This window comes from Streptomyces sp. NPDC058000, from assembly GCF_042886435.1.
Taxonomy (GTDB): domain Bacteria; phylum Actinomycetota; class Actinomycetes; order Streptomycetales; family Streptomycetaceae; genus Streptomyces.
In genome coordinates this window covers 1-55646 of the sequence record NZ_JBHVQS010000007.1, presented here as the reverse complement: position 1 = coordinate 55646, position 55646 = coordinate 1, and the positions used below count along the sequence as shown (strand labels likewise).

Here is a 55646-nt window from a genome sequence, read left to right as displayed (position 1 = left end):
CCCCGCTGCGTTGGCGGTGCGTACCGTCCCGGACGTCCTCGACACTAAGCCCCGTCTAGGACAGTTTCCGTCCTACTTCCTGCGCCATCATCGTCCCCATGAGTGAGACATCGGCACGTCTGCTGAACTTGCTGTCGCTGCTCCAGACGCCCCGCGAGTGGCCCGGCCGGGAGCTGGCCGACCGGCTGCGGGTCACCACCCGGACCATTCGCCGCGACGTCGAGCGACTGCGCGAGCTCGGCTATCCGGTGCACGCCACGATGGGCGCGGAGGGCGGCTACCGGCTGGCCGCGGGCACCGCCATGCCGCCGCTGCTGCTGGACGACGAGGAGGCGGTGGCCATCGCGGTGGGCCTGCGCTCGACCGCCGGGCACACCATCGCGGGCATCGAGGAGGCGTCGGTCCGGGCGCTGGCCAAGCTGGAGCAGGTGCTCCCGGCCCGGCTACGGCGGCGGGTGGGCACGCTGGGCACCGCCACCGTCCCGATGCCGGCCGGCGACGGCCCGACCGTCGATCCGGAGCACCTGGCGGTGCTGGCCGCGGCGATCGCCAACCACGAGCGGGTGCGCTTTCGCTACCGCGCCGGTGCGGGGGACCTCAGCCGGCGCCTGGTGGAGCCGCACCGACTGGTCGCCGCGGGCCGCCGCTGGTACCTGGTGGCGTTCGACAACGACCGCGACGACTGGCGGATCTTCCGGGTGGACCGGCTGAGCGAGCCGTTCGCCACCGGCGTGCGGACCGCGCCGCGCGAGCTGCCGGCCGCGGACGCCGGGGCGTACGTCCGGGAGCGGATGCGCGGGATGGCGGTCACCTACCGGGCGGTGGCGACGGTGTACGGGCCGGCCGAGGAGATGGCCGGCCGGCTCGGCGGCCGGGCGGCGGGCGAGGTCGAACCGCTCGACGAGGGCAGCTGCCGCTGGCGCAGCGCGCCCGAATCGCTGGAGTGGCTGGCGCTGCGGCTGGCGTTGCTGGGCCGGGAGTTCACGGTGCACGAACCGGCCGAGCTGACCGGGTACCTGCGGGCGCTGGGCGGCCGGGCGCTGCGGGCCGCCGGAGCCGCCGAACCGGACGCCACGGCGGCGCCCGACCCGGGGAATACCCCAGGGGGGTAAAGTGTTTGCGGGGTCGGCGGAGAGTGGACGGGACGCCGGCCGCCCCCGGTGCCACACGGCCCCGCGAACAGGAGGAGCAGCCGTCATGACCACCGCGATCGATGGGCCCGTGGTCGAGCTGGAGATCGGCGGTATGACCTGCGCCTCGTGCGCGGCCCGCGTCGAGAAGAAGCTCAACCGCATGGACGGGGTCACCGCCACCGTCAACTACGCCACCGAGAAGGCGCAGGTGACGCTCGCCGAGGGCAGCGGCGTGGCGACCGCCGACCTGATCGCCACCGTGGAGAAGACCGGCTACACCGCCACGCTGCCCGAACCCCCCGCCCCGGAACCGCCCGCCGACGACGCCGCCGGCGGCCCGGCCCCGGGCGCGGACGGTGTCGTCGACGGTCCGCTCGCCGCCCTCCGGCAGCGTCTGCTCATCTCCCTGGCGCTCTCCGTCCCGGTGATCCTGATGGCGATGGTCCCGGTCCTCCAGTTCACCAACTGGCAGTGGCTGTCCCTGACCCTGGCCGCCCCGGTGGTGGCCTACGGGGCATGGCCGTTCCACCGGGCCGCCTGGACCAACCTGCGGCACGGCGCGGCCACCATGGACACCCTGATCTCCATGGGCACCCTCGCCGCCTTCGGCTGGTCGCTGTGGGCGCTGTTCTTCGGTACGGCCGGGATGCCCGGGATGACCCACCCCTTCGAGCTGACCATCGCCCGCACCGGCGGCAGCGGCGCCCTCTACCTGGAGGCCGCGGCCGGCGTCACCACCTTCATCCTGGCCGGCCGGTACTTCGAGGCCCGTGCCAAGCGGAAGGCCGGTGCGGCCCTGCGCGCCCTGCTGGAACTGGGCGCCAAGGACGTGGCGGTGCTGCGCGGCGGCCAGGAGGTCCGGATCCCGGTCGGCGAGCTGCGCGCGGGGGACCGCTTCGTCGTCCGCCCCGGGGAGAAGATCGCCACCGACGGCCGGGTGGTGGAGGGCTCGTCCGCCGTGGACGCCTCGATGCTCACCGGCGAGTCCGTCCCCGTGGAGGTCGCCCCCGGCGACACCGTCACCGGCGCCACCGTCAACGCGGGCGGCCGGCTGGTCGTCGAGGCCACCCGGGTCGGCGCGGACACCCAGCTCGCCCGGATGGCCAAGCTGGTGGAGCACGCCCAGAACGGCAAGGCGGCCGCCCAGCGGCTCGCCGACAAGATCTCCGCGGTCTTCGTCCCGGTCGTCATCGCGCTCGCCCTGGCCACCCTCGGCTTCTGGTTCGGCACCGGCCACGGCGCGGTCGCCGCGTTCACCGCCGCGGTCGCCGTGCTGATCATCGCCTGCCCGTGCGCGCTCGGTCTGGCGACCCCGACCGCCCTGATGGTCGGCACCGGCCGCGGCGCCCAGCTCGGCATCCTGCTCAAGGGGCCCGAGGTCCTGGAGACCACCCGCACCGTCGACACCGTCGTCCTGGACAAGACCGGCACCGTCACCACCGGAGTGATGACCCTGACCGACGTCCACCTGGCCGACGGGGTGACCCGTGCACAGGCGCTGCGCCTGGCCGGTGCGCTGGAGCACTCCTCCGAGCACCCCATCGCCCGGGCCGTCGCCACCGCCGCCCAGGAGGCCGAGCCCACCGGCACCCTGCCGGTCCCCGAGGGCTTCGCGAACGTCCCCGGTCTCGGCGTGCGCGGCTCCGTCGAGGGGCACGCCGTCCTGGTCGGCCGGGAGCGGCTGCTGAACGACCGCGGCCAGCAGCTGCCGTCCGCGCTGGCCGCCGCCAAGGACGCGGCCGAGCGGGCCGGGCACACCGCGGTCACGGTCGGCTGGGACGGCGCGGCCCGCGCCGTCCTGGTGGTCTCCGACGCGGTCAAGCCCACCAGTGCCGAGGCGGTCCGCCGGCTGCGCGCGCTGGGGCTGACCCCGGTCCTGCTGACCGGCGACAACCGCGCGGTGGCCGAGTCGGTCGCCGCGGAGGTCGGCATCGACGAGGTGATCGCCGAGGTCCTGCCCGAGGACAAGGTCGCCGTCATCGAACGCCTCCAGGCGGAGGGCCGCTCGGTCGCCATGGTCGGCGACGGGGTCAATGACGCGGCCGCGCTGGCCCGCGCCGACCTGGGCCTGGCGATGGGCACCGGCACCGACGCCGCCATCGAGGCCGGTGACCTCACCCTCGTCCGCGGCGACCTGCGTACCGCGGCGGACGCCATCCGGCTCGCCCGGGCCACCCTCGGCACCATCCGCACCAACCTGTTCTGGGCGTTCGGCTACAACGTCGCCGCGCTCCCGCTGGCCGCCGCGGGCCTGCTCAACCCGATGATCGCCGGCGCCGCGATGGCGTTCTCCTCGGTCTTCGTCGTCGGCAACAGCCTCCGTCTGCGGCGCTTCCGCGCCCTGGTCTGAGCCGCTCCCCGTCCGCACCGGCCCCGGCCGCGCACCGCGCCGCCGGGGCCGACACGCGTCGGAAGCCTCTAGTTCTGGCCGCTGAACGTTGGTGATTCGCACAGCCGTCCGGCGCCGCCGACCGGCGAGACTGTGCGGACACCGCCCGCTCCACGTACCGCAGGGGATCCCATGACCGGGTCGCGCATCCTGGCCCTCGGCCATTACCAGCCCTCTCGTGTGCTGACCAACGACGACCTCGCCGGGATCGTCGACACCGACGACGCCTGGATCCGCAGTCGCGTCGGCATCCGCACCCGGCACATCGCGGCGCCGGAGGAGACGGTGGACGCGATGGCCGCGGAGGCCGCCGGGAAGGCGCTGGCCGCCGCCGGTCTGGCCACCGAGGACATCGACCTGGTGCTGGTCGCCACCTGCACCGCCACCGACCGCAGCCCCAACACCGCGGCCCGGGTCGCGGCCCGGCTGGGCCTGGCCTCCCCCGCCACGATGGACCTCAACGTCGTCTGCGCGGGCTTCACCCACGCCCTGGCCACCGCCGACCACGCCATCCGGGCCGGCTCGGCGACCCGTGCCCTGGTCATCGGCGCGGAGAAGTTCACCGACGTGGTCGACTGGACCGACCGCTCCACCTGCGTCCTGGTCGGCGACGGCGCCGCGGCCGCGGTGGTCACCGCCTCCCCGGAGGCCCGGATCAGCCCGGTCCTGTGGGGCTCGGTCCCCGAGATGGGCAACGCGGTCCGCATCGAGGGCAACCCGGCCCGCTTCGCCCAGGAGGGCCAGACCGTCTACCGCTGGGCCACCACCCAGCTCCCCGCCATCGCCCGGCAGGTCTGCGAGCGGGCCGGTCTCCGCCCCGAGGAGCTGGCCGGCGTCGTCCTCCACCAGGCCAACCTGCGGATCATCGAACCGGTCGCGGAACGCCTCGGCGCGGTCAACGCGGTCATCGCCCGCGACGTCGTCGACTCCGGCAACACCTCCGCCGCCTCCGTGCCGCTCGCCCTCGCCAAGCTGGTCGAACGCCGCGAGGTCCCGGTCGGCGCCCCGGTCCTGCTCTTCGCCTTCGGCGGCAACCTCTCCTACGCCGGCCAGGTCGTCCGCGTCCCCTGACGGCCGGTCCGGGTCGGCGTCCGATTCCTTCAAGACGGCGCCCGCCCACCGCTCCTACGCTCGCCGTCATGAGCACCCCACCCGTACCCCGCCTCGACGCGATCGGCCTGGTCGTGGCCGACCTGGCCGCCTCCTTGGCGTTCTACCGCCGCCTGGGCCTCACCGTTCCCGACGGTTCCGACACCGCCCCGCACGCCGAGGCGCAACTTCCCGGCGGCCTCCGCCTGATGTGGGACACCCACGAGGTCGCCCGCTCCCTCACCCCCGACTGGACGCCGCCCCGGGCCGGCACCCCCACCGGCCTGGCCTTCGCCTGTGCGGACGCCGCCCATGTCGACGCGGTGTACGCGGACCTCACCACCGCCGGTTACGCCGGTGAGAAGGCCCCCTGGGACGCCGTCTGGGGCCAGCGCTACGCCGTCGTCCAGGACCCCGACGGCCACGGCGTGGACCTCTTCGCCCCGCTGCCCTAGCGGTCCGACTGATCCGGCCGGTCCGGCTGATCGGGCCGGTCCGGCCGGTTCAGACCGTGCGACCGGTCCGCGCGACCGGCGCCGCACCGGCCGGACCGGGTCGTCCTCCAACGCCCGCCGCCTCGTTCAATTCGTTCAATCCATTCGATTCATTCAATTCATTCGATGTCCTGCGGATGCTCCTCCAGGTACATCACGCCGCAGGTGCGGCAGAACGGCTGCGCCGCGTCCGTCCCCCACGTACCGGCCGATTGGGTGGCGGCGGCCGGGGCCAGCGGCTGGCCGCACATCGCGATGGTCGCGCCCACCCGGGTCATGTGCCACTTCTTGACCGGCGTGTCCTCGTGCGGCAGCACGCCCTCCGCATACTCCGCGCGCATCTCATGCTCCATGGCAGGTGCACCTCCTACCGCCCACCATGCGCCGCCGCTCCCGACCCCACAACGCCAGTCACCCGGCCGGGCCCTGCCCGGTGGATCAGGGTCGGACCGGCCCTAGAAGATCGACCACCCGGTGAGCGTCGTGAACTGGTCCAGCGCCGCCATGCCCGCCACGGAGTTCCCCCGCGCGTCCAGCCCCGGACTCCACACGCACAGCGTGCACCGCCCCGGCACGACGGCCACGATGCCGCCGCCCACCCCGCTCTTCGCCGGCAGGCCCACCCGGTACGCGAACTCCCCCGCCGCGTCGTACGTCCCGCAGGTCAGCATCACCGCGTTGATCCGCTTGGCCTCGCGCGCCTCCAGCAGTCGGCTTCCGCCGGCCCGCAGCCCGTGCCGGGCCAGGAACCCGCCGGCCACCGCCAGGTCCCGGCACGACATCTCGATCGAGCACTGCCAGAAGTAGTGCTCGATCACGCTCGGCACGGGATTCTCCAGATTCCCGAACGAGGCCATGAAGTGCGCCAGCGCCGCGTTCCGGTCCCCGTGGTCGGCCTCCGAACCGGCCACCGCCTGGTCGAACGCCAGCTCCGGATTCCCGCTCTCGTCCTGGAGGAACTCCAGCATCGAGGTGCTGGCGTCACCGGTCATCGTCAGCAGCCGGTCCGTCACCACCAGCGCCCCGGCGTTGATGAAAGGATTCCGCGGAATGCCGTTCTCCCACTCCAGCTGCACCAGGGAGTTGAACGGCGTCCCCGAGGGTTCCCGCCCGACCCGCTGCCAGATGTCGTCGTCCCCGTGGGACCCGGCCATCACCAACGCCAGCGAGAACGCCTTGGAGATCGACTGTATGGAGAACGGGACCTCCCAGTCGCCGGTCCCGTACACCTCGCCGTTGATGTCCGCGACGGCGATCCCGAAGCGGTCCGGGGACACCCGTGCCAACGCCGGAATGTAGTCGGCGACGTGCCCGCGCCCCACGAACGGCCTCGCATAGGCCGCCACCTCCTCAAGAACGGCCTGGTAGTCCATACCGGACACGCTAACCCGCGCGGAGCAGCGCCCCCATCGGAGCCCCCGCGAGTGACTTCACCTCGCGCGCCAGATGGGCCTGGTCCGCGTAGCCGGCCCGCGCCGCGACCTCCGCGTACGGGACGCCGGCACGGGCCAGGTCCAACGCCCGCACCAGCCGCAGCACCCGGCCCAACGTCTTCGGCCCGTACCCGAACACCGCCAGGCTGTGCCGGTGCAGCTGCCGCTCGCCCATCCCGGCCAGCTGGGCCACCTCCGCCACCGGCCGGCCGCGCCCGAGCCCGGAGACGATCGCCGCGGTCCGGCCGTCCCGCCCGGGCACCGCACCGTCCGGCGCGCCGGACCACCGGCCGGCCGCCCGCAGCCGGTCCCGCGCGGCCTCCTCCAGCACCGCCCCCGGGCCGCCGGCGGCCGCCCGCTCCGCCAGTTCCCGGGCCCGCCGGGCGCCCCACAGGTCCTCCAACGGCACCCGCCGGTCGCGCAGTTCGTGTGCCGGCACCCCGAAGACCGCCGGCCCCTGCCCCGGTGCGAACCGCAGCCCCGCCCAGCGCGTCCCGGCCGGCACCGCGGCGTCCGGCGCCTGCGGCCCGGTGTCCGGCCCGGCCACCAGGAGCCGTCCCGCGCTCCAGATCAGGTCGGTGCAGCCGTCGGGCAGCACCGGTCCCGCCCCCGGCACCGTGGTGGTGGTCCACAGCACCGCCCCCGGCAGCCGCGACGCCCGCTCCCGGTACGTCCCCCGGACGGCCCGGCCGGCGTCCGCCCCGGATGCGCCAACCGGCCCACCCACGTCGCGTTCCTCGCCCACATCCCCCAGCCTGGCACGGGAACCCGACGGCCGTCCCCGCCGTTGATCCCTTACACAACCGACACCAACCGGGTCCACCGACCCACCCGCCAGGGAGGCAGCAATGACAGGGTTTCTCGACCGCGCCAAGGAGCAGGCCAAGCAGGGACTGGCCCAAGGCAAGCAGAAGGTCGACGAGTTGCAGCAGCAGCGAGCCGGAAACGACCTCCTGAGGAAGCTCGGCGCCGCCTACTACGCCGAGCGTCGCGGCAGCGGCTCCCCCGACGCCACCCAGAGCGCGCTCACCGCCCTCGAAGCCCATATCAGCACCCACGGCGACAGCTTCCTGCACAGCTGACGACCACCCCCGCACCGCACCCCCGTCCCCGTCCCCTCCCCCTCCTCTCTCCGCTCCCATGAACAGCCCCGGCCCCCAGGCGCTCCGCCCCCGCCTCCCCTCTCCCCTCCAGTCCGTCGACGACGAGCGGTTCGCCCGCCGCGGTGTCCGCCTCGTCCTCAAACGGGACGACCTCATACACCCCACCCTCCCGGGCAACAAGTGGCGCAAGCTGGCCCCCAATCTGCGGGCCGCGGCCGAAGCGGGCGACCGCGCGCTGCTCACCTTCGGCGGCGCGTACTCCAACCACCTGCGGGCCACGGCCGCCGCCGGCCGGCTGCTCGGCTTCCGCACCATCGGCGTGGTCCGCGGCGACGAGTTGGCCGGCGCCCCGCTCAACTGGTCCCTGGCCCGTTGTGCCGCCGACGGGATGACGCTGCACTTCGTCGACCGGGCCACCTACCGCCGCACGTCAGACCCGGAGGTCCTCGGCGCCCTCCGCGACCGGTTCGGCGCCTTCCGGGTCATACCGGAGGGCGGCAGCAACTCCCTCGCCGCGCAGGGCTGCACGGAGCTGGGCCGGGAGCTGCGCGGGCGGGCCGACACGGTCGCGGTGGCCTGCGGCACCGGCGGCACCCTGGCCGGGCTCGCCGCCGGCCTCGGCCCCGGCCAGCGCGCGCTGGGCGTCCCGGTCCTCAAGGGCGGCAGCCCGCACTTCCTCCACGGGACGGTCGCCGACCTCCAGCGCGCGGCCTTCGGCGGCGTCCGCGGCGACTGGTCGCTGGCGGAGGACTTCCACTTCGGTGGCTACGCCCGCCGCACCCCCGAACTGGACGCGTTCGCCGACGCCTTCGAGCAGCGGCACGGCCTGCCCGTCGAGCGGGTCTACGTCGCCAAGCTGCTGTTCGCCCTGACCGCCCTGGCCGAGCGGGACGCCTTCCCGCCCGGCAGCACCGTCGCCGCCGTCATCACCGGCACCGAGGCCGGCACCGACGCCGGGTAGGCCCACCCGACAGGCCAGGGGTCGCTAGGACGCGGCCTCCCGGTAGGCCGCCGCCTCCTCCAGGTCCAGTCGGCGCAGCAGCGTCCGCATCATCTCGTCGTCGATCCGGCGCGCGTCCCGCAGCTCCACGAAGACCCGCCGCTCGGCGTCGATCATCTCCCGGGCCAGCCTTCGGTAGGTGTCGTCGGCGGACTCCCCGGTCACCTCGTTCACCGCGCCCAGCCGCTCCCACACCGCGTTGCGGCGCCGCTCCAGGACCGTGCGCAGCCGGTCGGCGAGCGGCCCGGGCAGGGCGTTGCGCTCGTCCTGGAGCAGGGTGTCGAGCCGGGCCTCGGCGGCCCGGGACGCCTCGTTCTGGGCCTGCGCCTCGGCCAGCGTCTCGGCCTGGGCGTCCCGGCCGGGCAGCCGCAGCGCCCGGATCAGCGGCGGCAGTGTCAGCCCCTGGACGACCAGCGTGCCGATGACGGTGGTGAAGGTCAGGAAGAGCACGAGGTTGCGGGCCGGGAAGGGGCCGCCGCCGTGCACCGTCGCGGGGATGGAGAAGGCGATGGCCAGCGAGACCACCCCGCGCATCCCGGCCCAGCCGACGATGACCGGCGCGTTCCAGGTCGTGTCCGGTTCGCGGGTCCGGATCCGGGCCGACAGCAGCCGCGGCAGGTACGTCGCGGGGAAGACCCACACGAAGCGCGCCAGCACCACGACGCCGAACACCACCGCCCCGTACCCGAGGGCCTGAGCCGTACTGAACTCGCCCAGGCCGCGCAGCACCACCGGCAGCTGGAGCCCGATCAGCGCGAAGACCGCGGACTCCAGCACGAAGGAGACCATCTTCCAGACCGCCTCCTCCTGGAGCCGGGTCTCGAAGTCGACCTGCCAGGAGCGGTGCCCCAGGTACAGGCCGACGACCACGACGGCCAGCACCCCGGAGGCCCCGACCTGCTCGGCGGCGGCGTACGCGGTGAACGGGATGAGCAGCGAGAGGGTGTTCTCCAGGAGCGCCGATTCCCGCAGCCGGCAACGGAGCCAGTGCAGCGGCACCATCAGCACGACGCCGATCCCGATGCCGCCCAGGGACGCCACGGCGAACTCCTTGAAGCCCTGACCCCAGGTGGCGCTGACTCCTACGGCGGCGCCCAGCGCCACCTTGTACGCGGTGATCGCGGTGGCGTCGTTGACCAGCGATTCGCCCTGGAGGATCGTCGTGATCCGGTGCGGCAGGCCCAGTCTGCGGGCGATCGCGGTGGCCGCGACGGCGTCCGGCGGGGCGACGACGGCGCCCAGCACGAGCGCGGCGGTCAGCGGCAGGTCCGGGATGACCAGGTACGCCGCGTACCCGACGGCCAGCGTCGCGAACAGCACGTAGCCGATCGAGAGCAGTGCCACCGGCCGCAGGTTGGCCCGCAGGTCCAGGTAGGAGCTGTCCAGGGCGGCGGTGTGCAGCAGCGGGGGCAGCAGCAGGGGCAGCACGATGTGCGGATTGAGGGTGTAGTCCGGAATACCCGGGATGTATGCGGCGCCGAGGCCCACGGCGACCAGCAGCAGCGGCGCCGGCACCGGTGTCCGCCGCGCCAACCCGGCGACCCCCGCACTCCCCGCGACCAGCAGCAACAGCGGCATCACGTCCACGCCCGCACCGTCCCCACACTCCCCCGCCGGCCGTCCCGGCGATCTAACCTGGCCATCATGAGCGAGTGCACGCACGTTCCCGAACTCCCGCGCGCCGAACCGACGCCGTTGAGCGCGACCTGCCTGGAGTGCCTGGCCGTCGGCAGCCACCCGGTGCAGCTGCGACTCTGCCTGGCGTGCGGGCACGTCGGCTGCTGCGACTCCTCGCCGTACCAGCACGCCACCGGGCACTTCAAGGAGACCGGTCACCCGGTGATGCGGTCGTTCGAGCCGGGCGCCTCGTGGCGGTGGTGCTTCGTCGACGAGGTGCTGGTCTGAGGCGGTCGGCAGGGTGGTCGGACACCCCCGCGGGGCGTGCCGGGGCACCGGTTTAGCCTTACGGCATGATCCGCGAAGCGACGCCCGACGACGTGCCCGTCATCCTCGCCATGATCGGCGAACTGGCCGCCTACGAACGCGTCCCGGAGGCCGCACAGGCCACCGAGCCGCAGCTGAAGGAGGCGCTGTTCGGTCCGCAGCCGGCCGCGTTCGCACTGATCGCGGAGGACGCCGGCGAACCGGTCGGCTTCGCCCTGTGGTTCCGGAACTTCTCGACGTGGACGGGCACGCACGGTGTCTATCTGGAGGACCTGTACGTCCGCCCCGTGGCGCGCGGCGGCGGCCACGGCAAGGCGCTGCTGGCGGCCCTCGCGCAGATCTGCGTGGCCCGCGGCTACCAGCGTTTCGAGTGGTCGGTCCTGGATTGGAACGAACCGTCCATCGGTTTTTACCGGTCCATCGGCGCCCGCCCCATGGACGAATGGACGGTCTTCCGGCTCACTGGAGATGCGCTGCACACGCTCGCGGACACCGCGCCTGCCAACGGAGCGTAATCGGGCTCGATTTGACGGTTCCCACCCCTACCACCGTCCGTGCCCGAGGTTTTACACTCAGTAACAGACGCGCCGCCGCCGAGCCGGCCGGCACCGTCCGGACGGCTGCCCTGCTCCTTCCGGGCGACACCGGCCCGCCGATCGCGATAGCGTCACAGCCGAACCACGACCCGCGCCGGATCGTTCTCCTTGCACCTGGCGAGAGAGCCACCCGGCACGGATCCCCCGAAGAACGCGAAGAACGCGAACCGCAAGAGCTTCATCACGCATTCCAGCTCTACCAGCTTGTGTCACCTTGGAGGTGAGGGTGTCCCAGATCGCAGGCGAGCCCGGGACTCAGGACTTCGTGGAAGTCCGTCTGCCCGCTGCGGGTGCCTACCTGTCCGTGCTGCGTACGGCCACGGCCGGTCTCGCAGCCCGCTTGGACTTCACCCTCGACGAGATCGAGGATCTGCGCATCGCGGTCGACGAAGCCTGCGCAATCCTGCTGCAACAGGCCGTCCCCGGCAGCGTGCTCAGCTGTGTCTTCCGGCTCATCGACGACGCACTGCAGGTGACGGTGTCGGCCCCGACGACCGACGGCCGCGCTCCCGAGCGCGACACCTTCGCCTGGACGGTGCTCTCCGCACTGGCGGGCAAGGTCGACTCCACCGTCGCCGAAGACCGCACGGTCACCATCAGTCTGTACAAGGAGCGCGGCGCCGGTCCCGGACCGTCATGACCGAACAGGGGGCCCCGTGAAAGATCTCGAACGCGGCGCGAGGATGGCGGCGGGCGCGGTCATCCCCGGGCAGCATGCGCAGCCGCACCCGGTGGGAGCGGACGACCACGGCGGCCGGTTGGACGCGGCGGAGCAGGCAGAGCGGGCGGACCACATGGACCAGAGCGAGCAGCAGGGCCGGCAGGCGGACCGGCAGGATCCGCCGGCTGCCGGCGACCGGCCCCAGGACCGGCGTTCCCCGGGGCCGGGGGATGCGCACGACCGCGGCGGCGCCCGCGCGATGTTCTACGAGCTGCGCAAGCTCCCCGACGGCTCCTCGGAGCGCGCCGAACTCCGCAACACCCTCGTGCGGATGCACTTGCCGCTGGTCGAGCACCTGGCCCGGCGGTTCCGCAACCGCGGTGAGCCGCTCGACGACCTGACCCAGGTCGCCACGATCGGTCTGATCAAGTCGGTGGACCGGTTCGACCCGGACCGCGGGGTGGAGTTCTCCACGTACGCCACACCCACCGTCGTCGGGGAGATCAAGCGGCACTTCCGCGACAAGGGCTGGGCGGTCCGGGTTCCGCGCCGCCTCCAGGAGCTGCGGCTGTCGCTGACCACCGCGACCGCCGAGCTCTCCCAGCGGCACGGCCGGGCGCCCACGGTCCATGAGCTGGCCGAGCACCTGGGGATCTCCGAGGAGGAGGTCCTGGAGGGTCTGGAGTCGGCGAACGCCTACAGCACCCTCTCGCTCGACGTCCCGGACACCGACGACGAGTCCCCGGCGGTCGCCGACACCCTCGGGGCCGAGGACGAGGCGCTGGAGGGTGTGGAGTACCGCGAGTCCCTCAAGCCGCTGCTGGAGGACCTGCCGCCGCGCGAGAAGAAGATCCTGCTGCTGCGGTTCTTCGGCAACATGACCCAGTCGCAGATCGCCCAAGAGGTCGGCATCTCCCAGATGCACGTCTCACGCCTCCTGGCCCGCACCCTGGCCCAGCTGCGCGACAAGCTCCTCGTGGAGGAGTGAAGCCCCAGGCTCCTCGCGGAGGAGTAAAGCCCGGGGAATACCACCCCACCCCACCCAGTTGTGGCCCCGTAGGGGGCGCTCGTGTCCCCTACGGGATCCGTTCGCCCCACCCCTACGGGGTCACCGCGGTGTTACGGGGTTTCCCGCGGGGCGATGCCCAGCGCCGTGGTCGCCGTCGGGTTGACCAACAGCACGAGTACGACCAGCGCCGCCACCGCCAGCGCGGCGCCGGCGGCGATGAGCGCGCCACCGCCCTTGACCAGCGTCCAGGCGACCGGCAGCGCCACGATCTGGGTGATCAGTGAGGGCCCCCGGCTCCACCGGCGACGCAGCCACAGCCCGCGTGCGGCGACCAGCGGCAGCACGGCCAGCGCCAGGATCGTCACCCCGCCCATCTCCGCCTGCTGCGGGCTGTCCGGCGTTCCGACCAGGCCGTCGATCAGCATGTACGCGCCGAGGGCGGCCAGGGCCAGCCCCTCGATGGCGGTGAGCGCCGCGGCGGCGCTGAGCCGGGCGGGCCGGGGTCCTTTGGGCTCGGGCACCGCGGGGGTGCCGGCGGCTCGCTTCGAGGACTGCTTCTGCTGACTGGTCACCCCAGCAGGGTAGCGCCGGGCCGTTGCCGGGCCGGGCGGGCCCGGACCCCGGACGGGAGTGAGACCGGTACCGGCAGGTAGGTACGCTGCTGCACATGCGCGCACTTCTCGTGGTCAATCCCGCAGCAACCACCACGAGTCTCCGTACCCGTGAGGTACTCACCCACGCACTGGCCAGCGACCTCAAGCTGGAGGTCGCCGAGACGCAGTACCGCGGGCACGCCCGCGACCTGGCCCGGGAGGCCGCCGAGGGCGGAGAGACCGACCTGGTCGTGGCGCTCGGCGGCGACGGCACGGTCAACGAGGTCGTCAACGGTCTCCTGACGACCGGCCCCGACCCGGACTCGCACCCCCGGCTGGCCGTGGTCCCCGGTGGCTCCACCAATGTCTTCGCCCGCGCCCTGGGACTGCCCAACGACGTCGTGGAGGCCACCGGCGCCCTGTTGGACGCGTTGCGTGACCGCAGCGAGCGCACGGTGGGGCTGGGCCTGGCCTCGGGCACGCCGGGCAGCCCCGACGAGGGCGTGCCGGCCCGCTGGTTCACCTTCTGTGCCGGCTTCGGTTTCGACGCGGGTGTGGTCGGCCGGGTCGAGCAGCAGCGCGAGCGCGGCAAGCGCTCCACCCACGCCCTGTACGTGCGCCAGGTCGTCCGGCAGTTCCTGGGCGAGGCCAACCGCCGCCGGGGCACCATCACGCTCGAACGGCCGGGCGAGGAGCCGGGCACCACGGAGGTCATCGAGAACCTCGCGATGTCCATAATCTGCAACACCGCCCCCTGGTCGTACCTGGGCAACCGCCCGATCTACCCCTCCCCCGAGGCGTCCTTCGACACCGCGCTGGACCTCTTCGCGCTGGACAAGTTCTCGGTGCCGGCGGTGACCCGCTACGGTTCCCAGCTCCTCGCCTCCACACCGGGTCGCGGCCCACGAGGCAAGCACGTCCTCTCACTCCACGACCTCACCGACTTCACCTTGCATTCGCAGGTTCCCCTGCCGTTTCAGATGGATGGTGACCACCTCGGACTGCGGACGAGTGTGACGTTCACAGGCGTACGCCGGGCACTGCGTGTGATTGTGTGAGCAGTAGGGCCTAAAGTCCTTTCACTCGAACGTTTAGACTGGCTTCCACCCCCTGGAATGACGGCTGTGAGCTAGGCGACACCAAGGAATCAAAAAAAAGTTTCCGGAAGGGGTTGTATCCGTCGCCGAGGTTTGCGAGTCTCTTCATGGCGATCGGGACGGCCGCTTTACCGGCCCCCTTGAGAGCCCGAATCCTCCTCCTCATCCCACAGGACCGCACCAGTCCTTGACTGGCTTTCGGCCCTTCCCTTGTGGAGGGATTCGTGAAAGCGTTCACATTCACAAGCAACGTTCCCGTCATACGAGGAGATGGAGCAGCCATGGACTGGCGTCACCGCGCCGTTTGCCGCGAAGAAGACCCCGAGCTCTTCTTCCCCATCGGCAACACCGGTCCCGCGCTGCTGCAGATCGAGGAAGCCAAGGCCGTCTGCCGCCGCTGCCCCGTTATGGAGCAGTGCCTGCAGTGGGCGCTCGAGTCCGGCCAGGACTCGGGCGTCTGGGGTGGTCTGAGCGAGGACGAGCGCCGCGCGATGAAGCGCCGTGCAGCTCGCAACCGGGCGCGCAACGCCAGCGCCTGAGCCAACCGCCCCGTGGCCCCCGAGCCGCAGCGCGCAGTACCTTCGATGCCCGCCCGGAGCTGAAACCCGGTCGTTATCGCATCGCTATAGCTTTGAGCCCCGGACCGACACTGGTCCGGGGCTTGTTGCTGTCCGGGGCCGAAGGGGCGGCGCGCCTGCCGCCGCCCTTCCCACGGCCTCGCTTCCCTAGTGCGGTTTGTCGGCGCGCACCGGGATGTCGAGGAGCACCTGGGTGCCACCTTCCGGTCGGCGGACCATATCGAACGTTCCGCCCAATTCCCCCTCCGCCAGGGTCCGCACGATCTGCAGCCCCAGGTTTCCGGTGCGGTGCGGATCGAATCCCTCGGGTAGTCCGCGGCCGTTGTCCTGGACGGTGACCAGGAGCCGGGGCTCGGTGCGGCTGCCGCCGCGGACCGCGGCGACCTCGACGGTGCCGTGCTGCTCCTGGTCGAAGGCGTGCTCCAGGGCGTTCTGGAGCACCTCCGTCAGCACCATCGACAGCGGGGTGGCCACCTCGGCGTCCAGGATGCCGAAGCGTCCGGTGCGTCGGGCGATCACCTTGCCCGGAGCGATCTCCGCGACCATGGCCAGTACCCGGTCGGCGATCTCGTCGAATTCCACCCGCTCGTCGAGGGTCTGGGACAGCGTCTCGTGCACGATCGCGATCGAACCGACCCTGCGTACGGCCTCGTTGAGCGCCTCGCGGCCCTGCTCGGATTCCATCCGGCGGGACTGCAACCGCAGCAGGGCGGCGACGGTCTGGAGATTGTTCTTCACCCGGTGGTGGATTTCCCGGATGGTGGCGTCTTTTGTGATCAGTTCCCGCTCACGGCGTCGCAGTTCGGTCACATCGCGCAACAGGACCAGCGAACCGATATGCGTTCCCTTGGGCTTGAGGGGAATGGCCCGCAATTGGATCACTCCGTCGTTGCCCTCGACCTCGAATTCCCGCGGGGCCCAGCCGCTGGCCAGTTTGACCAGGGCCTCGTCCACCGGGCCACGGGCCGGGGCCAGTTCGGCGGTGGCCTGGCCGAGGTGGTGGCCCACCAGGTCGGCGGCGAGGCCGAGTCGGTGGTAGGCGGAGAGCGCGTTGGGGCTGGCGTACTGGACGACGCCGTCGGCGTCGAGCCGGATCAGTCCGTCGCCGGCGCGCGGGGAGGCGTCCATGTCGACCTGCTGGCCGGGGAAGGGAAACGTTCCGGCAGCGATCATCTGGGCCAGGTCGGAGGCGCTCTGGAGGTAGGTCAGCTCCAGCCGGCTGGGGGTCCGCACGGTGAGCAGATTGGTGTTCCGGGCGATCACCCCGAGCACCCGCCCCTCCCGGCGGACCGGGATCGACTCGACCCGCACCGGCACCTCCTCGCGCCACTCCGGGTCGCCCTCGCGCACGATGCGGCCCTCGTCCAGGGCGGAGTCCAGCATCGGGCGGCGGCCCCGGGGAACGAGGTGGCCGACCATGTCGTCCTGATAGGAGGTCGGTCCGGTGTTGGGCCGCATCTGGGCGACCGACACGTAGCGGGTGCCGTCGAGGGTGGGGACCCACAGGACGAGGTCGGCGAAGGAGAGGTCGGAGAGCAGTTGCCACTCCGAGACCAACAGGTGCAGCCACTCCAGGTCGGAATCGCTCAGAGCGGTGTGCTGGCGTACGAGATCGTTCATCGAGGGCACACCTGGGAGCCTACCGGCGTACGGTATGTGTTGTGCCTGCACGGCCATGGACAGGGAAGAATGGTCTAGTCCAGAATGTGCGGTGCGGCACACCGGGGGAAACCCCGGACCGCTGAAACCTCCGCCCTCCCCGCACAGGAGGGCGGATCGAGGTCCACGGCGCTCTCTGCCCTGACTGCGCCCGGGCCTCCGATCGACCGGTCCCAGGACGGGACCGTGTCCCCGACCGCACAGGGGGCACGTCCCGCCCGTAGTACGGGGCCGGCCGATGTCAGCTCCGGGCTGCGGTGCCGGACAGGTTGAGGGTCCTGTCCCGGCGCCGCGGCCCGCGGGTGTTTTCGGGGGCGGTGCGAGATCGACAAGGCCCGGCCGGTGGATCAGGGTCGGACCGGCCCTAGACCCGCTCCCCCTTGCGCGGCCAGGCGTTCATCGCGAGCCCCGCGACCGCCTCCAGCGTCGCCCGGTCCGTGCCGTCCCGCGCGGACTGCGACATCCCGGCGATGATCGCGCTCACATACTCGGCCAGCGCATGGGCGTCCGTGTCGGCGGGGAGTTCGCCGGCGGCGACGTCCGCCCGGATCGCGCGCTCGACCTCCCGGACGTTCGACTGCCGCTTCTCCCGCAGGGACGCGGCGACCTCGACGGAGGCGGGGGCGGTGTTCAGTGCGGCACTGATGACCATGCAGCCCCGTGGGCGGTCCGGGGCGGTGTATTCGGCCGCGGCCTCGTGAAGGGCCCGTTCGACGCCGCGGCGGGCGGTCGACTCCTCCGCCAGCGCGCGGGAGATGAAACCGCCGTACAACTGCCCGTAGACGGCGATCGCCTCGTCGAACAGGGCCCGCTTGTCGCCGAAGGCGGCGTAGAGGCTGGGGGCGCTGATGCCCATCTCGCGGGTGAGGTCGGAGATGGACGTGGATTCGTAGCCGTACTCCCAGAAGGACCGGATCGCCTTCTCCAGGGCCGTGTCGCGGTCGAACGACCGGGGCCGGCCTCGCTGCTTGGTCTCCTTGGCCACCATGGAGTGAATTCTATAGCGGTCGATAAGAAACGCGTGCTACGGTTTTTGTGTAGCGAGCACTACAGAAAGGGCTCGCCGGAGGCCCGGCGTGCGTGCGGACGACACGCACGGGCGCACAGACGAAGGGGAGGGTTCACGATGGGTGCACTCAGCGGCAGGACGGCACTGGTGACGGGCGGCGGCCGGGGAATCGGCCGGGCGATCTCGGAGCGACTGGGACGGGACGGCGCCCGAGTGGGCGTGCACTACGCCAGCGATGAGGCGGCGGCGAAGGAGACGGCCGCGGCGATCGAGGCGGCGGGCGGCGAGGCGTTCACCCTGCGCGCCGGGCTCGGGGAGGAGGGCGACGCCGAGGCGCTGTGGACCATGTTCGACGCACACGCCGACGGGCTGGACATCCTGGTGAACAACGCCGGGATCAACAAGACGCTGGACGGCACCCTGCGCCCCTTCGGCGAGATGACCCGCGGCGATATCGAGCGCCTCTTCGCGGTCAACGCCACCGCACCGTTCTTCGTGATCCAGGAGGGGCTGCCCCGGCTGCGGGACGGCGGACGGATCGTCAATGTCTCCACGGGACTGACGCACGGCGCGGCCAAGTCCGAGCTGATCGGTTACGCGATGTCCAAGGGTCCGATCGACGTCCTGACCCGCTCACTGGCGAAGGAGCTCGGCCCCCGCGGCATCACGGTCAATGCGGTGGCGCCCGGCGCGGTCGACACGGATATGAACGCCGCCTGGCTGCGGGGTGGGGAGAACGCCGGGGCGCGCGCCGCGACCGGAGCGCGCTCCCCGCTGGGGCGGGTGGCCGCACCCACCGACATCAGCGACATCGTGGGGTTCTTGGCCTCGAACGACAGCCGGTGGGTGACGGGGCAGTGGATAGATGCCACGGGCGGCGCCCTGCTCTGACGGCCGCGCCACCCTGCCGTTCCACCCCGCCTGCCGCCCCGGGCCGGCCATCGAGTCGAGGGGTAGCGGTCGGGAAAATGTGCCCTTTTGTTCAGCGACGCCACGGGGCCGCGGCCGGCCTCCTCTGCTAGATTGGTCTATACCACATAGCCCATTCTCCAGAACGGCAGGCCAAGCGTGGAAGTTGTCATCGTCCCGGACGCCGCGGCAGGCGGCGAGCTCATCGCGGAGGCCCTTGCCACCCTGGTGCGCCGCAAGCCCGAGGCGCTGCTCGGCGTGGCCACCGGCTCGACCCCGTTGCCCATCTACGAGGCACTGGCGGCGAAGGTCCGGGCCGGTGAGGTGGACGCCTCCCGAGCGCGGATCTGCCAGCTCGACGAGTATGTGGGCCTGCCCGCCGGGCACCCCGAGTCGTACCGCTCGGTGGTGCTGCGCGAGGTGGTGGAGCCGCTGGGGCTCGACGAGAGCGCGTTCATGGGGCCGGACGGCACGGCGGAGGACGTGCCGGCCGCCTGCGAGGCGTACGACGCGGCGCTTCGCGACGCCGGCGGGGTGGACCTCCAGCTGCTCGGGATCGGCACCGACGGGCACATCGGCTTCAACGAGCCCTGCTCGTCGCTGGCTTCCCGTACCCGCATCAAGACCCTGACCCAGCAGACCCGGGAGGACAACGCCCGCTTCTTCGCCAGCCTGGACGAGGTCCCGCACCACGTCATCACCCAGGGCATCGGCACCATCCTGGAGGCGCGCCACCTGGTGCTGCTCGCCACGGGCGAGGGCAAGGCGGACGCCGTGGCCCAGGCCGTCGAGGGCCCGGTCGCCGCACTGGTGCCGGCCTCGGCGCTCCAGCTGCACCCGCATGCGACGGTGGTCGTCGACGAGGCCGCGGCGTCCAAGCTGAAGCTGGCCGAGTACTTCCGGGCGACCTACGCCGCCAAGCCGGAGTGGCAGGGGCTGTAACGGAACCGACCGACGGCCTGAGGGCCCGTGCCGGTGCCGGCCCCTGGCGGGACGGACACGGGCACGGGCCCTCGGCGCGTTGTGGGCGATGTGGGCACAGGCCCTCGGTGCGATGTGGGGCGGGTTCAACTCCCATGCGGGCGTGCCCAGTCAGGAGGTATGCCGGCCCGGGTGTCCGCTTGTCAGGGCCTGTGTCCCGTCAGGACGTACGCCCTGCCGGGGTGTCCGCTCGTCAGAGCCTGCGCCTCGCCAGGACGTACGCCCCGCCCGGGTGTCGCTCGCCAGGACCTGCGCCTCGTCAGGGCCTGTGTCACGTCAGGGCCTGCGCCCCTGCCAGGACCTGTGCCCCGTCAGAGCCTTCGTCCCGTCAGGGCCTGTGTCCCGTTAGGGCCTCTGCTGCTGCCTGGCTGCAGACGCGGGCGGCGCCGTGGGTGGCGAGGTGGGGGGTGCCCTGGGGCGGTGCCTGGGGGACGCCCATTTCGACGACGGCGGTGTGGGGGCGGGCGGTCAGCAGGGTGTGCAGGGCGTCGGCCATCCACGGGTGGCGGTGGAGGTCGCGGACGACGGCCACGACGGGGCGGTCGCCGGCGGCGGTGAGCAGGGTGTCGACGAGGGCGCGGGTCCCGGCCGCGGCGTCCTCGGCCGTGTAGGCGGCGGTTTCGGTGCCGGGGAGGAGCCGGGACAGTTCGGCGGCGACGCCCCAGGGGGTTTCGTCCCCGACGGCGATGTTGGCGAGGGGGGTGAAGGCGGCGACGTAGGCGGGGCCGGTCAGCGGCTCGTACGGGGTGACGGAGGTCAGGCGGAGGGCACGGCGGGCGGCGGTCAGGCCGATCCCGGGGGCGGGCGCGGCCCCCTCCCCCGCGCCCGCCTCCCGGGTCCAGTGCGCCAGGGTGCGGACCCGTGCCGCGGCGTCGGCGAGCCGCTCCTCCGGCAGGTCGCCCTCCCGGACGGCGCGCACCAGGGCGTCGCGCAGCCGCAGCACGGTGTCCTCGTCGGCCAGTCCGCCGCCGACGCAGATCGCGTCGGCTCCGGCGGCGAGCGCCAGTACGCTGCCGCGTTCGATGCCGTAGGTGGCGGCGATGGCCCGCATCTCGATGCCGTCGGTGACGACGAGCCCGTCGAAGCCGAGGCCGCCCTCGGTGGCGGGGGCGCGCAGCAGGCCGTGCAGGGCGGCCGGGCTGAGTGTGGCGGGGCGTTCGGCGTCCAGGGCGGGCAGCAGGATGTGGGCGCTCATCACGGCGCGGGTGCTGGCGGCCACCGCGGCGCGGAACGGCACCAGTTCGCGTTCCTGAAGCGTCGCCAGGTCGGCGCTGATGCGAGGGAGGTCGTGGTGGGAGTCGGTGGCGGTGTCGCCGTGGCCGGGGAAGTGCTTGGTGCAGGCGGCGACACCGGCGGACTGCAGTCCCTGGACGTAGGCGGCGGTGTGCCGGGCGACGAGCTCGGGGGCGGCGCCGAAGGAGCGGACCCCGATGACGGGGTTGGCGGGGTTGGAGTTGACGTCGGCGGAGGGGGCCCAGTTGAAGTTGATACCGCAGTCGGCGAGCCGGCGGCCGAGTTCGCGGGCGACGTCGTGGGTCAGTTCGGGGTCGTCGACTGCGCCGAGCGCGAGGTTGCCGGGGAAGGAGGAGCCGCCGCGCACTTCGAGGCGGGTGACGTCGCCGCCCTCCTCGTCGATGGCAACCAGCAGGTCCTCGCGGATGCCGCGCAACTGTCGGGTGAGTGCGGCGAGTTGTTCGGGGCCGTGCACGTTGCGGCCGAAGAGGGCGACGGTCACCAGGCCCTCGTCGAGGCGGTGCAGGAGCCAGTCGGGGGCGGTGGTGCCGGTGAAGCCGGGCTGGAGGACGGCGAGCGCGTCCCGGGTGAGGGTGTCGGCGGAGCGGATGACGGTGGCCATGGGCTATCCCTTCACTGCGCCGGAGGTGAGACCGCCGACCGCCTTGCGTTGCAGGAACAGGAAGAGGATCAGGATCGGGACGGCGAAGAGGGAGGCGGCGGCCATGGTGGCGCCCCAGTCGTCACCGAACTGGGTCTGGAACTGCGAGAGCCACAGCGGCAGGGTGCCGGCGCCGGGCTCCTTGTTGAGCACCAGCACGAGCGGGAACTCGTTCCAGGCCGTGATGAAGCCGAAGAGGGAGGTGGCCATCAGGCCGGGGGCCAGCAGCGGCAGGACGACCTTGACGAACGCCTGGCGGCGGGAGCAGCCGTCGACCATCGCGGACTCCTCCAGTTCCTTGGGCACCGCGGCGACGTAGCCGCGCAGCGTGAGGAGGGTGAAGGGGAGCACCATCAACATGTAGAAGAAGGTGAGCGGCAGCAGGCTGTTGAGCAGGTCGGCGTCCCGGACGATCATGTAGATCGAGATCACCATGACCTCCCAGGGCGCCATTTGGGCGACCATGAAGGTCAGCAGGATGCCCTTGCGGCCCTTGAACCGCATCCGGGCGATGGCGAACGAGCCGCACAGCCCGATCACCAGCGACAGCCCGACGGCAAGCACGGTCACCAGGACGGAGTTGCCGGCCAGCCGCCAGAAGTTCGGGGCGTCCACGGCCGTCGCGAAGTGGGCGAAGGTGCCGTGGAACGGGAACCACACCGGGTCCTCGCTGAGGATGTCCTGGGTCGGTTTGAAGGCCGTGGCGAACATCCAGTACACGGGGAAGACGAACAGCAGCGCGAGGACGGCGGCGGTCGCGTTGGGCCAGATCCGGCCGACGAGTGAGCGCTTCACAGCGCGTCCTCCTCTTGCTTGAGCGTCAGGCGCAGGTAGTACGCGGTGAGGGCGAGCAGCACGACGATGGTCAGGACGGAGATCGCGGCGCCCATGCCGAAGTGGAGGTTGCCGACGCCCTCGGTGAAGGCGTAGATCGGCAGCGTCTCGGTGAGCCGGTCGGGGCCGCCCTGGTTGATCGCGAAGATCTGCGGGAACGCCTTGAAGACCCAGATGACTTCGAGGAACGTCGTGGCCATGAAGAAGGGGCGCAGGAAGGGGAAGGTGACGGAGGTGAAGATCTTCCAGGTGCCGGCGCCGTCCATCCGGGCCGCTTCGTAGAGCTCCTTGGAGATGGTCGTGGTGGCCGCGTAGAGGTTGAGGGCCACGAAGGGCAGCGACTGCCAGACGATCAGGACGGTGATGACGAAGAAGGTGGACAGCTGTGTGCCGACCCAGTCGTAGTGGGCCATGGCGTGCCAACCGAGGTGGTCCAGCAGCCAGTTGACGACGCCGTAGCGGGAGTCGAAGAGCCACTGGAAGACGGTGGTGGCGGCGATCGACGGCATCGCCCAGGCCAGCACCAGCGCCATCGACAGCACCAGGCGCATTTTCGTGCCGAGCCGGGCCAGCAGCAGTCCGAGCAGGGTGCCCAGCACCATGATCAGGACGACGTTGACGGCGGTGAAGGTGATGGTGCGGGCGGTGACCCGCCAGAACTGCTCGCTGCCCAGGATGTCCTGGTAGTTGCCCAGGCCCCGCCAGTCGGTGAGGTGCTGGATCAGCTCCTTCATGTTGAGGTTCTGGAAGGAGAGCACCAGGTTGCGGACGAGGGGCCAGCCCAGGAAGAGCGCGGTGGCGAGCAGGGCCGGGAGCAGCAGGAGGTAGGGGGCGGCCCGCCGGCCGCCGGGGCCGCTCCGGGCGGGCGGTGCGCCGCCCTTGCCGGTCCCCGGCGTGGTCCTCCCCGCCGCTGCGTCGAGCTGCACTGCCATGAGCGTGTGGTCCCCTCGTTCCCGTGGATGCGCCGGGTGTTCCGGTGGAGGCGGCCGCCGGCCCCGCGGGGTGCCGGCCCGGCGCGGTGGCGGCGGCCGCGGTCGCTGCCCGGGGCGCACGGGCGGGGCCCCGAAGGGCCGCCCGGCCCGTATGCGTCCGGTGGCCGGCTATTCCTTGGCGAGCCGGGCGTTGATCTCGGACTCGATGTCCTTGGCGGCGTCGGTCGGGGCCTTACCGTTCAGGACCGCGGTCATGTAGTTCTTGATCGGGTTCGGCACGTTCTCGACCGCGGCCCACTGGGGGATCAACGGGGTGGTCCCGCCGGACTTCTCGGCGGCCGGGACGGCGGCCGCGGCGGCCGGGTTGTCCTTGGCGGCGCCGGCCAGGGCCGGGGACTTGGGGGTCCAGCCGGCTTCCTTGACCATTTGGGCGTCGTTGTCCTTGGAGAGGGCGACCTTGAGGAATTCCTTGGCGAGTTCCTGGTTCTTACTCATTCCGGCGACCGCGAAGTTGGAGCCGCCGAGGAATACGCCCTCGGGCTTGGCCGCGGTCTCCCCCGGAATGGTGAAGAATCCGATGTCGTCCTTGATCTTCGGGTTGGCCTTGATGGCGGTGGCGGCTTCATAGCCCATGGCGATGAGGGCGCCGGTCTTCCCCTTGGCGAAGATTTCGGCCTGCTGCGGGGTGGCCTCGTCCTTGTTCTTGGGGGCGGTGCTGAACGCCTGGTACTGCTTGTAGATGTCCATCGCCTTGGCGACCTTGGGGTCGGCGAAATTGGAGACCCATTTGCCGCCTTCCCTCTTCACCAGTTGCGCACCGGTGCCGATGGTCAGGCCGTCGAGGAAGTACCAGTTCTGGCCGGGCAGGTAGAGCGGCTCGGCGTCGGTCTTCTTCTTGATGGTGTCGAAGTCGTGGAACAGCTCGGCGCGCGTGGTGGGGTTCTTGGTGATCCCGGCCTGGGCCCAGATCTTCTTGTTGTACATGACCACGCGGTTGCCGGCGAACCACGGCAGGGCGTACTGCTTCCCGTCCGCCATCGCGGCCTTGTTGAAGGCGTCGTTCCAGTCGGCGCCGATCTCCTTCTTCAGGTCGCCGAGGTCGACCAGGGCACCGGCCTTGGCGTAGGCGGCGGTCTGGGTGTTGCCGATCTCGACGACGTCCGGCGGAGTGTCCTCCGAAAGGGCGGTGCTCAGCTTCTGCTGAATTCCGTTCCACTGCTGGACCTTGAATTCGACCGTGGCGCCGGTCTTCTTCTTGAATTGGTCGGAGACCTGCTTGGTCCATTGCTCCGGATTGGATCCGGACATCACCCATACGGTCAGCTTCTGGCCCTTGAAGCCGTCGGCACCCGCATTGTTTCCGCCGCTCGACCCACAGGCAGCGACACTCACCAGCATTCCCGCGACCGCGGTCGCCGCTATGAGCCCACGCTTCATCGCGCTCTCCCCCTCAAGGACGGGTGTGGCTTTAATGGTTTAGACCAGTTCCCGCAGCTTGGCCTAGACCTTTAGGGGTGTCAAGGGTGTATAAGAGTCGCTGTCAGGTCCGTTACCGGACCGACATCTGACGGGCCGGGACCCGCGTGGGCGCACGGGCACCCCGTCCGTGCCACGATGTGAGCCGCTACGTACGGAGGAGCCGGTGACGGCAGCACGACAGGCATCGGAGAGGCGGGTCATGGACACCGAGGCGGGCAGCGCCGAGACCGGCGGCAGTGGCGCGCGCACCGCCCGGGTGCCCAAGTACTACCGACTCAAGCGGCATTTGCTGGAGATCACCGAGACCCTGCCACCGGGCACCCCGGTACCGCCCGAGCGCACCCTCGCCGCCGAGTTCGACACCTCCCGCACCACGGTCCGTCAGGCCCTCCAGGAACTCGTCGTCGAGGGCCGCCTGGAGCGCATCCAGGGCAAGGGCACCTTCGTCGCCAAGCCCAAGGTCTCCCAGGCGCTGCAACTGACCTCCTACACGGAGGACATGCGGGCCCAGGGCCTGGAACCGACCTCCCAGCTGCTGGACATCGGCTACGTCACCGCCGACGACCGGCTGGCCGGACTGCTGGACATCACCCCCGGCGGCCGGGTGCTGCGCATCGAACGGCTGCGGCTGGCCAGCGGCGAGCCGATGGCCATCGAGACCACCCACCTTTCGGCCAAACGGTTCCCGGCGCTCCGCCGCAACCTCGTCAAGTACACCTCCCTGTACACCGCGCTGGCCGAGGTCTACGACGTCCGGCTGGCGGAGGCCGAGGAGACCATCGAGACCTCGCTGGCCACCCCGCGCGAGGCCGGTCTGCTGGGCACCGACGTCGGCCTGCCGATGCTGATGCTCTCCCGGCACTCGCTGGACGCCCAGGGGCAGCCGGTGGAGTGGGTGCGCTCGGTCTACCGCGGCGACCGCTACAAGTTCGTCGCCCGCCTCCAGCGCCCGACGGACTAACAGCCCGCGCCCGTCACCCTGGCCCGTCCGTACGCCCGGCCGGCCGTACGGATTCCGGACGGACCGCCGCCCGGCCGGCGCCGCCACCCCACGCGGCCCGGCCCCGGCCCCACCCACGGTCAACTCCCCCTCGGTAACCGCCTCGTACCGATATGCGGACAGCTAGTGACGCGCGCCACGACCCTGGCTTAGATTTCCAGCCGATTACCCAGGAGTTCACCAGGGACGGGAGCCACGGTCATGGCCGAGAAAGCCGCACCACCGGACCGCAGACCGGTCGTCACACCCACCCGGGTGGTGGCCGGACTGTGTCTGGTCGCCCCGTTCATCGCGATGCTGTGGGTGAGTTCGTACGCCAGGATCGAGCCGACGCTGATCGGGATCCCGTTCTTCTACTGGTACCAGATGGCGTGGGTGCTGATCTCGACGGTGCTGACGATCGTGGCCTACAAGCTGGTCCAGCGTGAGCAGCGCGCCCGCAAGGGCGGTGCGGTCTGATGACGACCCCGGTCACGACACTCGCCGCCGCCTCCCAGGGCGTCAACGGCGTGGCGCTCGCCGTCTTCATCTTCTTCTTCCTCGCCGTCACGGTCATGGGCTTCCTGGCCGCGCGCTGGCGCAAGGCCGAGCAGTCCGACAGCCTCGACGAATGGGGCCTGGGCGGGCGCAGCTTCGGCACCTGGGTGACGTGGTTCCTGCTCGGCGGCGACCTCTACACCGCGTACACCTTCGTGGCCGTCCCGGCGGCGATCTACACGGCGGGCGCGTCCGGCTTCTTCGCCGTCCCGTACACCATCCTGGTCTACCCGCTGATCTTCACCTTCCTGCCCCGGCTGTGGTCGGTGTCGCACCGGCACGGCTACGTCACCACCTCCGACTTCGTCCGCGGCCGCTTCGGTTCCAAGGGCCTGTCGTTGGCGGTGGCGCTCACCGGGCTGCTCGCCACGATGCCGTACATCGCGCTCCAACTGGTCGGCATCCAGGCCGTCCTGGACGTGCTGGGCGTCGGTGGCGGCGAGCACGCCAACTGGTTCGTCAAGGACCTGCCGCTGCTGATCGCGTTCGCCGTGCTGGCCGCGTACACCTACTCCTCGGGCCTGCGTGCGCCCGCGCTGATCGCGTTCGTCAAGGACGGGCTGATCTACCTAGTCATCGTGGTGGCGATCATCTACATCCCGATCAAGCTGGGCGGCTTCGGCGAGATCTTCCACGCGGCCAAGCAGACGCTCGCCGTGCACGGGCCAACCGGCAAACCGCGCGGTGAACTGGCCAGCGGCCCCAACGCGCAGTGGGCGTACGCCACGCTCGCGCTCGGCTCGGCGCTGGCGCTGTTCATGTACCCGCACTCGATCACCGCGACGCTCTCCTCGCGCAGCCGCAACGTCATCCGCCGCAACACCACGATCCTGCCGCTCTACTCCCTGATGCTGGGCCTGCTCGCGCTGCTCGGCTTCATGGCGATCAAGGCCGGCACGAACACCCACGGCAATGCGCAGCTGGCGATCCCGCAGCTCTTCGCGGACATGTTCCCCAGCTGGTTCGCGGGGGTGGCGTTCGCCGCGATCGGCATCGGCGCACTGGTGCCCGCGGCGATCATGTCGATCGCCGCCGCCAACCTCTTCACCCGGAACGTCTACAAGGACTTCCTGAAGCCCAGCGCCACGCCCGAGCAGGAGCACAAGGTCGCCAAGCTGGTCTCCCTCCTGGTCAAGGTCGGTGCGCTGGCCTTCGTCCTCACCATGGACAAGACCGTCGCCATCAACTTCCAGCTGCTGGGCGGCATCTGGATCCTCCAGACCATGCCGGCGCTGGTCGGCGGCCTCTTCACCCGCTGGTTCCACCGATGGGCGCTGCTGGCCGGCTGGGCGATCGGCATGGTCTACGGCACCCTCGCCGCGTACGGGGTGGCCAGCCCGACGCAGAAGCACTTCGGCGGCTCCAGCGCGGAGATCCCCGGCATCGGCCAGATCGGCTACATCGGTCTCACCGCCGTCGTCCTGAACGTCGTCGTGTCGGTCGTCCTGACGTTCGCCCTGAGGGCCCTCAAGGCCCCTGAGGGCACCGACGAGACCACCCCCGCCGACTACACCGCCGACCTCGGCGACAAGGGCGTCACCGCCGACCTCCCGCCGGCCACGGCGGACTCCCCGGCCGGGCACTGAGCGTTCGTCGACTACGGCGGAGGGCCGTCGCGTTCGTCAGGAACGCGACGGCCTTCTCCGTGTGTGGAGCGGCGCCGCAGAGCGTCAGTTCACCCAGTCCTTGAGCGCTTCGGTTTCGAGCGTGATGCCCACAGGGTCCGGGAGATGGAGCTCCTTGCCGTACGGCACGGTGTGGACGTTCTCGTAGCGGCCGCCATCAGGCTCGCTGTAGACCGTCACCTCACAAGATTCGCGGTCGATCAGCAGGTAAAGCGGGATGCCGGTCTCCGCATACGCGCGAGGTTTCTCCACCCGGTCGCGCTTGTCCGTGTCGGAGGCGTACGAGGTGACCTCAACGACCATCAGCACCGGATCGGGGTCTGCCCATTCACCCTGCCCCACGAAGGCGCCGCTGGGGGCGAGCTCACCATCCGGGCGAGCCCTACCTCTGCGATATGCCTGCACCTTCAACCCCTGATCCGGGTAGAGCCACAGTCCGGGGCGCGCCTGGATGCAGATGCGCGTCAGCCACTCGATGATCCGACCGTGATCCCCGTCCGGCACAGCCTTGCTCCTGATTTTCCCGTCGATGAACTCCAACCGGGCGCCTTTCTCCAGGCGGGCGAGTATCCGGGCGACCTCTTCAAAATGCTCGGTCTCCATGATGTGCAGCCGGCCGGCGAGCGCGGTCATGAGCCTTCTCCTTCTTCCAACAGACGGAGCGGGGAACGTAGAACCGACGATAATCGACCCCACTGACAGTCACGTCGCGATCACCATCGGCGAACTCCCTCTCCCGCCCCCGCGACTTCCCCACACTGGTCCCATGGACATCACGATCAGGCCCATACGTCAGGCGGAGTTCGACACGGTCGGTGAGTTGGTGGTGGAGGTGTATCTGGCCGACGGGCTGCTGTCCGGCGGGGTGGACGATCCGTACGCGGCGGTGCTGCGGGAGGTGGCGCACCGGGCGGAGCACGCCGAGGTGCTGGTGGCCTCGGACGGGGCGGACGGGGCGGTGCTGGGGGCGGTGACGTTCGCGGCGGCCGGGAGTCCGTACGCGGATCTGGCCGGGCCCGGCGAGGGCGAGTTCCGGATGCTGGCGGTGCGGCCCGCGGGGCGCGGGCGCGGCATCGGCGAGGCGCTGGTGCGGGCATGTCTGACGCGGGCTCGGGCGCTGGGGCTGCGCCGGATGGTGCTGTCGAGCCACCAGCACCTGTTCCCGGCGCACCGGCTCTACGGGCGGCTGGGGTTCGCGCGGGCACCGGAGCGGGACTGGGATCCGGTGCCCGGCATCACCCTGTGGGCGTTCGCCCGCGAGCTGGCCTGAGCCGCCTGCCGGAGGCGTTCCGAAGGCTTTCCGGCGGCGTTCCGAGGGGGCCCTGGCGGCCCGGCCCTTCGCACGCCTGCGGGAATGGTATGCGGCAGCGACACAAGATGTGGGGGTGCGTGCGGGGAGCGACACAAGATGTATGCTCTTCCTCGCTGTCGCCGCAGGGGAATCCGGTGCGAATCCGGAACTGTCCCGCAACGGTGTGAGAGCGCAGTCCACCGGCCGTTTCCCAACGGTACGGACCCGGCGATGCGCTCCCGAGTCCGAGGACCTGCCGACGGTACGCCCGCACCGCCATCGGTGCGGCGTCGATACGTCCGGGCCCCGAGGGATGGGCCGATGGACGCCGCGCGGCCGGCCCGCGCACCCCCGGTTCGCCGCGGGGTGCCGCCCTGCCCGCGCGGCTCCCGTCGCATCACCGTCCCTCCCGGCCCCCGCCGAGTGAGGGAGAGCATCAGGTGACCATCGCGCCAACGGAGCCCGCGTCAGACGCCGAGGTCGTGCAGCCCGTGGTGGCCGCGCCTGGCGCGTACGAAGACGGCCCGGGCGTCGCCCTGCTGCGGACGCTGACCGAGTTGACCGCGGACCTGACCGCGACCGATCCCGGCAAGGTGGCCGCCGCCGCGCTGCGCGGCCGGCACCCCAGGTCCGACGCGGCGGAACTGCGCTCGCTGGCGACCGAGGCCGCGGCCGGCCTGATCGCCGACGAGCCGCAGTACTCCAAGCTCGCCGCGCGCCTGCTGACCCGCGCCATCGCCGAGGAGGCCGCCGGCCAGGGCGCCACCTCCTTCTCGGCCTCGATCGCGGTCGGCCACCAGGAGGGGCTGATCGCGGACGCCACCGCGGAGTTCGTCCGCACCCACGCGGCGCGGCTGGACGCGCTGGTGCGCGAGGCGCAATCAGAGGGGCGCGAAGCGCCTTCCACCGCGGGTGGTGGCGGGCGACGGGTGGGCGGCGCCGACGACCGGTTCGGGTACTTCGGGCTGCGCACCCTCCATTCGCGCTACCTGCTGCGGCACCCCACCACCCGCCAGGTGATCGAGACCCCCCAGCACTTCCTGCTGCGGGTGGCCTGCGGTCTCGCCGAGGACGACAGCGCGCGGGCGCTCGCGGACGTCGCCGAGCTGTACCGGCTGACCAGCACGCTCTCCTACCTGCCGTCCTCCCCCACGCTCTTCAACTCCGGCACCCGCCACCCGCAGATGTCCTCCTGCTACCTGCTGGACTCCCCGCTGGACGAGCTGGACTCGATCTACGACCGCTACCACCAGGTGGCCCGGCTCTCCAAGCACGCGGGCGGCATCGGCCTCTCGTACTCGCGGATCCGCGCCCGCGGTTCGCTGATCCGCGGCACCAACGGGCACTCCAACGGCATCGTGCCGTTCCTGCGCACCCTGGACGCGTCGGTGGCCGCGGTCAACCAGGGCGGCCGCCGCAAGGGCGCGGCCTGCGTCTACCTGGAGACCTGGCACGCCGACATCGAGGAGTTCCTGGAGCTGCGGGACAACACCGGCGAGGAGGCCCGCCGGACCCACAACCTCAACATCGCGCACTGGATCCCGGACGAGTTCATGCGCCGGGTGGAGGCGGACGCGGACTGGTCGCTGTTCTCGCCGTCCGACGTGCCCGAGCTGGTCGACCTGTGGGGCGCCGAGTTCGACGCCGCCTACCGGGCGGCGGAGGCCGCGGGCAAGGCCCGCAAGCAGGTCCCGGCCCGGGTGCTGTACTCCCGGATGATGCGCACCCTGGCGCAGACCGGCAACGGCTGGATGACGTTCAAGGACGCCGCCAACCGCACCGCCAACCAGACCGCCGAGCCCGGCCGGGTCGTGCACTCCTCCAACCTGTGCACGGAGATCCTGGAGGTGACCGACGACGGGGAGACCGCCGTCTGCAACCTGGGGTCGGTCAACCTGGCCGCGCATCTGGGCGCGGACGGCGAGCTGGACTGGGAGCGGCTGGACGCCACCGTCCGCACCGCCGTGACCTTCCTCGACCGGGTCGTGGACATCAACTTCTACCCGACCGAGCAGGCCGGCGCCTCCAACTCCCGCTGGCGCCCGGTCGGTCTGGGTCTGATGGGCCTCCAGGACGTGTTCTTCCGGCTGCGGCTGCCGTTCGACTCGGCCGAGGCGCGGGAGCTGTCCACCCGTATTTCCGAGCGGATCATGCTCGCCGCCTACGAGGCGTCCGCCGACCTCGCCCAGCGGCACGGCCCGCACCCGGCCTGGTCCGCGACGCGTACGGCCCGCGGCGTGCTGCACCCGGACCACTACCCGAACGCCGAACCGCGCTGGGCGGACCGCTGGGCGGCGCTGCGCACCCGGATCGCCACGACCGGGATGCGCAACTCGCTCCTGCTGGCCATCGCGCCGACCGCCACCATCGCCTCCATCGCCGGCGTCTACGAGTGCATCGAGCCGCAGGTCTCCAACCTCTTCAAGCGCGAGACGCTGTCCGGCGAGTTCCTCCAGGTCAACACGTATCTGATCGAGGAGCTCAAGGAGTTGGGCCTGTGGGACGCGCGGACCAGGGACGCGCTCCGGGAGGCCAACGGCTCCGTCGCGGAGCTGGCCTGGATCCCCGCGGACGTCCGGCACCGCTACCGCACCGCCTGGGAGATCCCCCAGCGGGCCCTGATCGACATGGCCGCGGACCGCACGCCGTACCTGGACCAGAGCCAGTCGCTCAACCTCTTCATGGCGTCGCCGACCATCGGCAAGCTCAGCTCGATGTACGCGTACGCCTGGAAGCGCGGCATCAAGACCACGTACTACCTGCGCTCCCGGCCGGCGACCCGGATCGCCCAGTCGGCCCGCGCCGCATCCATCCCCGCCCAGTTGCCGGTGGCCGACCCCGACGCGGTCGCCTGCTCCCTGGAGAACCCCGAGTCCTGCGAGGCATGCCAGTAATGACCACCGCGCCCGAGAACCCTGAGACCCCCGAGAGCACAGCAGCCGGCGACCGCCCCGGCCGCACCAAGAACCTCCTCGACCCCGGCTTCGAGCTGACCCTGCGCCCCATGCGCTACCCGGAGTTCTACGACCGGTACCGGGACGCGATCAAGAACACCTGGACGGTGGAGGAGGTCGACCTGCACTCCGACGTCGCCGACCTCGCCAAGCTCTCCCCCGGTGAGCAGCACCTCATCGGCCGTCTGGTGGCCTTCTTCGCCACCGGCGACTCGATCGTCTCCAACAACCTGGTGCTGACCCTGTACAAGCACATCAACTCCCCCGAGGCGCGGCTCTACTTGAGCCGTCAGCTCTTCGAGGAGGCGGTGCACGTCCAGTTCTACCTGACACTGCTGGACACCTACCTGCCCGATCCGGACGACCGTGCCGCCGCCTTCGACGCCGTGGAGAACATCCCGTCCATCCGGGAGAAGGCCCAGTTCTGCTTCCGGTGGATGGACCACGTCGAGGAGATCGACCAGCTCAGGACCAAGGCCGAGCGCCGCCGTTTCCTGCTCAACCTCATCTGCTTCGCGGCCTGCATCGAGGGCCTGTTCTTCTACGGCGCGTTCGCGTACGTCTACTGGTTCCGGTCGCGTGGCCTGCTGCACGGTCTGGCCACCGGCACCAACTGGGTCTTCCGGGACGAGTCGATGCACATGGAGTTCGCCTTCTCCGTGGTGGACACCGTCCGCCAGGAGGAGCCCGAGCTCTTCGACGACGCACTCCAGCAGCAGGTCACCGACATGCTCAGGGAGGCCGTGGAGGCCGAGCTGCAGTTCGCCCACGACCTGTGCGGCGACGGCCTGCCCGGGATGAACACCGCGTCGATGCGCGAGTACCTCCAGTGCGTCGCCGACCAGCGGCTGCGCCGGCTGGGCTTCCCGGCCGTCTTCGGCTCGGAGAACCCGTTCTCCTTCATGGAGCTCCAGAACGTCCAGGAGCTGACCAACTTCTTCGAGCGGCGCGCCTCGGCCTACCAGGTCGCCGTCGAGGGCTCGGTCTCGTTCGACGACGACTTCTGATCCCGGTCGTCCGACCCGCCGCCCCACCTGCCGTCCGGCTGCCCGCCGATTGTGAGCGTTCGATTAGCGGGCGGCCGGAGCGGCAACCCTGGCCCGTGCCACCGCATCTACGCAGATATGGAGGGCAGGAAGAAAAGTCGCCGGTACATCGACTACCCCCGCCTGGGCCGGAAGGGGGTGCGTCGTTGGCTGCCGTCGTGGCGCCTGTGGCTGGGCACGTGCACCTTCGCCCTGGCCTGCCTGGCGGGACTGTTCGCGTTCGTCTACGCGAAGATCGACATCCCCAACGAGAACGCGCTCGCCGCCCGGGAAGCCACCGTCTACTACTGGGCGGACGGCAGCCAGATGGTCAGCGTCGGCGCCGTGAACCGCCAGAACGTCACCCTCGACAAGGTGCCCAAGCACGTCCAGAACGCGGTGATAGCGGCGGAGAACGCCACCTTCTACGAGGACCACGGGGTCTCGCTCACGGGCATCGCCCGGGCCATGGTGAACATGGTCTCCGGCGGGGACACCCAAGGTGGTTCGACCATCACCCAGCAGTACGTGAAGAACACCTATCTCTCACCGGACCAGACCGCGACCCGCAAGGTGAAAGAATTCATCATCTCGCTGAAGGTCAACAACCAGAAATCCAAGTCGGATATTCTTCGGGGCTATCTCAACACCAGCTGGTTCGGGCGCGGTTCGAACGGCATCCAGGCCGCGGCGCACGCCTATTACGGCATCGACGCAAAGGACATCAATCCCAGCCAGGGCGCCTTGCTGGCCGCCCTCCTGAAGGGCTCCGAGCAGTACGACCCGGGACTGAGCAAGGCCAACCACGCCCGGGCGGTGTCCCGTTGGAAGTGGATCCTCGACCGGCTGGTCGCCACCGGCGCGATGAGCAAGGAAGAGCGGGCGCAGTACCGTGAATTCCCCGAGCCGCGCCCGGTGACCAAACCCACCAGCCAGGCCGGCCAGATCGGCTATCTCATCGATATCGCCAACAAGTTCGTGAAGAGCGCCACCGGCCTGACCGACAAGGACCTGGCCCGCGGCGGCTACCGCATTCACACCACGTTCGACAAACAGCGCACCCAGCGCCTGGAAAAGTCCATCGGTGACGTCCGCAAGAAGAACCTCGATCCAAGGAAACGCCCCTCGGACACCTTCGTGGAATTCGGTGCGGCCTCGGTGCGCCCCACCGACGGTGCGATCCTCGCGCTCTACGGCGGTGCGGACGCCACCCGGCACTTCAGCAACAACGCCGACACCACCGCGGTCCCGGCCGGCTCCGCCTTCAAGCCGTTCGTACTGGCCACCGCCCTCCAGCAGGAGGCCGAGCAGTACGGCGACCAGCCGCGCCCGGTGGACAGCCCCAGTCAGTCCGATGCGCTGCTCGGCGCCCTGATGCAGGGCTCGAACGTCCCGTTCGTCCAGGCCGGGAAGAAGCTCGGACTGGAGCGGATCCGGGACCTGACGCTCAGCCTGGGGCTGCGCAAGGAGAGCCTGGCGCAGCTGGAGCAGACCTTCCCGCTGGGGACCTCGGCGCCCAGCGCCGTCCGGATGGCCAGCGCGTACACCACCTTCGCCAACGGCGGGCGGCACGCCGAGCCGTACGCCGTCTCGAAGATGACCTACCAGGGCAAGGCGGTGGCCGGCTTCGAGCGCGCCGAACCGCAGCAGGTGGTCACCCCGGCGGTCGCGCAGGTGGTGACCAACATGCTGGCGGGGCTGGGCTGGCGCAACCTGCCGCAGGACGGCACCAGGACGAGGGTGCAGCCGCCCGCCGCCGCGGCCACCGAGCCCGGGGACCGGATGAAGTCGGCGTGGTTCGTCGGCACCCCGCCGCCGGGCGGCGCCGCCGACCTGGCCGCGGGGGTACGCACCGCGCCGGCCGCCGGCTCCGGCGTCCGCGCCGACCGCACGCCCGGTGCCGGGGACGGCGCCGAGCCCACCACGGCGATCACCCTCTTCCGGAACAAGCCGGGCGCGCCCCAGCTGCTGCCCCTGAACGGCGTCGGCGGCCCCGACACCGGGCTGGGCACCTCGCTCCCGCCCCAGGTCTGGGCCGCCTACCAGAACGGCACGTAGCGCCGTACAGGGCCGGAGCCCCGCTCGGCGCTCGCGTCAGTCGTTGGCGACGACGGGGTAGCGGGGCTCCCGCTCGGCCATCTGCTTCAGCGCGTCCTTGCGGTCGCGCTTGGAGAGCCGGTCGATGTAGAGGTAGCCGTAGAGGTGGTCGGTCTCGTGCTGGAGGCAGCGCGCGAAGTAGCCGGTGCCCTGCACCACGATCGGCTCGCCCTTGGCGTTCCGGCCGCGGACCACCGCGTAGTCGGGACGGGCCAGCTCGGCGTAGGCGCCGGGCACGGACAGGCAGCCCTCGTTGGAGTCGTCCAGCACCCGGCGCCCGGCGGGCAGCTCGTCCAGGACGGGGTTGCAGACCGCCCCGACGTGCCGGACGCCCTCGTCGTCCAGGCAGTCGTAGACGAAGACCTTGCGGTCCACGCCGATCTGGTTGGCGGCCAGGCCGACGCCCTCGGCGGTGCGCTGGCTGGCGAACATGTCGTCGATCAGCTGCGCCAGCTCGTCGTCGAACGCGGTGACGTCCTTGCACTCCTTGTGGAGGACCGGATTACCGACCACGGTGATCGGACGGGAGGTGCCGCGCTCCCGGTGGGCCGCCTCGCGCTCCTCGGCGTCCGTGACGTCGTCGATGAACTCGACGCTCTCCTGCTGATCACTGTCCTGCTGGGCCATCTCCGCCGTACGCCTTCCTGCAAAACCCTGGGGGAACGCCCTACAGCCTACGGGGACGCGGTCGTCCGCTCAGCAGACCTCTTCAAGATCACGCCATTCCCGGGTGTCCGGGCTGTCCGCGACCCAACCGTCCAGCAGCCCGCGCACCAGGGCCGCGGGCGCCGCGATGCCGCACTCGCGCTCCGGGGCCCAGAGCGAGCCGGAGCCGGCGGTGCGGTGGCCCAGCGGCCCGGGATGGCCTGGTTCGCTGTGGTCGTGCGGGTCCAGGTGCTCGCCGTCGCCCTCGTCGCTGGGCATCCGGCTCTCCGAGCAGGTGCGGCACAGCAGCCGCACGGACGACGACCAGTCCTCGGCGGCGAAGCCGGCGTCGGCCGCCAGCTGCTCCAGCGCGTCCCGGTCGGCCTCGGTGGCGGCCTCCAGAAGCACCACCCAGGTGGGTACCGGGGAGGGCGCCCACAGCTCGATCTCGTCGAAGACCGGGAACGTCCGGGTCTCGCCGGCGGCCCCGGTGGTGGTCCGCTCGCCGTGCGGGACGCCGTCGTGCAGCACCACCTCGCCCCAGCGCCGCCCGGAGGACGGCAGCGGGATGGAGAGCACCTCGATCCGGGCCGGGTCCAGCCGCCGGCCCCAGACCACCTCGGCCTCGCCCTCGGGCGAGAGCCGGACCGCGGCACTGCCCAGCGCCATCCCCAGCGGCTCCCCGGACGGCGAACCCTCGCCGGGGACCTTCAGGCCGTACGCCTGCCAGGCGCGGCGGGCCAGCGGCCAGTCCTGGAGGGCGGTGGCGGCGATGCCCACGTTCCACCAGTCGGGCGCCCCGGTCTCCCGGTCCAGCAGCGCCACCGCGCGCAGTCCGGCGGCCCGGGCCTGCTCCCAGTCGTGCCGGAACTTGTGCAGCAGCGCGAGGTTGAACCAGGACTCCGACAGCCACGGCTCCATGTCCGCCGCGCGGGTCAGCAGCGCCCCCGCGTCCTCGTAACGGCCGTCGCCGATCAGCGTGAAAGCGCGGTCGGTCGCCTGCCGCCACGAGGCGGAGGGCCGGTGCCGTACCTTGCCGAAGATCCTCACGATTCCCGCCTGCTGGTTGCTCTTGTGCCGCTCCGGAGGTGTCCCGGGCGGTTACCCGGGGCCTTCTGGGGGCCCACTCGACAACCTGCCACAGATTGCCGTCGGGCTCAGCCTGGTGTGCTGCGCCCCCGTGCGGCTCATGCCCTTCGCCGACCCCCTGAACCCCCCTTCAGGGGGCTCCCTTCGCATCCAACCATGCCCATCTCGCGGGGCGCTCATTACCCATGGGTTCCCCGTCGGTGGACGGGCCGGGAACACTGTGCGACAGGGGTGCGCGGGGCCCTGAGCCGAGGGCGTGCGAACCGGTGCCGCGCCCCCGCTCACCAGGGCATCAGCCCGCCCGGCCGCCGCGCGCCAGGACCCGGGCGAGCGCCTCGACCACCCGCGGCTCGTGGTCCCGGGCGGTGGCCAGCCGCAGCCGTTCCAGGGCGCGCAGCCGCCCCGCGGGCCCGGCGGCGCCCGCCACCAGGTCGTCGTAGGCGTTGACGGTGCGGACGATACGGGCGGTGACCGGCTGCTCCCGGTACGGATCGGCCTGCCGCTCGACGATCACCGCGACCGCCGGCGGGGCCCCGGTCTGCCGGGCCACGGCGCCGCCCAGCAGGGCGATCCGGCGCTGCTCGGCGGGCGGCAGCGGGGCGGTGGCCCCGTCCGGCACCGGGTCGACGAGCGACAGCTGGCCGATGTCGTGCATCAGGGCGGCGTGTTCGAGGACGTCCAAGTCCGGCCCGCCGAGACCGAGTTCCCGCCCCACCGCACGGCTGAGTCCGGCCACCCGGCGGGCGTGGCCGGGCGGGGTGCAGCCGGCGATCTCGGTGGCGCGGGCCAGCGAGGCGATGGTCTGACGGTAGGTGGCGCGGACCCCCGCGTACCGGCGGAAGGCGATCTGGGTCAGCAGCAGCGGCAGGCAGAACACCGGCAGCGCCCACAGCCCGGCGACCGCGACGGCCAGCGCGATGACCACGCCGGTGGCGCAGATGGCGGTGCCGATGCCGGGCAGCGCCCGCAACTCGTCGCGCAGCAGCGGCCCGTACGGCCAGCCGGTCCGGGCCCGGGCCAGTGCGGCCGCCAGCACCGCGTCGCAGAGCGCGGTCAGCGCCAGCAGTACGGCCAGGAAGAACGGGCGGACCGGGCCGGCCGCGGCCCAGGCGGGCAACGCCATGGCGCCGTACAGGGGTTGGCAGCAGGTGGCGGCGAACCCGACGGTCAGCACCCGGCGGGCGAACGGGTCCAGCACCGGCCCACCGCCGCGCGCCAGATAGGGGACGAGCCCGACCAGCCCGGCCGCCACCACCACCGCCACGGTCTGCGGCACCCCGTGCGCGGCCGGCCGGCCGCCCGCCTCGCCGAGCAGCGCGTAGCCGAGCGCGCCGGCCGCCCCGAGCGGGGCACCCTCCCGCAGGCCCGGCAGGGCCGATGCCGCCCGCGGGGACCGGCCGGACGACGTCGGGGGCCGGCGCATCGACGGGACGCGGGCCTCCGCGGAGTTGAGCGCGTGGGGAAGGTGGGGAAGGTCGGGCGCGGAGCCGACCGGGTGGGCGGGGACCCGGCGCACCGCCTCGCCCGCCGCGATCAGCACCCCGAAGGCCAGCGCGGTGCGGGGCGCGCTGATGCCGTGCCACAGGGTGTAGCCCAGGCCCCAGCACGCCAGCGCGGCGGCCGGCCCGTGCACCCAGACGGCCGTGCGGCGGCTCATCGGGCGGCGCCGCGGCCGGCGCCCGGCCGGTGGGCCCGGACCGGAGGGACCGCGCCGTGCCCCGCCGGGGCCGGGTCGGGCGCCCGCTCCTCCCCCGCGGTCACCTGTTCCGGCCGCCAGCCGTGCTTGTCGAGGGCGGCGGCCAGCGCCCGGACCATCCGGGGGTCGAACTGCGTCCCGGCGCACCGGCGGAGTTCGGCGACCGCGACGGGGACCGGGCGGGCCCGGCGGTAGGAACGGGTGGAGGTCATCGCGTCGAAGGCGTCGGCGACCGCCACCACCCGTGCGCACTCCGGAATCTGATGTGCCGTCAGACCGTAGGGGTAGCCACTGCCGTCCACCCGCTCGTGGTGGTGCAGGATCGCCGCCCGCGCCTCGCCCAGGAAGCCGATGCCGCGGACGATCTCGTGCCCGTACTCGGGGTGCAGCTCGATGATCCGCCGCTCCTCCGGGGTCAGCGGCCCGTCCTTGCGCAACAGTCGGGTGGGGACGCCGAGTTTGCCGACGTCGTGCAGGATCCCGGCGAACCGCAGCACCTCCAGCCGGTCCTCGGCCATGCCCAGCTCCCGGGCGATCAGCACCGACGCCCGCCCGACCCGCTCGCTGTGCCCGCGGGTGTAGCGGTCCTTGATGTCGACGGCCTGGACCAGGGCCCGGACGGTGGCCTGGTGGGCGGCGCGTTCCCGCTGGTACTGCGCGAACGCCCAGCACGACAGGTGCACCGGCAGCAGCACCAGCAGCGCCGCGGGCGGCCCGTAGGCGCTGTGCCAGAGCACCGCCATCATCAGCCCGGTCAGCCCGTGGACGAGGTGCGGGACCGGCAACCGGGCCGCCGGGCCGCGCCAGGCGGTGCGCAGCGGGTGCCGCTCGGCGAGGACCAGCACCCCGCCGCCGAGCACGATGAGCACGGCGCAGAAGGTGCCGGCGGCGGCCAGCGCGGGCAGCAGCAGCTCGGGGAGGGGGGCCGCGGCCGGTGCGACGGGGCCGGCGGCTCGGAAGACGTGGGCGGCCGCCCAGGCGGCAAGGGCGAGTTCGGCGGTGTGCCAGAGGCGGCGGGCGGCCGGCCAGGGCTGGGCGGCCGGGGCGAGCAGGCCGCCGGGGACGGCGACCAGGACGGCCAGCGGCGGCGGCAGCAGGAAGGATCCGGCGAGGACGACGGGGGTGGCCCAGCCCGGAGGAAGCGTTCCGGGCGAGGCGTCGGGGCCGGTGGCGTGCCGCGCCGGGCCGTCGGTCAGCGGGCAGCGGCGGACCCGTTCGCACAGGCCGTGCAGGGCACCGAGGGCCAGCGCGCCGGTCCAGGGGGCGGCGGCGCCGAGCCGTACCGCGGGGGCCGCGCAGAGCGCCGCGGCCAGGGCGGCGCAGCCGATGTACACCCGCGCGGCCGTCGGAAGTTCCCGCATCGCGCCCTCCTCACCGTGCCCGACGCACCCCCGACACGGCGGATGGCCATGCACCGCAGGGGTCCGGCGAGAATAGAGGGGCCGCGGCGCCCGAGGGGGCGCATCGACGGATCGAGTGGGACGGATCGTCCCGCCCCTCACTCCCAGGGGTGAAGGGGGCGCGCGCCTGTTCGGCGCGCGGGCGGGCGGGTCGGCCGGGGAGGGCGGACCGGTGCGGGACCGGGCCCGTACGGGGCGGCCTTACTCGGCGTGCGCGCCGTTACCGGCCGCGTCGGCCTTCGAGGGCGCTCCGGCGGCGCCCCGGGCGTCCGCCGCGCGCTCCCGCTCGGCCTGTTCGTGCCGGGCCTGGTCCAGGACGCTCACCTCGGGCACGGTCTCCCCGGCCCGGATCAGGTCGATCCGGCCCATGACCTTGGACCGCAGGTCCGCAGGGACGTCGTCATGCCCGCAGCAGCGCTTGACGAGCTTCTTGACGGCCTGCTCCAGGCCGTACTTCTCCAGGCACGGCGAGCACTCGTCGAGATGGACCTGGAAGTCGGCGCACTCCCCGGCCGGCATCTCGCGGTCGAGATACTCGTAAAGGTGGTCAAGGACCTCTGAGCAGTCCTTCTCGTGCGGCTCTCCGCAGCTCATGATCCCGAGCCTTTCCGGTCGTGCGTCTCCGGCGCCTGCGCGGACTCCGGCTGGGCAGACGCGCCCGCCGGGACCAGCCCGCGCTCACGGGCGTAATCCTCCAGCATGCCGCGGAGTTGGCGCCGGCCGCGGTGGAGACGGGACATCACCGTGCCGATGGGTGTCCCCATGATGTCCGCGATCTCCTTGTACGCAAAGCCCTCGACATCCGCGAGATAGACGGCGATCCGGAATTCCTCGGGGATCGCCTGGAGCGCGGCCTTCACGTCCGAGTCGGGAAGGTGGTCGAGCGCCTGCGACTCGGCGGAGCGCAGACCCGTCGACATGTGGGACTCGGCGCGTGCGAGCTGCCAGTCCTCGATCTCGTCGGCGGCGCTGCGCTGCGGCTCACGCTGCTTCTTGCGGTAGGAGTTGATGAAGGTGTTGGTGAGGATCCGGTACAGCCACGCCTTGAGGTTGGTGCCCTCCCGGAACTGGTGGAAGGACGCGTACGCCTTGGCGTACGTCTCCTGCACCAGGTCCTCCGCGTCGGCCGGATTGCGCGTCATGCGCAGGGCGGCGGAGTACATCTGGTCGAGGAAGACGAGGGCGTCCCGCTCGAAGCGCGCATTGCGCTCGACGTCGCTCTCCGTCCGGCCCGCGGTCTGCTCCGCAGCCGGGCCGTCGGTCCCTTCGTCGGTTCCGGTGACCGGACCCACCTCCTCCAACACCGTGGCGCTTCCCGCGGCTGCCTGATCCACGGGCCCTCTCGATTCGGAGAATAGACGACGATCCGGTGCCGCCGCCGCTCCAGCCAGAGCTGACTGCGTCACCTGCATCTGCGGCCACTGCAGGTCGGCGGCCGGTCGAGCCGGGCAAGCGATTCCCATGCGGCGGACTCCCATTCCTCGTGCGCGCTGGCTGTACTCCACTGTCTACGCATGGCACAACAGCGGCACCGGGCCAGATCATTCCCGGCCGGACCGACCGGTTGTTCGCGCGTTCCGGCAGGTCGGGCCGGCGCCCCCGCGCTGACCGGGCCCGGGCCCGGTCAGCCGAACATTCCGTCCAGCCACGCCGCCACCGCGTCGGTGAGCACCGCCATCGACTCCGCCTCGGTCACCCCCGCCGACTTCGGCACCGCGAAGCCGTGGTCGCCGTGGGCCACCTCGGTGAGCTCGGTGCCCGCAGGGAACTCCTCGGGGCGCCCGAACGGATCCCGGCCCCCCTGGACCACCAGGGTCGGCACCCCGGCGCCGGTCAGCTCGTCGACCCGGGACTTCTCCGGCTTCCCCGGCGGGTGCAGGGGGAAGCTCAGCGCCAGCACGGCGTGGGCGCCCAGCTCGCGCGCCGTCCGGCAGGCCACCCGGGCGCCGGCGCTCCGGCCGCCCGCGACCACCGGCAGACCGGGCTTCTCCAACGCCGGCCAGAGCGCGGTCCATCCGACGTCCAGGGTCTTCGGCGCGGGCGCCACCTTCTTGCCGGCCACCCGCCACGGCTGCTCGACCAGTGCCACGGTGTAGCCGCGGGCCGGCAGCACCGCCGCCAGGGCCGCCAGGTCGCGGGCCTCGATGCCGCCGCCCGCGCCGTGGCTCACGGCGACCACGGCCCGGGCCGGCTCGACGTCGCGGTACCAGGAGATCCGGGCGTCGCCCGCCGGCGTCGCGACCGTCTCGCTCTCGTTCGCCCTCGTACTCATACGCCCATCCTGCCGTGGTGTGCCGGGGAGGGCGGCGCGGCCCGCCCGGCCGGTCAGAACAGCGTGCCGACCTCGGGCCCGTCGAGTTCGGTGACCAGCTCCGGCCCGTTGTTGCGGACGTTGCTGACGTCGGTCGGGACCGGGTGGGCCCGCAGCAGTCCGGACGGCGGCGGGGCCAGCAGCGCACGGAGGTCGTCGGGGTCGGTGCGGGCCGGATCGAGCCAGGCGTTCCAACGGTCCGGCGGCAGCAGCAGCGGCATCCGCGGATGGATCTCGGCGAGCGACTGCGGGCCCTCGCCGCCACCGGCCCCGGCCAGCGGGGTGGTCTCGGCCTCGGTGGTGACAACGGTGCAGGTCACCCACCAGGCCAGCGGGTGGTCGCCGGGCAGGGTGCGGTCCCGCCAGAACTCGTAGAGCCCGGCCATCGCCATCACCGAGCCGTCCGCGGGCGTCACGAAGTAGGGCTGCTTGCGGGGGCGCTTCTTCCGGCCCTGCTCCTCCAGCTGCCGCTCGGCGGAGCCGGTGACCCACTCGAAGTAGCCGTCCCCGGGGAGCAGGCAGCGGCGGGCGGCGAACGCCTGCCGGAACGACGGCTTCTCGTGCACCGTCTCGGACCGCGCGTTGATCATCCGCGCGGCGCCCTCGGGTGATTTCGCCCACGCCGGGACCAGGCCCCACTTGAGCGTCCGCAGCTGGCGGACCGGGCCGGGCGGGAAGGCGGCAGCGGCCTCGCCCTTGAGGGGACGTTCCAGTACCACCTGCACGTTGTCCGTCGGAGCGACGTTCCAACTGGGCGCCAACGACTCCGTGGGCTCCCACTGCTGGACGCCGAAGATCCCCACCAGGTCCTCGGGTTGCCGGCTCGCTGCATACCTACCGCACATGCATGCCACACTGCCATGCCACACGAAGGGGAGACATGGACACCCACCACATCACCGACGTCTGGGACCGGGTCTTTTCGGCCCAACCCGGCCCCTCGCTCTGGCTGGTGATAGTCACCGGCGTGCTGGCCCTGGGCGCCATCGTCCCGCGCACCGCCTGGCACCTGTCGCGGAACGCCGTCACCATCGCCCACGAGGGCGGCCACGGGCTGATCGCCCTGCTCACCGGGCGGCGCCTGGACGGGATCCGGCTGCATTCGGACACCTCGGGACTGACCGTCTCACGCGGCAAACCGCACGGTGTGGGCATGATCCTGACCGCCGCGGCCGGCTACCTCGCACCGTCGCTGCTGGGCCTTGCGGGCGCCGCGCTGCTGGCCGCCGGGCACACCACGGCCCTGTTGTGGGGGGCCACCGCACTGCTGCTGGCGATGCTGGTGATGATCCGCAACGCGTACGGCGTACTCACCGTCGTGCTGGCGGGCGGCACCTTCCTCCTGGTGTCCTGGCTGACCGCGCCCGAGGTGCAGGCGGCGTTCGCGTACGCGGTGGTGTGGTTCCTGCTGCTGGGCGGGGTGCGGCCGCCGTTCGAGCTCCAGGGGAAGCGGCGGCGCGGTGGAGCCGTGGACTCCGACCCCGACCAGCTGGCACGGCTCACCCACGTCCCGGCCGCCGTGTGGCTCGGCTTCTTCCACGTGGTCACGGTGTGCTCCCTGCTCGGCGGCGGGCGCTGGCTGCTCGGCATATGAAGGAGGAGCGGATGTCCCTACCGATGGCATCCGGTAACCCACATTCCGTATGTCGGTGTCGCCCCTGTTGCCCCGGAGGGGCCCGCTGCCTGCGGTTGCACCACGAGAGCCGTGTTTCGCACAGGTTGCGACGCTTTTGATCAAGATCGGAACCCTTGTCCAGCCATTAAAGTAAGGGCATGACCGAGAGCCCCGCCCTCCCTGCCCTGTGGCCTGCCCCCGTCGCTCCCGGGGCGGTCGATGCGACCGTCACCGTGCCCGGCTCCAAATCGGTCACGAACCGCGGCCTGGTCCTGGCCGCCCTCTCCTCCGAGCCCGGCTGGCTGCGCCGCCCGCTGCGCTCCCGTGACACCCTGCTGATGGCCGAGGCGCTGCGCGCCCTGGGCGTCGGCATCGAGGAGACCGCCTCGTCCAGCTCCGCCGGCACCTCCGGCGGCGAGGCATGGCGGATCATCCCCGCCGGCCTGCACGGCCCGGCCACCGTCGACGTCGGCAACGCCGGCACGGTGATGCGCTTCCTGCCGCCGGTCGCCGCGCTCGCCGACGGCCCCATCCGCTTCGACGGCGACCCGCGCTCCTACGAGCGCCCGCTGGGCGGCGTCATCGACGCACTGCGCGCCCTCGGCACCCGGATCGACGACGACAACCGCGGCGCCCTCCCGATGACGGTGTTCGGCGGCGGTGCCCTGGAGGGCGGCGCGGTCGAGATCGACGCGTCCTCCTCCTCCCAGTTCGTCAGCGCCCTGCTGCTGTCCGCGCCGCGCTTCAACCAGGGCGTCGAGGTCCGGCACGTCGGCGCGGCGCTGCCCTCGATGCCGCACATCCGGATGACCGTCGACATGCTGCGCAGCGTCGGCGCCCAGGTGGACACGCCGGAGGCGGGCGGCGAGCCGAACGTCTGGCGGGTCACCCCCGGCGCCCTGCTCGGCCGCGACCTGGTCGTCGAGCCGGACCTCTCCAACGCCCAGCCGTTCCTGGCCGCGGCGCTGGTCACCGGCGGCCGGGTCACCGTCCCGGACTGGCCCGAGCACACCACCCAGCCCGGCGACGCGCTGCGCGAGATCTTCACCGCCATGGGCGGCTCCTGCGAGCTGACCGACCACGGCCTGACCTTCACCGGCAGCGGCCGGATCCACGGCATCGACGTCGATCTCAGCGAGGTCGGCGAGCTGACGCCGGGCATCGCCGCGGTCGCCGCGCTCGCCGACTCGCCCTCCACGCTGCGCGGGGTGGCGCACCTCCGGCTGCACGAGACCGACCGGCTGGCCGCGCTCACCAAGGAGCTCAACGAACTCGGCGGCGACGTCACCGAGACCGCGGACGGACTGCACATCCGCCCCCGGCCCCTGCACGGCGGGATCTTCCACACCTACGAGGACCACCGGCTGGCCACCGCCGCCGCGATCATCGGCCTGGCCGTCGAGGGCGTGGAGGTGGAGAACGTCGCCACCACCGCCAAGACCCTGCCCGACTTCCCCGGCCTGTGGACGGACATGCTCGATCCGGCGTCCACCCCCGCCCGGAGAGCTTGAGGGTCGCCACACCATGCGCCGCTACGGAAAGAACCCCGATGAGGACGACGTCCGCGTCCGCCCCAACCGCAAGGGCAACCGCCCGCGGACGAACATCCGCCCCAAGCACGAGGACGCCCTTGAGGGCCTGGTCCTGACCGTCGACCGGGGCCGACTGACCTGCCTGATCGACGACCGCACGGTCACCGCCATGAAGGCCCGCGAACTGGGCCGCAAGAGCGCGGTGGTCGGCGACCGGGTCGCCGTGGTCGGCGATCTGAGCGGCGACAAGGACACCCTGGCCCGGATAGTGCGGGTCGAGCCGCGCTCCTCCACGCTGCGCCGCACGGCAGACGACGACGACCCGTACGAGCGGGTGGTGGTCGCCAACGCCGACCAGCTCGCGATCGTCACCGCGCTCGCCGACCCCGAGCCCCGGCCCCGGCTGATCGACCGCTGCCTGGTCGCCGCCTACGACGCCGGGCTGGACCCGCTGCTGGTGCTGACCAAGTCCGACCTGGCCGCGCCGGACACGCTGTTGGAGTCCTACGGTGCGCTCGGCGTCCCGTACGTCGTCACCAACCGCGACGAGCTGACCGACGGCAGTGCCGCCGAGCGGGTCCGGGAGCAGCTGACCGGCCGGATGACGGCCTTCGTGGGGCACTCCGGGGTGGGCAAGACGACCCTGGTCAACGCCTTGGTGCCGGCGCGCCGCCGGGCCACCGGGCACGTCAACGCGGTCACCGGCCGCGGCCGGCACACCACCACCTCGGCGCTGGCGCTGCCGCTGCCCGGCGACACCGGCTGGGTCATCGACACCCCGGGCGTCCGGTCCTTCGGGCTGGCCCACATCGATCCGTCCCGGGTCATCCACGCCTTCCCGGACCTGAAACCGGGCACCGACGGCTGCCCCCGGGCATGCAGCCACGACGAACCGGACTGCGCGCTGGACGCATGGGTGGCCGGGGGGCACGCCGAACCGGCCCGCCTGTATTCCCTGCGCCGGCTGCTGTCCACCCGCGAACGACGCGAGGGCGACTGATCACCGCAAACCCCTGCCACCCGTCAGCGGCACGGGCATAATCACCCCCGTGGCAGGACCGGTCGGGTCTGGTCCCGTCCGGTCGGAAGTGGTCACCAGGCTGAAGCGGTCACCGAGCTGACGGAGGCAATGGGATATGGCGTGGCTGCTGGTCGTGGTGGCGGGGCTACTGGAGACCGGCTTCGCGGTCTGCCTCAAGCTCTCGCACGGCTTCACCCGCCTCTACCCGACCATCGCCTTCGCGGTCTTCGCACTGGGCAGCTTCGGCCTGCTGACGCTGGCGCTGCGGAAACTCGACGTCGGCCCGGCGTACGCGGTCTGGACCGGCATCGGCGCGGCCGGCACCGCGATCTACGGCATGGTCTTCCTCGGCGACCTGGTCTCCACGCTGAAGATCATCTCCATCACCCTGGTCATCGCCGGGGTGATCGGGCTCCAACTGTCCGGCTCGGCGCACTGATGCCCGTGACGGCGCCCGGATCAGCCCGTGAGCCCGGCGAACGCGCCCCGCACGAGCCGGGAAACCGCCTCGGTCTCGCCCTCGGACTCCCGCCGCATCCGCTGCCGCGGCACCGTTACGCGCACGTCCGCCGGTAACCGGACCGGGTCCGGGGCCCGTTCCGGGCCTGCCGGAGCGACCACGCAGGACAGGGTCAGCCGGGCCGCGGTCTCGCAGGCGGCGTCCAGAGCCGGCAGCTCCTCCCGGGGTCGACCGGGCGCCAGCGCCGCCACCGCCCGCTCGCGGAACCGGCCGACGAGCTCGGCGGGCCCTGCCTGGCCGGCCGGCAGCCGGTCGCCCCAGCAACCCGTCAGTGCCGCCCTGACCAGCGGGTTCGCCCGGGCGGTCCGCAGCGTCCAGGTGGCCGCCGCGGTCATCCGGGCAGCCGCGTCGTCCGTCGGTCCGGCCGGGCCGGCGTCGCCCGGAGCCAGCGCCCGCTCCACTCCGGCCAGATAGGTCTCGGTCTCCCGACGGACCAGGGCCCGGGCCAGCCCGTCCTTGCTGCCGAACTCGTTGTAGAGCGTCTGCCGGGACACCCCGGCCGCGGCCGCCACCTCCACCATCCGGACGTCGGCCCAGGCCCGGGTCAGCAGCGCCGTGTAGGCGGCGTCCAGTAGGGCCTCGCGCGCCGAGGGCATCCGCCACCTCCCTGGCTCCGCCCGAACCGTGGGCCGCTCACAGAATTGACGCACCGTCAGAGGCTGTCAAGACCGCCGCGGGCGCTCCCGAGCCGGGTCCGGCGACATCCGCGGGCAGACCACCCGGAGGGCCCGGCATGGCCGTGTGGCTCCCGCGTATACCAGTAGATACTGTTCGCACATGCCCGACTATCACGATGATCTTCGCCTGGCACACGTCCTGGCGGACGCCGCGGACGCCGCGACCATGGAGCGGTTCAAGGCCCTCGACCTCAAGGTGGAGACCAAACCGGATATGACTCCGGTCAGCGAGGCGGACAAATCCGCCGAGGAGCTGATCCGCGGTCAGCTCCAGCGCGCCAGGCCGCGGGACGCGGTGCTCGGTGAGGAGTTCGGCAGCGAGGGCTCGGGGCCGCGCCGCTGGATCATCGACCCGATCGACGGCACCAAGAACTACATCCGCGGGGTGCCGGTCTGGGCAACCCTGATCGCCCTGATGGAGCGCGGCGAGGGCGGCGACCGCCCGGTGGTCGGGCTCGTCTCGGCCCCGGCACTGAACCGCCGCTGGTGGGCCGCGGAGGGCCTGGGCGCCTTCACCGGCCGCAGCCTGACCTCCGCGAACCGGCTCCACGCCTCCGAGGTCGGCCGCATCCAGGACGCGTCCTTCGCGTACTCGTCACTGACCGGCTGGGAGGAGCACGACAAGCTCTCCAGCTTCCTCGACCTGACCCGGGACTGCTGGCGCACCCGGGCCTACGGCGACTTCTGGCCGTACATGATGGTCGCCGAGGGGACGGTGGACATCTGCGCGGAGCCCGAGCTGTCACTGTGGGACATGGCGGCCTGCGCGGTGATCGTCCAGGAGGCCGGCGGGCGCTTCACCGGCCTGGACGGCCGGCCGGGTCCGCACAGCGGCAATGCGGCGGCCTCCAACGGCCTGCTCCACGAGGACCTGCTGTCGTACCTCGGCGACAGCCGGAGCTAACCCACCGCCGAGCGGCCGGAACCGGATCACCCACCGGAAAACCCCCGCCGACCTGCACAGGGGCAGATGTTCGGACTGGCGTCCAACATCTGCCCCTTGTTGTGCGCCCGAGAGCATGTGAACATGAGAACCCCCCACTTTGTGAACTTGTGAATCGTTTCGCATATTCACATGCACCCAAGGAGGTGGCTCTTCTCCATGCCCATGCTCGTCAAAGACGCCATGAGCACGGTGGTCCTCACCATCGGGCCGGCTCACACCCTCCGCCAGGCGGCGCGACTGATGGCGGCCCGCCGTATCGGCGCGGCCGTCGTCTTCGACAAGGACACCTACGGCATCGGCGTCCTCACCGAGCGCGACATCCTCAACTCCCTCGGCGCGGGCGAGAACCCCGACCGGGAGACCGCACAGAGCCACACCACATCCGACGTGGTCTTCGCGACCCCGGACTGGACCCTGGACGATGCGGCGGGCGCCATGGTGCGCGGCGGCTTCCGCCACCTCGTCGTCCTCGACGACCTCGAACCGGTCGGCATCGTCTCGGTCCGCGACATCATCCGCTGCTGGTCCGACGTCCCCGACCGGGCGGCCGCGGCGGCTTGAGGAGCACCCCGCACCCCGGCGCGACACCCGCCTCCCGAGGGCGCGCGAGCGGGCGTATGCGGGCACGCATACGCACGAAGAGGCCGGAGCCCCATGGCATCCGGCCTCTTCGGCATGTACGGCAAGCGACGATCGGTCGCCCGGCGGCCGGCCGCCGCCACGGAGGCGGCGGCCGAACCGTGCGGGACCGCTAGCCGCGCAGGGCCTGGACCGCGGCCTCCAGCCGCTTGCCGTAGTCCGCGTCCGCCTGGCGGAAGTTCTCTATCGCGCGCTGCACGATGTCGTCGCGGGAGACCTTGGCGATGAAGCCCGCCAGGTTGTTGATCAGGCGCTCCTTCTCCGCCTCCGACAGCAGGCGGTAGAGGTTGCCGGCCTGGACGAAGTCGTTGTCCTCGGCGTGCGAGGGCGCCGCGGTCTCGCCGGTCCCACCCGAGACGGGGAGCGGCTTCCACAGCGCCCGGCCGGTCTCGGTCGGGCCGCCGAAGCTGTTCGGCTCGTAGTTCTTCTGGCGGCCGTGGCGGCCGTCGTAGAGCGCGCCGTCGCGGCCGTGGCTGCGCGCCTCGGTGGCGTGCGGGCGGTTCACCGGGAGGTGGTCGGCGTTGATGCCGACGCGGTAGCGGTGCGCGTCGCCGTACGCGAAGAGGCGGCCCTGGAGCATCTTGTCGGGGGACGGGCCGATGCCCGGCACGAAGTGGTGCGGGGAGAAGATCGACTGCTCGACCTCGGCGAAGATGTTCTCCGGGTTGCGGTTGAGCTCCAGCTTGCCGATCTCGATCGGCGGGTAGTCCTCGTGCGGCCAGACCTTGGTCAGGTCGAACGGGTTGAAGCGGTAGTTGGCCGCCTCCGCCGCCGGCATGATCTGCACCTGGACGGTCCAGGTCGGGAACTCACCGCGCTCGATGGACTCGCGCAGGTCGCGCTGGTGGCTGTCCGGGTCCTCGCCGGCGAGCTTGTTCGCCTCGTCCTGGGTGAGGTTCTTGATGCCCTGGTCGGTCTTGAAGTGGTACTTGACCCAGAAGACCTCGCCCGCTTCGTTGTTCCACTGGAAGGTGTGCGAGCCGTAGCCGTTGAGGTGGCGGTACGACGCGGGGATGCCGCGGTCGCCGAACAGCCAGGTCACCTGGTGGGTCGCCTCGGGCGACAGGCCCCAGAAGTCCCAGACGTTGTCCGCCTCCTGGGAACCGGAGTACGGGTCGCGCTTCTGGGTGTGGATGAAGTCGGGGAACTTGAGGGCGTCCTTGATGAAGAACACCGGGGTGTTGTTGCCGACGAGGTCGTAGTTGCCCTCTTCGGTGTAGAACTTCAGCGCGAAACCGCGCGGGTCACGCACGGCGTCGGCCGCGCCGAGGTTGCCGGCGACCGTCGAGAAGCGCAGGAACGTCTCGGTCTGCTTGCCGACCTCGGAGAGGAACTTCGCGCGGGTGTACTTGGTCACATCCGCGGTCACCGTGAACGTGCCGTACGCACCGGCGCCGCGGGCGTGCACGATGCGCTCCGGGATCCGCTCGCGGTTGAAGTGCGCGAGCTTCTCGATCAGGAGCTGGTCCTGGATGAGACCGGGGCCGCCGACGCCCGCCGTCTCGCTGTTCTGGTTGTCCCCGACGGGAGCGCCGGACTCCGTGGTCAGCGGTCCGGTGATGGTCTCTTCCGACACGTGCGCCTCCTGATGTCTTCGTACACCTGCCCTTGGCTTGCGCCGAACCCGATCCTACATTGGACATTGTCTAAGTCAAGAAGCACCCGAACTTCGTACCTGGTCCGGTGATGGACTACCGCTGCTACCCTGGTGTCTATCTGACTGATAGGTGATTGGCATGAGTGACCTGCTGGAACGGCTCCGGGGACGCGGCTGGCGGCTGACCGCACAGCGTCGCGTCGTCGCTGAGGTCCTGGACGGGGACCACGTCCACTACACCGCCGACGAAGTGCACGCCAAGGCGTCCGAGCGCCTCCCCGAGATCTCCCGCGCCACGGTCTACAACACCCTCGGCGAGCTGGTCTCGCTCGGTGAGGTGCTTGAGGTGAGCACCGACGGCCGCGCCAAGCGCTACGACCCCAACGCCCATCACGACCACCAGCACCTCGTCTGCTCGCGCTGCGGCACGATCCGCGACGTGCACCTCCACGGCGACCCGCTCTCCGCACTGCCCGAACCGGAGCGCTACGGCTTCGAGGTCTCCGAGGTCACCGTGACCTACCGGGGCATCTGCCCCACCTGCAGCACCCAGCCCTGACCCGGGACGGCCCCCTCCGGGCCGCACCCCTGGGCCGCAACCGCACGGCCCCACCCCAGGCACCCGTTCCCGGGCCGCACCCGCGCGGCGACCACCCTCTGGGCCGCGCCCGCCGAGCCGACCGCCGCCCGGGCCGCGTCCCCACAACGGACTGCCGCCCGGGTCGGGCCGTGCGCAGCCACCCGATGCGCCCGCGTACCGGCTGCTCCACCACCCGCGTACCGGCCGCCCCGCGGGCCTCCGGCACCCCACGGATCCCCCGCGCCCCACGACTCACCGGCACCCCAGGAACCTCCCGCTCCCCCGCCCCGCCGGCGGTAAACGGACCTCAAGCACCGCATACACAACGCGGCCGGCAGGCAACGCCCACACGCACGGCCGCGCGTGCACCACCGCGTGCGTGTGCCCCGTGCGTGCCGCGTGTGCCAGATGTGCCGTATGTCTTTTTGTGCGCCGTGCGCCTTGTGTGCCCCATGTGGCGGCCTTGGCGGTGCGTGCAGATGACGCGCGTACGGTCCGGCCCGGCGCGGCGGCCCGGCGCGGCGGCCCGGCCGAGGCGACCTCGCATGCACCGCCCGGTCCATCCACCCGCACGAACAGCCCCCCAAGCCCCTTGCCCACATCTGACGGTCCGTCATATCGTCGGCGCGCCACGCTTTTCGGCCATCGGGACCGACCGCGCCCCGGGCCTCCCGGGAACGCCCGGCCGGCGCCCCGGCGGCATGTTGTCCGCACTCCGCAAGGAGCACCCCGTGGGAGAGCCGCACCCGTCCCCCGCCCCGACACCCCCGCCGACCACCCCCGACGAGTCGACCCCGCCGCCCGGACCGAGCACACCACCGGAACCGAGCCCCCTCCCCGAGCCCACCGCATCGAGCAACCCCCTAACACCCTCCGCGCCACACACACCGCCCGAGCCACCCGTACCACTCGCACCCTCCAGATCAACCAGACCACCCACACCCCCAGCCACCCCAAACACCACCCCAGCTACCCGAACTCCCCCCACACTCCCCGCCGCCCCCACCAGCCCCACCACACCAAACCCCCACCCCCCAGCCCTCCAAGCCCACGCGCTGGCACGGTCATTCGGGCGGGGCGGCAGGGCGTTGGCCGCCCTCGGACCGGTGGACGTGGCGATCGCGCCCGGCGAGTTCGTCTGTGTCGTAGGGCCGTCCGGGTGCGGGAAATCGACCCTGCTGCGGATCGCCGCGGGGCTACTGCGGCCCAGCGCGGGCGAGTTGGAGCTCCGGACGAGCGCCGACCGTCCGGCCGCGATGATCTTCCAGGACTACGGCATCTACGACTGGAAGACCGTCCTGGCCAACGTCCGCTTCGGGCTCGACATCCAACGCGTGCCCCGTAAGGAGGCCGACCGGCGGGCCCGGTCCTGGCTCGCCCGGATGGGGCTCGCCGACTTCGCGGCCGCCTACCCGGCCACCCTCTCCGGCGGCATGCGCCAGCGCGTCGCCATCGCCCGCGCGCTCGCCGTCGAGCCCGGGATCCTGCTGATGGACGAGCCGTTCGCGGCCCTGGACGCCCAGTTGCGGACCATCCTCCAGGACGAGTTGCTCGCTCTCACCCAGACCACCCGCACCACCACCCTCTTCATCACCCACAGCCTCGAAGAGGCCCTGGTCCTTGGCGACCGGGTCCTGGTGATGTCCGCCCGACCCGGCCGGATCATCGCCGAACGCCGCCCGCCGTTCGCCCGCCCGCGCACCGGAGAGGTCCGCGCCGCACCCGAATTCGCCGCTCTGAAGGCCGAGTTGTGGGAGCTGCTGCGCGGTGAGGTCGCCGGCCGGGCCACCACCGACCCCGAGGGGGCCGTACCCGCATGACCACCGCCCTCGACAAGGACAGACCCGGTCCCGACCGCCTCCTGGTCCGGCGCCCAGGCCCCCGAGAGCTCCAACCGGAACGCGCCCACCGCCGCCGGCGCACCCTCGAAACCTCCCTGGCGGTCGCCGTCCCACTGCTGCTGGTCCTCTTGTGGCAACTGGCGGCCGCGCAGTCCTGGATAGACGCCCGGGTCTATCCCGCGCCCGCCACGATCCTGGCCGACGGCTGGCACCGCGCCCTGGCCGGCGAGCTCTGGCCGGACGTCCGGGCGACGCTCCAGCGCGTCCTGGCCGGCTACGCCGCCGGGACCGTCAGCGGCTATCTGCTGGGCCTGCTGATGGGCTCCCTGTCGCTGGTGCGAGCCGCCCTGGAGCCGCTCCTGGATGCCCTCTACGTCGTCCCCAAGCTGGCTCTGCTGCCGATCTTCCTCAACATGTTCGGGCTCGGCGAGGGTCCGCAGATCGCCCTGGTGGCGGCCACCGTCTTCTTCTTCGTCTGGATCTCCACGATGGCGGCGGTGCTCGCCGTGCCCGCAGGCCACCGGGACGCCGGCCGGGTCTTCGGCGCCGGCCGCTGGCAGATGTTCCGGCACGTCCTGCTGCCCGCGTCGCTGCCCGCCGTCCTCGTGGGCGCCCGGATCGCCGCGGGCGTCGCCGTCCTTGTGATCGTCGCCTCGGAACAGATCGCCGCGACCGACGGGCTCGGCCATCTGATCTTCGATTCCCGGGCGCTGTTCCAGAACGACGTGATGTTCGTCGGCATCGTCTGCGTGGCGGTCCTCGGCGTGCTCTTCTCCGAACTGGTGCGGCTGGCCGGGCGGTTCCTCACCCCCTGGGCACCCCGCGACCACGGCCGCGCGCAGAACTGAACCCGGCCCGCACCCACCGCCCCAGGGCACCCCCAGGCCCCCGAACCCCCGGAACACCGGCCCGTACGGAGGTCCCATGCATACCCGCCACCGCCCCCGGCTGCGCGTCACCGTCGCCGTCGCCACCCTGACCGCCGCGCTCTCCCTCAGTGCGGGCTGCGCCGCCGGTCCCGACCCCGCCGCCCCCGCCAAGCCGCGCACCATCAAGGCCGTACGGGGCTGCGGCGCCCACTCCTGGACCGACCCCGCCGACCTCTCCCCCGGCCGCGCCCCGGCCCGCTGCGCCAAGGGGACGCCGGCCCCCGCCCCCCTCAACAAGCACCGCACCCTCACCGTCGCCACCGGCACCCTGAGCGCCGAGTACGTCGCCCCCCTACGGGTAGCCCTGGCCAAGGGCGAGTTCCGCAAGGAGGGTCTGGACGTCCGGCTGAAGGTGCTGCCGACCCCGGACGCCCTGCCGCTGCTGGCCAAGGGCGACCTGGACGCCCTCTGGGCGGCGCCGGAAGCCGCCGTGGTCAACGGCGTCAACGGCGGCTTCGACATCCGTTGGGTGGCGGGCAACTTCTCCCCCGGCCCGAAGTCCCGGAGTGGCCTGTGGGTGCGGCTCAAGAGCGGGCAGAACGCATCATCGGTCTCCCTCAAGGGCGCGACGCTGGGCACCATGATCGGCAAGGGCTCGGTGATCATGTACCCGATGGACCGGGCGTTCGCCGCACACGGCGCCGGCCTGGACTCCGTCACCTTCCAGCAGCTCGGCTCGGCAGACGTCCTCACCGCCCTGACCGGCGGGGGCATGGACTCCGCCTGGCTGCTGGACCCGGTGTGGCGCCAGGTGGACAGCAACCCGCAGTACGCCTTCCTCGGCGGCCAGCCACAGGGCGAGCCGCTCGGTGGCGCCCTGTACGGCCCCAACCTGCTCCAGAAGGACCCGGGCGCCGGCGTCGCCTTCCTCCGCGCCTACATCCGCACCGTCAACACATACTTCGCCGGCGACTACAAGGCGGACCGGGCATTCGTCACGGAACTGGCCGGGTTGCTGAAGGTGGATCCGAAGATCCTGGAGTCGGTGCCCCCGCTCCGGATGGACTGGGAGATCAGGAAGGGCACCACCGACCGGCTCCAGCGGTCCTACCGTGACGCCGGCGTCACCAAGGGGGCGCCGCTGCGGGAGAACAAGCTCGTGGACCGCGACCTGTACGCGGAGGCGGTCGGCCACCGCCCGTAGCCGGCGGCCCGGGAACGTCGAAGGCCCGGATCCTTGAGGATCCGGGCCTTCGACTTAAGTAGCGGGGACAGGATTTGAACCTGCGACCTCTGGGTTATGAGCCCAGCGAGCTACCGAGC

Annotated in this window: 53 protein-coding genes and 1 riboswitch; of the genes, 31 read left to right on the top strand and 22 right to left on the bottom strand. The window is 71.9% G+C overall.

Annotated features, from left to right (window positions below; all coding sequences use genetic code 11):
* Positions 1–98: 98 nt before the first annotated feature.
* From ACFVT2_RS10145 to ACFVT2_RS10130, 4 genes are all read left to right on the top strand, one after another.
* The gene (locus ACFVT2_RS10145) at positions 99–1112 is read left to right on the top strand and encodes a helix-turn-helix transcriptional regulator (RefSeq protein WP_390014612.1); all 1014 of its coding nucleotides are present in this window, start codon (positions 99–101) and stop codon (positions 1110–1112) included.
* An 85-nt stretch (positions 1113–1197) separates the two neighbouring features.
* Positions 1198–3483, top strand: coding sequence for a heavy metal translocating P-type ATPase (locus tag ACFVT2_RS10140; RefSeq protein ID WP_390014609.1), 2286 nt, complete (start codon positions 1198–1200; stop codon positions 3481–3483).
* A gap of 171 nt (positions 3484–3654) precedes the next feature.
* Entirely contained in the window at positions 3655–4593 is a 939-nt protein-coding gene (locus tag ACFVT2_RS10135; protein ID WP_390014606.1) for a beta-ketoacyl-ACP synthase III, read from the top strand.
* Between the two features lie 68 nt (positions 4594–4661).
* Entirely contained in the window at positions 4662–5066 is a 405-nt protein-coding gene (locus ACFVT2_RS10130; RefSeq protein ID WP_390014604.1) for a VOC family protein, read from the top strand.
* A gap of 158 nt (positions 5067–5224) precedes the next feature.
* Here ACFVT2_RS10130 and ACFVT2_RS10125 read toward each other — a convergent pair whose 3' ends face one another.
* The 3 genes from ACFVT2_RS10125 to ACFVT2_RS10115 all read right to left on the bottom strand — a co-directional run bounded on the left by ACFVT2_RS10125 (position 5225) and on the right by ACFVT2_RS10115 (position 7265).
* The gene (locus tag ACFVT2_RS10125; RefSeq protein ID WP_390014602.1) at positions 5225–5458 is read right to left on the bottom strand and encodes a hypothetical protein; all 234 of its coding nucleotides are present in this window, start codon (positions 5456–5458) and stop codon (positions 5225–5227) included.
* A 102-nt stretch (positions 5459–5560) separates the two neighbouring features.
* A complete protein-coding gene (locus tag ACFVT2_RS10120; protein ID WP_390014600.1) occupies positions 5561–6478 on the bottom strand; it encodes a glutaminase in 918 nt (305 codons plus the stop codon).
* A 10-nt stretch (positions 6479–6488) separates the two neighbouring features.
* A complete protein-coding gene (locus tag ACFVT2_RS10115; RefSeq protein WP_390014598.1) occupies positions 6489–7265 on the bottom strand; it encodes a helix-turn-helix domain-containing protein in 777 nt (258 codons plus the stop codon).
* Between the two features lie 121 nt (positions 7266–7386).
* On the opposite strand from ACFVT2_RS10115, the gene ACFVT2_RS10110 reads away from it, so the two are divergent.
* Both ACFVT2_RS10110 and ACFVT2_RS10105 read left to right on the top strand, forming a co-directional pair.
* Positions 7387–7620 (top strand): hypothetical protein, encoded by a 234-nt coding sequence (locus tag ACFVT2_RS10110; protein ID WP_390014595.1) that lies wholly within the window; start codon positions 7387–7389, stop codon positions 7618–7620.
* A 58-nt stretch (positions 7621–7678) separates the two neighbouring features.
* Entirely contained in the window at positions 7679–8602 is a 924-nt protein-coding gene (locus ACFVT2_RS10105) for a 1-aminocyclopropane-1-carboxylate deaminase/D-cysteine desulfhydrase (RefSeq protein ID WP_390014592.1), read from the top strand.
* A 24-nt stretch (positions 8603–8626) separates the two neighbouring features.
* Here ACFVT2_RS10105 and ACFVT2_RS10100 read toward each other — a convergent pair whose 3' ends face one another.
* Positions 8627–10219 carry a Na+/H+ antiporter gene (locus ACFVT2_RS10100; RefSeq protein WP_390014954.1) on the bottom strand — a complete coding sequence of 531 codons (1593 nt, stop codon included), beginning with the start codon at positions 10217–10219 and terminating at the stop codon, positions 8627–8629.
* A gap of 66 nt (positions 10220–10285) precedes the next feature.
* On the opposite strand from ACFVT2_RS10100, the gene ACFVT2_RS10095 reads away from it, so the two are divergent.
* The 4 genes from ACFVT2_RS10095 (at position 10286) to ACFVT2_RS10080 (ending at position 12830) form a co-directional block, all read left to right on the top strand.
* On the top strand, positions 10286–10546 hold the full coding sequence (locus ACFVT2_RS10095; protein ID WP_390014589.1) for a UBP-type zinc finger domain-containing protein: 261 nt from the start codon (positions 10286–10288) through the stop codon (positions 10544–10546).
* 65 nt (positions 10547–10611) lie between these two features.
* Positions 10612–11100: a GNAT family N-acetyltransferase gene (locus tag ACFVT2_RS10090; protein WP_390014586.1), complete on the top strand. Its 489-nt coding sequence runs from the start codon at positions 10612–10614 to the stop codon at positions 11098–11100.
* A 307-nt stretch (positions 11101–11407) separates the two neighbouring features.
* A complete protein-coding gene (locus ACFVT2_RS10085) occupies positions 11408–11821 on the top strand; it encodes an anti-sigma factor (RefSeq protein WP_003985353.1) in 414 nt (137 codons plus the stop codon).
* 43 nt (positions 11822–11864) lie between these two features.
* Positions 11865–12830, top strand: a complete 966-nt coding sequence (locus ACFVT2_RS10080) for an RNA polymerase sigma factor SigF (RefSeq protein WP_390014951.1) — start codon at positions 11865–11867, stop codon at positions 12828–12830.
* A gap of 131 nt (positions 12831–12961) precedes the next feature.
* On the opposite strand, the gene ACFVT2_RS10075 is transcribed toward ACFVT2_RS10080, so the two are convergent.
* A complete protein-coding gene (locus ACFVT2_RS10075) occupies positions 12962–13423 on the bottom strand; it encodes a hypothetical protein (RefSeq protein WP_390014583.1) in 462 nt (153 codons plus the stop codon).
* Between the two features lie 95 nt (positions 13424–13518).
* On the opposite strand from ACFVT2_RS10075, the gene ACFVT2_RS10070 reads away from it, so the two are divergent.
* Positions 13519–14502 (top strand): diacylglycerol/lipid kinase family protein, encoded by a 984-nt coding sequence (locus ACFVT2_RS10070; protein WP_390014581.1) that lies wholly within the window; start codon positions 13519–13521, stop codon positions 14500–14502.
* 320 nt (positions 14503–14822) lie between these two features.
* A complete protein-coding gene (locus tag ACFVT2_RS10065) occupies positions 14823–15080 on the top strand; it encodes a WhiB family transcriptional regulator (RefSeq protein WP_003983230.1) in 258 nt (85 codons plus the stop codon).
* Positions 15081–15266: 186 nt separating this feature from the next.
* Here the strand turns inward: ACFVT2_RS10065 and ACFVT2_RS10060 are convergent, their stop codons facing one another.
* Complete coding sequence (locus tag ACFVT2_RS10060) at positions 15267–16739, bottom strand: sensor histidine kinase (protein WP_390014578.1); 1473 nt, start codon at positions 16737–16739, stop codon at positions 15267–15269.
* 403 nt (positions 16740–17142) lie between these two features.
* Complete coding sequence (locus tag ACFVT2_RS10055; protein ID WP_390014575.1) at positions 17143–17766, bottom strand: TetR/AcrR family transcriptional regulator; 624 nt, start codon at positions 17764–17766, stop codon at positions 17143–17145.
* 138 nt (positions 17767–17904) lie between these two features.
* Between ACFVT2_RS10055 and ACFVT2_RS10050 the strand changes: the two genes are divergently transcribed.
* Positions 17905–18678 (top strand): SDR family oxidoreductase, encoded by a 774-nt coding sequence (locus ACFVT2_RS10050; protein WP_390014572.1) that lies wholly within the window; start codon positions 17905–17907, stop codon positions 18676–18678.
* A 177-nt stretch (positions 18679–18855) separates the two neighbouring features.
* Complete coding sequence (gene nagB, locus ACFVT2_RS10045; protein ID WP_390014570.1) at positions 18856–19638, top strand: glucosamine-6-phosphate deaminase; 783 nt, start codon at positions 18856–18858, stop codon at positions 19636–19638.
* Between the two features lie 367 nt (positions 19639–20005).
* On the opposite strand, the gene ACFVT2_RS10040 is transcribed toward nagB, so the two are convergent.
* The 4 genes from ACFVT2_RS10040 to ACFVT2_RS10025 form a co-directional block, all read right to left on the bottom strand.
* Positions 20006–21532 (bottom strand): glycoside hydrolase family 3 protein, encoded by a 1527-nt coding sequence (locus tag ACFVT2_RS10040; RefSeq protein WP_390014567.1) that lies wholly within the window; start codon positions 21530–21532, stop codon positions 20006–20008.
* A gap of 3 nt (positions 21533–21535) precedes the next feature.
* The gene (locus ACFVT2_RS10035) at positions 21536–22366 is read right to left on the bottom strand and encodes a carbohydrate ABC transporter permease (protein ID WP_390014564.1); all 831 of its coding nucleotides are present in this window, start codon (positions 22364–22366) and stop codon (positions 21536–21538) included.
* Positions 22363–23337, bottom strand: a complete 975-nt coding sequence (locus ACFVT2_RS10030) for a carbohydrate ABC transporter permease (RefSeq protein ID WP_390014562.1) — start codon at positions 23335–23337, stop codon at positions 22363–22365. Before ACFVT2_RS10030 ends, ACFVT2_RS10035 begins: the two co-directional genes overlap by 4 nt.
* A 168-nt stretch (positions 23338–23505) precedes the next feature.
* Positions 23506–24774, bottom strand: a complete 1269-nt coding sequence (locus ACFVT2_RS10025) for an extracellular solute-binding protein (protein ID WP_390014559.1) — start codon at positions 24772–24774, stop codon at positions 23506–23508.
* 241 nt (positions 24775–25015) lie between these two features.
* Here ACFVT2_RS10025 and ACFVT2_RS10020 point away from each other — a divergent pair, with 241 nt between their 5' ends.
* The 3 genes from ACFVT2_RS10020 (at position 25016) to mctP (ending at position 27939) form a co-directional block, all read left to right on the top strand.
* Complete coding sequence (locus tag ACFVT2_RS10020) at positions 25016–25777, top strand: GntR family transcriptional regulator (protein ID WP_390014948.1); 762 nt, start codon at positions 25016–25018, stop codon at positions 25775–25777.
* Positions 25778–26017: 240 nt separating this feature from the next.
* A complete protein-coding gene (locus ACFVT2_RS10015; protein WP_390014557.1) occupies positions 26018–26275 on the top strand; it encodes a DUF3311 domain-containing protein in 258 nt (85 codons plus the stop codon).
* Complete coding sequence (gene mctP, locus ACFVT2_RS10010; protein WP_390014554.1) at positions 26275–27939, top strand: monocarboxylate uptake permease MctP; 1665 nt, start codon at positions 26275–26277, stop codon at positions 27937–27939. The genes ACFVT2_RS10015 and mctP overlap by 1 nt, the downstream gene beginning before the upstream one ends.
* 84 nt (positions 27940–28023) lie before the next feature.
* Here mctP and ACFVT2_RS10005 read toward each other — a convergent pair whose 3' ends face one another.
* The gene (locus tag ACFVT2_RS10005; RefSeq protein WP_390014552.1) at positions 28024–28611 is read right to left on the bottom strand and encodes a Uma2 family endonuclease; all 588 of its coding nucleotides are present in this window, start codon (positions 28609–28611) and stop codon (positions 28024–28026) included.
* Positions 28612–28744: 133 nt separating this feature from the next.
* Here ACFVT2_RS10005 and ACFVT2_RS10000 point away from each other — a divergent pair, with 133 nt between their 5' ends.
* The 4 genes from ACFVT2_RS10000 (at position 28745) to ACFVT2_RS09985 (ending at position 35306) form a co-directional block, all read left to right on the top strand.
* The gene (locus ACFVT2_RS10000) at positions 28745–29248 is read left to right on the top strand and encodes a GNAT family N-acetyltransferase (protein WP_390014549.1); all 504 of its coding nucleotides are present in this window, start codon (positions 28745–28747) and stop codon (positions 29246–29248) included.
* Between the two features lie 167 nt (positions 29249–29415).
* Positions 29416–29523, top strand: a riboswitch (cobalamin riboswitch).
* A 186-nt stretch (positions 29524–29709) separates the two neighbouring features.
* Positions 29710–32163, top strand: coding sequence for a ribonucleoside-diphosphate reductase subunit alpha (locus ACFVT2_RS09995; protein ID WP_390014546.1), 2454 nt, complete (start codon positions 29710–29712; stop codon positions 32161–32163).
* Positions 32163–33230 carry a ribonucleotide-diphosphate reductase subunit beta gene (locus tag ACFVT2_RS09990; protein ID WP_390014544.1) on the top strand — a complete coding sequence of 356 codons (1068 nt, stop codon included), beginning with the start codon at positions 32163–32165 and terminating at the stop codon, positions 33228–33230. The genes ACFVT2_RS09995 and ACFVT2_RS09990 overlap by 1 nt, the downstream gene beginning before the upstream one ends.
* A gap of 117 nt (positions 33231–33347) precedes the next feature.
* On the top strand, positions 33348–35306 hold the full coding sequence (locus tag ACFVT2_RS09985; RefSeq protein WP_390014541.1) for a transglycosylase domain-containing protein: 1959 nt from the start codon (positions 33348–33350) through the stop codon (positions 35304–35306).
* Positions 35307–35342: 36 nt separating this feature from the next.
* Here ACFVT2_RS09985 and def read toward each other — a convergent pair whose 3' ends face one another.
* The 8 genes from def to ACFVT2_RS09945 all read right to left on the bottom strand — a co-directional run bounded on the left by def (position 35343) and on the right by ACFVT2_RS09945 (position 43331).
* Positions 35343–35972 (bottom strand): peptide deformylase, encoded by a 630-nt coding sequence (def, locus tag ACFVT2_RS09980; RefSeq protein ID WP_390014539.1) that lies wholly within the window; start codon positions 35970–35972, stop codon positions 35343–35345.
* 69 nt (positions 35973–36041) lie between these two features.
* The gene (locus tag ACFVT2_RS09975) at positions 36042–37040 is read right to left on the bottom strand and encodes a tetratricopeptide repeat protein (RefSeq protein WP_390014536.1); all 999 of its coding nucleotides are present in this window, start codon (positions 37038–37040) and stop codon (positions 36042–36044) included.
* 331 nt (positions 37041–37371) lie between these two features.
* The gene (locus ACFVT2_RS09970) at positions 37372–38736 is read right to left on the bottom strand and encodes an HD-GYP domain-containing protein (protein ID WP_390014534.1); all 1365 of its coding nucleotides are present in this window, start codon (positions 38734–38736) and stop codon (positions 37372–37374) included.
* Positions 38733–40136 (bottom strand): HD-GYP domain-containing protein, encoded by a 1404-nt coding sequence (locus ACFVT2_RS09965; RefSeq protein ID WP_390014531.1) that lies wholly within the window; start codon positions 40134–40136, stop codon positions 38733–38735. The genes ACFVT2_RS09970 and ACFVT2_RS09965 overlap by 4 nt, the downstream gene beginning before the upstream one ends.
* Before the next feature lie 240 nt (positions 40137–40376).
* Positions 40377–40769: a mycothiol system anti-sigma-R factor gene (gene rsrA, locus ACFVT2_RS09960; RefSeq protein ID WP_388977612.1), complete on the bottom strand. Its 393-nt coding sequence runs from the start codon at positions 40767–40769 to the stop codon at positions 40377–40379.
* The gene (locus ACFVT2_RS09955; RefSeq protein WP_390014945.1) at positions 40766–41467 is read right to left on the bottom strand and encodes a sigma-70 family RNA polymerase sigma factor; all 702 of its coding nucleotides are present in this window, start codon (positions 41465–41467) and stop codon (positions 40766–40768) included. Before ACFVT2_RS09955 ends, rsrA begins: the two co-directional genes overlap by 4 nt.
* Before the next feature lie 332 nt (positions 41468–41799).
* Entirely contained in the window at positions 41800–42447 is a 648-nt protein-coding gene (locus ACFVT2_RS09950) for an alpha/beta family hydrolase (protein ID WP_390014528.1), read from the bottom strand.
* A gap of 53 nt (positions 42448–42500) precedes the next feature.
* Positions 42501–43331 carry an SOS response-associated peptidase gene (locus tag ACFVT2_RS09945; protein WP_390014526.1) on the bottom strand — a complete coding sequence of 277 codons (831 nt, stop codon included), beginning with the start codon at positions 43329–43331 and terminating at the stop codon, positions 42501–42503.
* A gap of 35 nt (positions 43332–43366) precedes the next feature.
* Between ACFVT2_RS09945 and ACFVT2_RS09940 the strand changes: the two genes are divergently transcribed.
* From ACFVT2_RS09940 to ACFVT2_RS09925, 4 genes are all read left to right on the top strand, one after another.
* Positions 43367–44080 carry a M50 family metallopeptidase gene (locus ACFVT2_RS09940; RefSeq protein ID WP_390014524.1) on the top strand — a complete coding sequence of 238 codons (714 nt, stop codon included), beginning with the start codon at positions 43367–43369 and terminating at the stop codon, positions 44078–44080.
* Between the two features lie 179 nt (positions 44081–44259).
* Positions 44260–45612, top strand: a complete 1353-nt coding sequence (gene aroA / locus ACFVT2_RS09935) for a 3-phosphoshikimate 1-carboxyvinyltransferase (RefSeq protein ID WP_390014522.1) — start codon at positions 44260–44262, stop codon at positions 45610–45612.
* Positions 45613–45625: 13 nt separating this feature from the next.
* Positions 45626–46633: a ribosome small subunit-dependent GTPase A gene (gene rsgA / locus ACFVT2_RS09930; protein WP_390014519.1), complete on the top strand. Its 1008-nt coding sequence runs from the start codon at positions 45626–45628 to the stop codon at positions 46631–46633.
* 136 nt (positions 46634–46769) lie between these two features.
* Positions 46770–47093 carry a DMT family transporter gene (locus tag ACFVT2_RS09925; protein ID WP_390014517.1) on the top strand — a complete coding sequence of 108 codons (324 nt, stop codon included), beginning with the start codon at positions 46770–46772 and terminating at the stop codon, positions 47091–47093.
* Between the two features lie 20 nt (positions 47094–47113).
* Here ACFVT2_RS09925 and ACFVT2_RS09920 read toward each other — a convergent pair whose 3' ends face one another.
* Positions 47114–47770: a TetR/AcrR family transcriptional regulator gene (locus ACFVT2_RS09920; RefSeq protein WP_390014515.1), complete on the bottom strand. Its 657-nt coding sequence runs from the start codon at positions 47768–47770 to the stop codon at positions 47114–47116.
* 181 nt (positions 47771–47951) lie between these two features.
* On the opposite strand from ACFVT2_RS09920, the gene hisN reads away from it, so the two are divergent.
* Both hisN and ACFVT2_RS09910 read left to right on the top strand, forming a co-directional pair.
* A complete protein-coding gene (gene hisN, locus ACFVT2_RS09915) occupies positions 47952–48755 on the top strand; it encodes a histidinol-phosphatase (protein ID WP_390014513.1) in 804 nt (267 codons plus the stop codon).
* A gap of 204 nt (positions 48756–48959) precedes the next feature.
* Entirely contained in the window at positions 48960–49358 is a 399-nt protein-coding gene (locus ACFVT2_RS09910) for a cyclic nucleotide-binding/CBS domain-containing protein (protein WP_390014943.1), read from the top strand.
* Between the two features lie 190 nt (positions 49359–49548).
* Here ACFVT2_RS09910 and ACFVT2_RS09905 read toward each other — a convergent pair whose 3' ends face one another.
* A complete protein-coding gene (locus ACFVT2_RS09905) occupies positions 49549–51012 on the bottom strand; it encodes a catalase (RefSeq protein WP_390014510.1) in 1464 nt (487 codons plus the stop codon).
* Between the two features lie 160 nt (positions 51013–51172).
* On the opposite strand from ACFVT2_RS09905, the gene ACFVT2_RS09900 reads away from it, so the two are divergent.
* The 4 genes from ACFVT2_RS09900 to ACFVT2_RS09885 all read left to right on the top strand — a co-directional run bounded on the left by ACFVT2_RS09900 (position 51173) and on the right by ACFVT2_RS09885 (position 55527).
* On the top strand, positions 51173–51592 hold the full coding sequence (locus ACFVT2_RS09900) for a Fur family transcriptional regulator (RefSeq protein WP_390014507.1): 420 nt from the start codon (positions 51173–51175) through the stop codon (positions 51590–51592).
* A gap of 1076 nt (positions 51593–52668) precedes the next feature.
* Positions 52669–53433: an ABC transporter ATP-binding protein gene (locus tag ACFVT2_RS09895; protein ID WP_390014940.1), complete on the top strand. Its 765-nt coding sequence runs from the start codon at positions 52669–52671 to the stop codon at positions 53431–53433.
* A complete protein-coding gene (locus ACFVT2_RS09890) occupies positions 53430–54302 on the top strand; it encodes an ABC transporter permease (protein ID WP_390014504.1) in 873 nt (290 codons plus the stop codon). Before ACFVT2_RS09895 ends, ACFVT2_RS09890 begins: the two co-directional genes overlap by 4 nt.
* A gap of 76 nt (positions 54303–54378) precedes the next feature.
* Positions 54379–55527, top strand: a complete 1149-nt coding sequence (locus tag ACFVT2_RS09885; protein WP_390014501.1) for an ABC transporter substrate-binding protein — start codon at positions 54379–54381, stop codon at positions 55525–55527.
* Positions 55528–55646 lie beyond the last annotated feature (119 nt).

Bases quoted from the DNA above. Each gene is read 5' to 3' on its own strand.
- ACFVT2_RS10145 (WP_390014612.1), top strand. From the start codon at position 99: ATGAGTGAGACATCGGCACGTCTGCTGAACTTGCTGTCGCTGCTCCAG.
- ACFVT2_RS10140 (WP_390014609.1), top strand. From the start codon at position 1,198: ATGACCACCGCGATCGATGGGCCCGTGGTCGAGCTGGAGATCGGCGGT.
- ACFVT2_RS10135 (WP_390014606.1), top strand. From the start codon at position 3,655: ATGACCGGGTCGCGCATCCTGGCCCTCGGCCATTACCAGCCCTCTCGT.
- ACFVT2_RS10130 (WP_390014604.1), top strand. From the start codon at position 4,662: ATGAGCACCCCACCCGTACCCCGCCTCGACGCGATCGGCCTGGTCGTG.
- ACFVT2_RS10125 (WP_390014602.1), bottom strand. From the start codon at position 5,458: ATGGAGCATGAGATGCGCGCGGAGTATGCGGAGGGCGTGCTGCCGCAC.
- ACFVT2_RS10120 (WP_390014600.1), bottom strand. From the start codon at position 6,478: ATGGACTACCAGGCCGTTCTTGAGGAGGTGGCGGCCTATGCGAGGCCG.
- ACFVT2_RS10110 (WP_390014595.1), top strand. From the start codon at position 7,387: ATGACAGGGTTTCTCGACCGCGCCAAGGAGCAGGCCAAGCAGGGACTG.
- ACFVT2_RS10105 (WP_390014592.1), top strand. From the start codon at position 7,679: ATGAACAGCCCCGGCCCCCAGGCGCTCCGCCCCCGCCTCCCCTCTCCC.
- ACFVT2_RS10100 (WP_390014954.1), bottom strand. From the start codon at position 10,219: ATGCCGCTGTTGCTGCTGGTCGCGGGGAGTGCGGGGGTCGCCGGGTTG.
- ACFVT2_RS10095 (WP_390014589.1), top strand. From the start codon at position 10,286: ATGAGCGAGTGCACGCACGTTCCCGAACTCCCGCGCGCCGAACCGACG.
- ACFVT2_RS10090 (WP_390014586.1), top strand. From the start codon at position 10,612: ATGATCCGCGAAGCGACGCCCGACGACGTGCCCGTCATCCTCGCCATG.
- ACFVT2_RS10080 (WP_390014951.1), top strand. From the start codon at position 11,865: ATGGCGGCGGGCGCGGTCATCCCCGGGCAGCATGCGCAGCCGCACCCG.
- ACFVT2_RS10070 (WP_390014581.1), top strand. From the start codon at position 13,519: ATGCGCGCACTTCTCGTGGTCAATCCCGCAGCAACCACCACGAGTCTC.
- ACFVT2_RS10065 (WP_003983230.1), top strand. From the start codon at position 14,823: ATGGACTGGCGTCACCGCGCCGTTTGCCGCGAAGAAGACCCCGAGCTC.
- ACFVT2_RS10060 (WP_390014578.1), bottom strand. From the start codon at position 16,739: ATGAACGATCTCGTACGCCAGCACACCGCTCTGAGCGATTCCGACCTG.
- ACFVT2_RS10055 (WP_390014575.1), bottom strand. From the start codon at position 17,766: ATGGTGGCCAAGGAGACCAAGCAGCGAGGCCGGCCCCGGTCGTTCGAC.
- ACFVT2_RS10050 (WP_390014572.1), top strand. From the start codon at position 17,905: ATGGGTGCACTCAGCGGCAGGACGGCACTGGTGACGGGCGGCGGCCGG.
- ACFVT2_RS10040 (WP_390014567.1), bottom strand. From the start codon at position 21,532: ATGGCCACCGTCATCCGCTCCGCCGACACCCTCACCCGGGACGCGCTC.
- ACFVT2_RS10030 (WP_390014562.1), bottom strand. From the start codon at position 23,337: ATGGCAGTGCAGCTCGACGCAGCGGCGGGGAGGACCACGCCGGGGACC.
- ACFVT2_RS10025 (WP_390014559.1), bottom strand. From the start codon at position 24,774: ATGAAGCGTGGGCTCATAGCGGCGACCGCGGTCGCGGGAATGCTGGTG.
- ACFVT2_RS10020 (WP_390014948.1), top strand. From the start codon at position 25,016: ATGGACACCGAGGCGGGCAGCGCCGAGACCGGCGGCAGTGGCGCGCGC.
- ACFVT2_RS10015 (WP_390014557.1), top strand. From the start codon at position 26,018: ATGGCCGAGAAAGCCGCACCACCGGACCGCAGACCGGTCGTCACACCC.
- mctP (WP_390014554.1), top strand. From the start codon at position 26,275: ATGACGACCCCGGTCACGACACTCGCCGCCGCCTCCCAGGGCGTCAAC.
- ACFVT2_RS10005 (WP_390014552.1), bottom strand. From the start codon at position 28,611: ATGACCGCGCTCGCCGGCCGGCTGCACATCATGGAGACCGAGCATTTT.
- ACFVT2_RS10000 (WP_390014549.1), top strand. From the start codon at position 28,745: ATGGACATCACGATCAGGCCCATACGTCAGGCGGAGTTCGACACGGTC.
- ACFVT2_RS09990 (WP_390014544.1), top strand. From the start codon at position 32,163: ATGACCACCGCGCCCGAGAACCCTGAGACCCCCGAGAGCACAGCAGCC.
- ACFVT2_RS09985 (WP_390014541.1), top strand. From the start codon at position 33,348: ATGGAGGGCAGGAAGAAAAGTCGCCGGTACATCGACTACCCCCGCCTG.
- def (WP_390014539.1), bottom strand. From the start codon at position 35,972: ATGGCCCAGCAGGACAGTGATCAGCAGGAGAGCGTCGAGTTCATCGAC.
- ACFVT2_RS09970 (WP_390014534.1), bottom strand. From the start codon at position 38,736: ATGAGCCGCCGCACGGCCGTCTGGGTGCACGGGCCGGCCGCCGCGCTG.
- ACFVT2_RS09965 (WP_390014531.1), bottom strand. From the start codon at position 40,136: ATGCGGGAACTTCCGACGGCCGCGCGGGTGTACATCGGCTGCGCCGCC.
- rsrA (WP_388977612.1), bottom strand. From the start codon at position 40,769: ATGAGCTGCGGAGAGCCGCACGAGAAGGACTGCTCAGAGGTCCTTGAC.
- ACFVT2_RS09950 (WP_390014528.1), bottom strand. From the start codon at position 42,447: ATGAGTACGAGGGCGAACGAGAGCGAGACGGTCGCGACGCCGGCGGGC.
- ACFVT2_RS09945 (WP_390014526.1), bottom strand. From the start codon at position 43,331: ATGTGCGGTAGGTATGCAGCGAGCCGGCAACCCGAGGACCTGGTGGGG.
- ACFVT2_RS09940 (WP_390014524.1), top strand. From the start codon at position 43,367: ATGGACACCCACCACATCACCGACGTCTGGGACCGGGTCTTTTCGGCC.
- aroA (WP_390014522.1), top strand. From the start codon at position 44,260: ATGACCGAGAGCCCCGCCCTCCCTGCCCTGTGGCCTGCCCCCGTCGCT.
- rsgA (WP_390014519.1), top strand. From the start codon at position 45,626: ATGCGCCGCTACGGAAAGAACCCCGATGAGGACGACGTCCGCGTCCGC.
- ACFVT2_RS09925 (WP_390014517.1), top strand. From the start codon at position 46,770: ATGGCGTGGCTGCTGGTCGTGGTGGCGGGGCTACTGGAGACCGGCTTC.
- ACFVT2_RS09920 (WP_390014515.1), bottom strand. From the start codon at position 47,770: ATGCCCTCGGCGCGCGAGGCCCTACTGGACGCCGCCTACACGGCGCTG.
- hisN (WP_390014513.1), top strand. From the start codon at position 47,952: ATGCCCGACTATCACGATGATCTTCGCCTGGCACACGTCCTGGCGGAC.
- ACFVT2_RS09910 (WP_390014943.1), top strand. From the start codon at position 48,960: ATGCTCGTCAAAGACGCCATGAGCACGGTGGTCCTCACCATCGGGCCG.
- ACFVT2_RS09900 (WP_390014507.1), top strand. From the start codon at position 51,173: ATGAGTGACCTGCTGGAACGGCTCCGGGGACGCGGCTGGCGGCTGACC.
- ACFVT2_RS09890 (WP_390014504.1), top strand. From the start codon at position 53,430: ATGACCACCGCCCTCGACAAGGACAGACCCGGTCCCGACCGCCTCCTG.
- ACFVT2_RS09885 (WP_390014501.1), top strand. From the start codon at position 54,379: ATGCATACCCGCCACCGCCCCCGGCTGCGCGTCACCGTCGCCGTCGCC.